The organism is Nostoc sp., from assembly GCF_036919615.1.
Lineage (GTDB): Bacteria > Cyanobacteriota > Cyanobacteriia > Cyanobacteriales > Nostocaceae > Nostoc.
On the sequence record NZ_JBALCN010000098.1, the window covers coordinates 1 to 57,671 of the forward strand.

At 41.6% G+C, this 57,671-nt stretch carries 49 protein-coding genes and 3 pseudogenes (1 of these 52 running past the window's edge); 19 read left to right on the forward strand and 33 right to left on the reverse strand.

The features are described 5' to 3' along the window. Nucleotides 1-214: 214 nt before the first annotated feature. Nucleotides 215-862, reverse strand: a complete 648-nt coding sequence (locus tag V7K48_RS29740; RefSeq protein ID WP_335078090.1) for a DUF938 domain-containing protein — start codon at nucleotides 860-862, stop codon at nucleotides 215-217. 154 nt (nucleotides 863-1,016) lie between these two features. Next, complete coding sequence (locus tag V7K48_RS29745; protein ID WP_335078092.1) at nucleotides 1,017-2,549, reverse strand: trehalase family glycosidase; 1,533 nt, start codon at nucleotides 2,547-2,549, stop codon at nucleotides 1,017-1,019. Between the two features lie 277 nt (nucleotides 2,550-2,826). Between V7K48_RS29745 and V7K48_RS29750 the strand changes: the two genes are divergently transcribed. Continuing rightward, nucleotides 2,827-3,105 carry a hypothetical protein gene (locus V7K48_RS29750; RefSeq protein WP_335078094.1) on the forward strand — a complete coding sequence of 93 codons (279 nt, stop codon included), beginning with the start codon at nucleotides 2,827-2,829 and terminating at the stop codon, nucleotides 3,103-3,105. Between the two features lie 244 nt (nucleotides 3,106-3,349). On the opposite strand, the gene treY is transcribed toward V7K48_RS29750, so the two are convergent. The 4 genes from treY to V7K48_RS29770 all read right to left on the reverse strand — a co-directional run bounded on the left by treY (nucleotide 3,350) and on the right by V7K48_RS29770 (nucleotide 8,705). After that, entirely contained in the window at nucleotides 3,350-6,172 is a 2,823-nt protein-coding gene (treY, locus tag V7K48_RS29755) for a malto-oligosyltrehalose synthase (protein WP_335078096.1), read from the reverse strand. A 201-nt stretch (nucleotides 6,173-6,373) separates the two neighbouring features. Next, nucleotides 6,374-6,577 (reverse strand): hypothetical protein, encoded by a 204-nt coding sequence (locus V7K48_RS29760; RefSeq protein ID WP_335078098.1) that lies wholly within the window; start codon nucleotides 6,575-6,577, stop codon nucleotides 6,374-6,376. 104 nt (nucleotides 6,578-6,681) lie between these two features. Further along, nucleotides 6,682-8,529, reverse strand: coding sequence for a malto-oligosyltrehalose trehalohydrolase (treZ, locus tag V7K48_RS29765; RefSeq protein ID WP_335078099.1), 1,848 nt, complete (start codon nucleotides 8,527-8,529; stop codon nucleotides 6,682-6,684). A gap of 14 nt (nucleotides 8,530-8,543) precedes the next feature. Continuing rightward, nucleotides 8,544-8,705, reverse strand: a complete 162-nt coding sequence (locus tag V7K48_RS29770) for a hypothetical protein (protein WP_335078101.1) — start codon at nucleotides 8,703-8,705, stop codon at nucleotides 8,544-8,546. A 126-nt stretch (nucleotides 8,706-8,831) separates the two neighbouring features. On the opposite strand from V7K48_RS29770, the gene V7K48_RS29775 reads away from it, so the two are divergent. Further along, on the forward strand, nucleotides 8,832-8,999 hold the full coding sequence (locus V7K48_RS29775; protein WP_335078103.1) for a hypothetical protein: 168 nt from the start codon (nucleotides 8,832-8,834) through the stop codon (nucleotides 8,997-8,999). Here V7K48_RS29775 and V7K48_RS29780 read toward each other — a convergent pair. The 4 genes from V7K48_RS29780 to V7K48_RS29795 form a co-directional block, all read right to left on the reverse strand. Then, the gene (locus tag V7K48_RS29780; RefSeq protein ID WP_335078105.1) at nucleotides 8,991-9,344 is read right to left on the reverse strand and encodes a DUF5615 family PIN-like protein; all 354 of its coding nucleotides are present in this window, start codon (nucleotides 9,342-9,344) and stop codon (nucleotides 8,991-8,993) included. The genes V7K48_RS29775 and V7K48_RS29780 overlap by 9 nt on opposite strands. A 6-nt stretch (nucleotides 9,345-9,350) precedes the next feature. Next, nucleotides 9,351-9,683: a DUF433 domain-containing protein gene (locus V7K48_RS29785; protein ID WP_335078107.1), complete on the reverse strand. Its 333-nt coding sequence runs from the start codon at nucleotides 9,681-9,683 to the stop codon at nucleotides 9,351-9,353. Between the two features lie 439 nt (nucleotides 9,684-10,122). After that, nucleotides 10,123-10,530: a thiol-disulfide oxidoreductase DCC family protein gene (locus V7K48_RS29790; protein WP_335078109.1), complete on the reverse strand. Its 408-nt coding sequence runs from the start codon at nucleotides 10,528-10,530 to the stop codon at nucleotides 10,123-10,125. A 148-nt stretch (nucleotides 10,531-10,678) separates the two neighbouring features. Continuing rightward, nucleotides 10,679-11,287 (reverse strand): Uma2 family endonuclease, encoded by a 609-nt coding sequence (locus V7K48_RS29795; RefSeq protein ID WP_335078111.1) that lies wholly within the window; start codon nucleotides 11,285-11,287, stop codon nucleotides 10,679-10,681. Nucleotides 11,288-11,629: 342 nt separating this feature from the next. Between V7K48_RS29795 and V7K48_RS29800 the strand changes: the two genes are divergently transcribed. The 8 genes and pseudogenes from V7K48_RS29800 (at nucleotide 11,630) to V7K48_RS29830 (ending at nucleotide 19,809) form a co-directional block, all read left to right on the forward strand. Beyond that, complete coding sequence (locus V7K48_RS29800; protein ID WP_335078113.1) at nucleotides 11,630-12,679, forward strand: aldo/keto reductase; 1,050 nt, start codon at nucleotides 11,630-11,632, stop codon at nucleotides 12,677-12,679. 114 nt (nucleotides 12,680-12,793) lie between these two features. Beyond that, nucleotides 12,794-13,366: a DNA starvation/stationary phase protection protein Dps gene (dps, locus tag V7K48_RS29805; protein ID WP_335078115.1), complete on the forward strand. Its 573-nt coding sequence runs from the start codon at nucleotides 12,794-12,796 to the stop codon at nucleotides 13,364-13,366. A gap of 587 nt (nucleotides 13,367-13,953) precedes the next feature. Beyond that, on the forward strand, nucleotides 13,954-14,670 hold the full coding sequence (locus V7K48_RS29810) for a pirin family protein (RefSeq protein WP_335078117.1): 717 nt from the start codon (nucleotides 13,954-13,956) through the stop codon (nucleotides 14,668-14,670). A 450-nt stretch (nucleotides 14,671-15,120) separates the two neighbouring features. Next, nucleotides 15,121-16,944, forward strand: a complete 1,824-nt coding sequence (locus V7K48_RS29815; protein WP_335078119.1) for an ATP-binding protein — start codon at nucleotides 15,121-15,123, stop codon at nucleotides 16,942-16,944. Nucleotides 16,945-17,485: 541 nt separating this feature from the next. Further along, nucleotides 17,486-17,653, forward strand: a pseudogene (locus tag V7K48_RS35240) (nuclease A inhibitor family protein); the annotation flags it as partial. Between the two features lie 297 nt (nucleotides 17,654-17,950). Then, entirely contained in the window at nucleotides 17,951-18,115 is a 165-nt protein-coding gene (locus V7K48_RS29820) for a hypothetical protein (RefSeq protein WP_335078121.1), read from the forward strand. A gap of 96 nt (nucleotides 18,116-18,211) precedes the next feature. Next, nucleotides 18,212-18,916: a mobilization protein gene (locus tag V7K48_RS29825; protein WP_335078387.1), complete on the forward strand. Its 705-nt coding sequence runs from the start codon at nucleotides 18,212-18,214 to the stop codon at nucleotides 18,914-18,916. Between the two features lie 170 nt (nucleotides 18,917-19,086). Beyond that, a complete protein-coding gene (locus tag V7K48_RS29830) occupies nucleotides 19,087-19,809 on the forward strand; it encodes a class I SAM-dependent methyltransferase (protein WP_335078123.1) in 723 nt (240 codons plus the stop codon). A gap of 8 nt (nucleotides 19,810-19,817) precedes the next feature. On the opposite strand, the gene V7K48_RS29835 is transcribed toward V7K48_RS29830, so the two are convergent. Together V7K48_RS29835 and V7K48_RS29840 are read right to left on the reverse strand one after the other, a co-directional pair. Further along, entirely contained in the window at nucleotides 19,818-20,243 is a 426-nt protein-coding gene (locus V7K48_RS29835) for a YidH family protein (protein WP_335078125.1), read from the reverse strand. A gap of 498 nt (nucleotides 20,244-20,741) precedes the next feature. Continuing rightward, a complete protein-coding gene (locus tag V7K48_RS29840) occupies nucleotides 20,742-21,110 on the reverse strand; it encodes a winged helix-turn-helix transcriptional regulator (RefSeq protein ID WP_335078127.1) in 369 nt (122 codons plus the stop codon). A 184-nt stretch (nucleotides 21,111-21,294) separates the two neighbouring features. Between V7K48_RS29840 and V7K48_RS29845 the strand changes: the two genes are divergently transcribed. Further along, on the forward strand, nucleotides 21,295-21,912 hold the full coding sequence (locus tag V7K48_RS29845) for an isochorismatase family protein (protein WP_335078129.1): 618 nt from the start codon (nucleotides 21,295-21,297) through the stop codon (nucleotides 21,910-21,912). Between the two features lie 351 nt (nucleotides 21,913-22,263). Here the strand turns inward: V7K48_RS29845 and V7K48_RS29850 are convergent, their stop codons facing one another. Both V7K48_RS29850 and V7K48_RS29855 read right to left on the reverse strand, forming a co-directional pair. Then, nucleotides 22,264-22,941, reverse strand: coding sequence for a hypothetical protein (locus V7K48_RS29850; protein WP_335078131.1), 678 nt, complete (start codon nucleotides 22,939-22,941; stop codon nucleotides 22,264-22,266). Nucleotides 22,942-23,035: 94 nt separating this feature from the next. After that, the gene (locus V7K48_RS29855; RefSeq protein WP_335078133.1) at nucleotides 23,036-23,731 is read right to left on the reverse strand and encodes a cadmium resistance transporter; all 696 of its coding nucleotides are present in this window, start codon (nucleotides 23,729-23,731) and stop codon (nucleotides 23,036-23,038) included. A 327-nt stretch (nucleotides 23,732-24,058) separates the two neighbouring features. Between V7K48_RS29855 and V7K48_RS29860 the strand changes: the two genes are divergently transcribed. Continuing rightward, nucleotides 24,059-25,012, forward strand: coding sequence for a LysR substrate-binding domain-containing protein (locus V7K48_RS29860; protein WP_335078135.1), 954 nt, complete (start codon nucleotides 24,059-24,061; stop codon nucleotides 25,010-25,012). Nucleotides 25,013-25,439: 427 nt separating this feature from the next. Here the strand turns inward: V7K48_RS29860 and V7K48_RS29865 are convergent, their stop codons facing one another. Both V7K48_RS29865 and V7K48_RS29870 read right to left on the reverse strand, forming a co-directional pair. Beyond that, a complete protein-coding gene (locus V7K48_RS29865; protein ID WP_334870676.1) occupies nucleotides 25,440-25,808 on the reverse strand; it encodes a pentapeptide repeat-containing protein in 369 nt (122 codons plus the stop codon). After that, on the reverse strand, nucleotides 25,798-26,112 hold the full coding sequence (locus V7K48_RS29870; RefSeq protein WP_335078137.1) for a hypothetical protein: 315 nt from the start codon (nucleotides 26,110-26,112) through the stop codon (nucleotides 25,798-25,800). Before V7K48_RS29870 ends, V7K48_RS29865 begins: the two co-directional genes overlap by 11 nt. A 914-nt stretch (nucleotides 26,113-27,026) precedes the next feature. Here V7K48_RS29870 and V7K48_RS29875 point away from each other — a divergent pair. Together V7K48_RS29875 and V7K48_RS29880 are read left to right on the forward strand one after the other, a co-directional pair. Further along, nucleotides 27,027-28,352: an ABC transporter ATP-binding protein gene (locus V7K48_RS29875; protein WP_335078140.1), complete on the forward strand. Its 1,326-nt coding sequence runs from the start codon at nucleotides 27,027-27,029 to the stop codon at nucleotides 28,350-28,352. 47 nt (nucleotides 28,353-28,399) lie between these two features. Continuing rightward, the gene (locus V7K48_RS29880; RefSeq protein ID WP_335078142.1) at nucleotides 28,400-30,139 is read left to right on the forward strand and encodes an ABC transporter permease; all 1,740 of its coding nucleotides are present in this window, start codon (nucleotides 28,400-28,402) and stop codon (nucleotides 30,137-30,139) included. Nucleotides 30,140-30,248: 109 nt separating this feature from the next. Here V7K48_RS29880 and V7K48_RS29885 read toward each other — a convergent pair whose 3' ends face one another. From V7K48_RS29885 to V7K48_RS29895, 3 genes are all read right to left on the reverse strand, one after another. Beyond that, nucleotides 30,249-30,779, reverse strand: coding sequence for a hypothetical protein (locus tag V7K48_RS29885; RefSeq protein WP_335078144.1), 531 nt, complete (start codon nucleotides 30,777-30,779; stop codon nucleotides 30,249-30,251). Nucleotides 30,780-31,431: 652 nt separating this feature from the next. Then, complete coding sequence (locus V7K48_RS29890; protein WP_334979817.1) at nucleotides 31,432-32,028, reverse strand: hypothetical protein; 597 nt, start codon at nucleotides 32,026-32,028, stop codon at nucleotides 31,432-31,434. Nucleotides 32,029-32,231: 203 nt separating this feature from the next. Continuing rightward, nucleotides 32,232-33,584, reverse strand: coding sequence for a helix-hairpin-helix domain-containing protein (locus tag V7K48_RS29895; protein ID WP_335078146.1), 1,353 nt, complete (start codon nucleotides 33,582-33,584; stop codon nucleotides 32,232-32,234). 386 nt (nucleotides 33,585-33,970) lie between these two features. Here V7K48_RS29895 and V7K48_RS29900 point away from each other — a divergent pair, with 386 nt between their 5' ends. Both V7K48_RS29900 and V7K48_RS29905 read left to right on the forward strand, forming a co-directional pair. Beyond that, a complete protein-coding gene (locus V7K48_RS29900) occupies nucleotides 33,971-34,936 on the forward strand; it encodes an SGNH/GDSL hydrolase family protein (protein ID WP_335078390.1) in 966 nt (321 codons plus the stop codon). A 22-nt stretch (nucleotides 34,937-34,958) separates the two neighbouring features. After that, a complete protein-coding gene (locus V7K48_RS29905; protein WP_335078392.1) occupies nucleotides 34,959-35,102 on the forward strand; it encodes a hypothetical protein in 144 nt (47 codons plus the stop codon). 253 nt (nucleotides 35,103-35,355) lie between these two features. On the opposite strand, the pseudogene V7K48_RS29910 reads toward V7K48_RS29905, so the two are convergent. The 11 genes and pseudogenes from V7K48_RS29910 to V7K48_RS29955 all read right to left on the reverse strand — a co-directional run. Next, nucleotides 35,356-35,579, reverse strand: a pseudogene (locus V7K48_RS29910) (response regulator); the annotation flags it as partial. Between the two features lie 57 nt (nucleotides 35,580-35,636). Then, nucleotides 35,637-36,752, reverse strand: coding sequence for a response regulator (locus V7K48_RS29915; RefSeq protein WP_335078148.1), 1,116 nt, complete (start codon nucleotides 36,750-36,752; stop codon nucleotides 35,637-35,639). A 1,358-nt stretch (nucleotides 36,753-38,110) separates the two neighbouring features. Beyond that, the gene (locus V7K48_RS29920) at nucleotides 38,111-38,602 is read right to left on the reverse strand and encodes a hypothetical protein (protein WP_334979825.1); all 492 of its coding nucleotides are present in this window, start codon (nucleotides 38,600-38,602) and stop codon (nucleotides 38,111-38,113) included. A gap of 732 nt (nucleotides 38,603-39,334) precedes the next feature. Beyond that, a complete protein-coding gene (locus V7K48_RS29925) occupies nucleotides 39,335-40,459 on the reverse strand; it encodes an ABC transporter permease (protein WP_335078150.1) in 1,125 nt (374 codons plus the stop codon). A 298-nt stretch (nucleotides 40,460-40,757) separates the two neighbouring features. Beyond that, nucleotides 40,758-41,897, reverse strand: a complete 1,140-nt coding sequence (locus tag V7K48_RS29930; RefSeq protein WP_335078152.1) for an ABC transporter permease — start codon at nucleotides 41,895-41,897, stop codon at nucleotides 40,758-40,760. 26 nt (nucleotides 41,898-41,923) lie between these two features. After that, on the reverse strand, nucleotides 41,924-43,924 hold the full coding sequence (locus tag V7K48_RS29935) for an ATP-binding cassette domain-containing protein (protein WP_335078154.1): 2,001 nt from the start codon (nucleotides 43,922-43,924) through the stop codon (nucleotides 41,924-41,926). Nucleotides 43,925-43,960: 36 nt separating this feature from the next. Next, nucleotides 43,961-45,229, reverse strand: coding sequence for an HlyD family secretion protein (locus tag V7K48_RS29940; RefSeq protein ID WP_335078156.1), 1,269 nt, complete (start codon nucleotides 45,227-45,229; stop codon nucleotides 43,961-43,963). 75 nt (nucleotides 45,230-45,304) lie between these two features. Further along, nucleotides 45,305-45,397: pseudogene (locus V7K48_RS29945) on the reverse strand (ABC transporter ATP-binding protein); the annotation flags it as partial. A gap of 166 nt (nucleotides 45,398-45,563) precedes the next feature. Next, nucleotides 45,564-45,758 carry an NB-ARC domain-containing protein gene (locus tag V7K48_RS35245; RefSeq protein ID WP_442949493.1) on the reverse strand — a complete coding sequence of 65 codons (195 nt, stop codon included), beginning with the start codon at nucleotides 45,756-45,758 and terminating at the stop codon, nucleotides 45,564-45,566. Nucleotides 45,759-46,271: 513 nt separating this feature from the next. Beyond that, nucleotides 46,272-48,857, reverse strand: a complete 2,586-nt coding sequence (locus tag V7K48_RS29950) for a GAF domain-containing protein (RefSeq protein ID WP_335078158.1) — start codon at nucleotides 48,855-48,857, stop codon at nucleotides 46,272-46,274. Nucleotides 48,858-49,378: 521 nt separating this feature from the next. Next, complete coding sequence (locus tag V7K48_RS29955; RefSeq protein WP_335078160.1) at nucleotides 49,379-51,499, reverse strand: amylo-alpha-1,6-glucosidase; 2,121 nt, start codon at nucleotides 51,497-51,499, stop codon at nucleotides 49,379-49,381. Nucleotides 51,500-52,029: 530 nt separating this feature from the next. Between V7K48_RS29955 and V7K48_RS29960 the strand changes: the two genes are divergently transcribed. Both V7K48_RS29960 and V7K48_RS29965 read left to right on the forward strand, forming a co-directional pair. Continuing rightward, entirely contained in the window at nucleotides 52,030-52,452 is a 423-nt protein-coding gene (locus tag V7K48_RS29960; protein ID WP_335078162.1) for a peptidoglycan-binding domain-containing protein, read from the forward strand. A 78-nt stretch (nucleotides 52,453-52,530) separates the two neighbouring features. Continuing rightward, entirely contained in the window at nucleotides 52,531-52,686 is a 156-nt protein-coding gene (locus tag V7K48_RS29965; protein WP_335078164.1) for a hypothetical protein, read from the forward strand. Between the two features lie 137 nt (nucleotides 52,687-52,823). Here the strand turns inward: V7K48_RS29965 and V7K48_RS29970 are convergent, their stop codons facing one another. The 3 genes from V7K48_RS29970 to V7K48_RS29980 form a co-directional block, all read right to left on the reverse strand. Next, nucleotides 52,824-55,112: an FUSC family protein gene (locus V7K48_RS29970; protein WP_335078166.1), complete on the reverse strand. Its 2,289-nt coding sequence runs from the start codon at nucleotides 55,110-55,112 to the stop codon at nucleotides 52,824-52,826. A gap of 123 nt (nucleotides 55,113-55,235) precedes the next feature. Then, the gene (locus V7K48_RS29975; RefSeq protein WP_335078168.1) at nucleotides 55,236-55,778 is read right to left on the reverse strand and encodes a DoxX family protein; all 543 of its coding nucleotides are present in this window, start codon (nucleotides 55,776-55,778) and stop codon (nucleotides 55,236-55,238) included. Then, the gene (locus V7K48_RS29980) at nucleotides 55,775-56,704 is read right to left on the reverse strand and encodes an SMP-30/gluconolactonase/LRE family protein (protein WP_335078170.1); all 930 of its coding nucleotides are present in this window, start codon (nucleotides 56,702-56,704) and stop codon (nucleotides 55,775-55,777) included. The genes V7K48_RS29975 and V7K48_RS29980 overlap by 4 nt, the downstream gene beginning before the upstream one ends. A 965-nt stretch (nucleotides 56,705-57,669) precedes the next feature. Here V7K48_RS29980 and V7K48_RS29985 point away from each other — a divergent pair. Further along, on the forward strand, nucleotides 57,670-57,671 hold a 2-nt sliver of the coding sequence (locus V7K48_RS29985) for an L-dopachrome tautomerase-related protein (protein ID WP_335078172.1). 1,150 nt of this gene lie beyond the right edge of the window; just 2 of its 1,152 coding nucleotides fall inside the window; the start codon is cut by the window's right edge — 2 of its three bases fall inside, at nucleotides 57,670-57,671; its stop codon lies beyond the right edge, outside the window.

Sequence of the window (57,671 nt, forward strand, 5' to 3'; positions counted from 1 at the left end):
ATTAGTTAGTTAAATATAATTAAAATTTTAACAGCTACAAACGAATAATTTGAGTTAGAAAATATCAGATTTCACTACATATTTACCACTACCAATTTATTTATGAGGTTCTTAATTTTGACTTTTGACTTTTGACTTTTGACTTCCTTGAAGGGGCTGACGCTACTTGCTTCATTTTTGTCAACATATACTTAGTGGACTGGCTCTCTAGGAATTATTCATTAGCAGAACGTTCAAACACTACTGAAAGATTATTTGCTGGCATTTGGTAAGTCTGTTTCAAGGTAAGATTTTGGGCGCTAGCTACTGCGACAACATCATCCAAGTTACGTACACCCCACTCTGGGTTTTGGGCGCGTAAAGATTTGTCAAAAGCTGCATTACTTGCTGCTGTGTGTTCTCCACCTTGTTTAAAAGGCCCATATAAATAGAGGATACCTCCTGCTGGTAAGATCCGACCTGCCCCTGCCATAAGTCCTAGACAGGCTGACCACGGTGAAATGTGAATCATATTGATGTTGACAATAGCGACAATTGGCTCTCTATTAAGCCAATCAAATGCACGATTCTCGACTGGCCAAACTGGTTCTCTGACATCAAGCTCAAGCGGTGGATAAAGATTATAACAGCTAAAGTGTTCAGCCCATGCAGTAATGCTGGCTCGTAATTGTGGATTTGGATCTGTTGGCAACCACAGACGAGGACTGAGCTTAGGGGCAAAAAATACTGCATGTTCGCCAGTACCACTTGCTATTTCCAATATCGTGCCACTCTCCGGCAACACTTGCAAAAGTATTTCTAGAATTGGTTGGCTATTGTGCTGGGTTGCTGGTGCGTATTGTCGTGCGTCTTGTGGTGTCATCCGTATCGTTACATTTTAAAATTGATCTGAATATGAAACAATGGTATCCCCTCACTAATACCGGGTAGCAGAGAAAAATAAAAAGGTGAGCAAGGTACACAAAACGTCATAAAATATGAGCGCATTTTATACCATTTCACTCACGCTTTTTTATTTAAACTTTTTTCCCACAGGCTGCTAAAAGTTCTAGAATGACTCCATTTGTCCAGCCGAAGCCAACTTCATTAGAACTATATCCAAAGCAGATTTCGTCGGAAACGTTAGCAGAACAGCGTTCAACATCATATTTCTCGACTAGGGTGTTGTGACGCTCGAATTCTTTTATTACCATAGCCAGGAATTTATTGGCAATGCGATCGCCTTCTGTATGATACCCATAGCGGTGAAGTCCCTGGACGGCAATTAACGTCAATGGTGCCCAGCCAAAGGGGGCATCCCACTGGTTTCCGGTAACACGAGTACTGGTAAAAATTCCGCCTGGGGCTTCAAACAAAGAGAGATTTTCCACAACACGTTTAGCTTGGGTTGGCGAAGCAATTCCCAGCCACAAGGGATAAAAGGTGGTAGCAAATTCGTAACGGCGGCGTTTTCCACTCTGGAAGTGATAGTCCAGATAAAGTCCCTGTTCTTCATCCCAGAGAAACTGATCGATGCGATCGCGGCGGATATCTGCGCGATTGCTCCATTTTTGTTCCAATTGTTCATTCCCCAGAATATGCTTAATTTGCGCCATATCTTGTTCAACCTGATACAGCAAACTGTTGAGGCACACAGGAGCATAGTGGAGGATATCAGCACTGAAAGGGCCAAATCGGTTGGTGATATCAAAACCAGACTCGCGCATGGTGCGATCGCTTTTGTAAAATAGGTTGGTCAGTTGGTCAGTTTCCTGGTTGTAATAAAGACTAACGTCATAATCCTCAACTTCAAAAGTTTTATAGTACTCCTTGACGCGATCGTAGTGGCTTTTCCCCTGCTCATCCCGCTCGGAGAACACAACTTCTGGCGCGGGGCCTTCTCCAAAGGCATAAAATCTAGATAAGCCGGTTGCAGCATTCAAATGGGGCGGAACTACCCAGTAATAGTAAAATTGCTCTAGCAGCGGTACAATTGACCTTAACCACTCTTCATCCTGGGTGTGCTGGAATAATGCCAAAACCATCATGCTGAGAACAGGAGGCTGCGATCGCGACAGCATGTAAGTCCGGTTAGAATTGAGGATGATCCCGTAATTCTGCACCTGGTACAGCAGTTGGTCAACTTGGCTTTGCGCTAACTCTAATTCTCCATCGTGCAAAAGTCCCAGTAATATAAAGTAGCTGTCCCAGCCATACATTTCATTAAAGCGACCACCTGGTACGACATAAGGCCCTGGTAGGTATAGTAACCCATGCTCTTTAATCGCCTCGACTTCAGGTGGCAAAGTGCGAATTTCCAGGCATTCCATATCCTTGGGAGATAGCGATCGCTCCAACACACTTCGAACCTTGGGAGAATCTTCTAAGGGGGAAATGTAGACAATCCAACAAGTATCTTTTTTGTGCTCTAGTTTAGTATCCCTTGCAGATTGTAATAAGTGTTCGTGCGATCGCGTTAAGGTTTTCCATGTCTTTTTGATATGGGCCCGCACGGCATCAATCTGCGTGGTGGTAAACGCTGAAGTTTGGATAGAAGATGAAGTGGTCATGATATTTCAATTTGACAGGGTGTTGAAGAGTCCGGATTTTTTTAACGCAGAGAGAAGTATGAGCGGCGGCTTTTGCCGTTGGTGCGAAGCGGTTTCTCGTCAGACATCTGAACTTATCCTAAGCGACACGCTGCACGAATGGTTGTAACGCAGAGATTTTACGGTATTTTCTCTGGGCCAGACAGATTCATTTTTTTATCGAACTTAGGCAGAATAGATCCCCGCTTTTAAGGGGAGCAGGCGCGATCTTCTCCCTACAGCCCTTCTCCTTTAGGAGATGCTCTTGCATTCGGGCATCCTACGGCAGGTGTTAGGCTGTGGCAATGTGAGAAGGGGAGCCACTGCCTTAACTATGCCCCGTCCAAGCGTGGGCGGAACAATTCCATTATCGTCAATTCCATTATCCTCAAGCCCCATACCCGTACTTCGTCCCGCTGTTCGCTTTCGTAGTCGGGGGTCAGCACTGAGCGACTTGTACCGAGCTTGTCCTGAGCGTCTTGCCCTGAACGAACTTGTACTGAGCGGAGTCGAAGTAGCCGTAAAGCCTGCGGCATAGCTACACTTAGGGTGCAGCCTCTGGTAGAGTTGGGCGGCGTCGAAGTAGCAAAGTCGAGGTAAGCCGAAGTGTTAATCCAATCATACGCTCTCTACAAGACGCGCAAGGGACGCAGACTCTCCAAGAGTTGGCTTTACGCTACGCTATCGTCAATCCAAAATCTAAAACTGATTGACTCCCCATGAGCGACTGGCATGGGGAGTGGGGGATCGAGGCTTCAGATTTTCAGTACGTAAGTCCTGTTTTACTCGGCACTACTAACTAACAGAGCAACTGGAAAATGGCTGAGGGCTGCTGCGATAGATAATGTTTCTGTAACCTCCAAAGGTTGCTGAGTCAGGACGTTTTTCCAGGTGAGGGGAGTTCCAGGGGGTAATTGTAGGTGCGTATCTTGCCAAACGAACTCGCCCAAGGGGTTGTTTCCAGGCTGGATGAGGCTAGTTAAAAAGCGAGGCGCGATCACGATCGCTGTTTGATTCCCTTCCCGCCGCGCAAAGGCGATAATGTGATTGGCGTAGGTTCCCTGAACTTCTAATGGCTGATAATCACCGTCCTGGAATAATGAGACATAGTTTGTTCTAGCTTGGAGTAATTGAGCTGTTAAAAATAGTTTGATTCTGCCGTCTGTTTTGTCGTTCAGTAACTCCTGAATTAGTCCGAGAATATCTGTTTTTACCTGTTCGCGGATGGCGCTTAAATAAGTACGTCGCTGTTCAAAATCCACGGGACGGCGATTGTCTGGATCGACTAGGCTTAGTTCCCAAAGTTCTGTTCCCTGGTAAAAGTCGGGTACACCTGGCACAGTAATCTTCAGTAGAGTTTGGGAAAGGGAATTGAATATACCATAGTCTGCAATTCGCTGTTGAAAGGGACGAAAGGCTTCTAGAAATTCCCCAGAGATCGAAGGGTCGAGTACCTTGTCAATAAAGGAGGTACAAGCTTCTTCATACCTGCTATCAGGTCGTAACCATGCTGTATGGACTTTCGCTTCTCTAATTGCTTTAATTATATAGTCTTTCACCCGTTCCATGAAGGATGCATATTCCTGTTCTGCAAAGGGGAACGCCCCTACTAGAGTTTGATAGATAAAATACTCATCGTTGCGATCGGGCATAGCAAACCCGTGGCGTACACCGTAGGGGTTGGTGAAGCCATCGCTACGATGTCCTTGATTCATGGCGCTCCAAGTATTTACCTGCTGCTCCCACTCATCGGGGATTTCTGACAGGACATTCAACCTGGCGCGCACATCTTCGCCGCGTTTGGTGTCGTGGGTGGCTGTGGTGTTCATTGTGTGAGGCCAGGTTGCTTGGTGCTGTTGGTTAAAGGCATGAAATTTGGCTACTGGAATCCCAAAATGACCAGGATTACCTCCAACTTCATTCAGCGAAAGCAAGCGATTGTAAACATATAATGTGGTGTCTTCTACGCCTTTTGCCATCAAAGGCCCGCTGTATTGCTGCATCCGCAAGACAAAATATACCCACTGTTCGCGTTCTGTTTGAGTCAGAGAATTATCAAACTCTAGCAGCATTAACTTTTCAATAAAGTTCAATTCATGATATAACAGGGGCGTTTGTTCTTTGGCTTGGTCAATTACTTCTTGAATGGTAGCGCGATCGCTATCCCCAATTCCATCGGGCGTAATGTATGTTCGGTAAATCGGGAACAGTGTTAAAACTTCGGCGATCGCTCTTTTTAGTCCATTCAGTGTAAAATCATTGCCATAGCGATATTTGCTAGAAACATTCTTTAACAAAAGAGCCAGATTGTCAATATCACCTGCTAAATTCTTTTCCAGTATTAGATGCTTTTTATCCTTCACCACCGATGCATAATCTACTCTGGAGCCGATAAAGTTCTGGTATATTTTATCGAACTGTGATTTATTTTCTGTTTGACAAAATACACCATTTACATAGTTCAAAAAGTCATATCCAGATGTCCCTTCAATTTCCCAATTTTCCGGCAAATCTTCGGTGAGTTCTAAAATCTTCTCCACCGTGATGTAAACATCACCCGTCTTTTCACGCAGCCTTTCGAGATACTGGATTGGGTTATAAAGTCCATCAATATGATCAACGCGTAAACCTGTAAATATCCCTTCTTCAACCAGCTTTTGAATTAGGCTGTGGGTATTATTAAAAACTCGCAGTTCTTCAACTTTAACTGAAATTAGTTCATTGACAGTAAAGAAACGACGGTAGTTCATTTCTTCCGCCCCAACTTTCCAATAGGCGAGACGGAAAAATTGGTCATTCAGTAAATCATCTAGGAAGTTAAAGCTTTCTGAATTGCCTGGTTCTCCATTGAAAGTTTGGATATTTTCGTCAATGAACTCGCGGATAGCATCGTTTGTGGTGTAGAGTTCCCAAACCAATCCTTTAATAAATGCAATTTGGTCTTGTCGCTGTTTTCCCGCAACCTCTGAGGGCACACTTTTGAGAATGTAGAGAATCCCCAATAGCTTAATAAAATCGGGGTGATTGCGTCCTAGTGTGCGCGTGAGTTTACCCAGATTCTGAGTGATAAATTTTGTGTAAGACTCTAACCGCAACGGCAGTTTTAAGCTGTAATAGTTTACAGTTAAACCGTTTTGATCATATTCTAGTTTAATGTCTCCATTTTCCAAGGATACACCGTAGAAATCTCCAAGTAGCGGTGCTAGGATTCGCTCTTGGCGATCGCCAAAGGGAGCATTCCAAGAAAGGTCGAAGTAGTCGGTATAGCTGGAATCTGGTCCGTATTCTAACACATCCATCAAGTAAGGGTTTTCGCTGGTATAGGCCATGTGGTTTGGCACAATATCTTGTAACCAGCCCATACCAAGAGATTGGACTTCGCCAACTAATGCATCAAAGGATTCATTAGTTCCCAGTTCTGGGTTAAGTTGATTGGCATCTACTATATCGTAGCCATGCGTACTCCCAGTTCGTGCCTTGAAAATGGGGGAGGCATATAAATCGGAAATGCCTAAATCTGCCAAATAAGCTGCGATCGCTTTAGCGTTGTCAAAGCCAAACTCAGGTGTAAACTGAATTCGATAAGTTGCGGTAGGAATTCGCATAAGTTTGTTGTTTCTAGTGGGAGGTAGGGAGTGGGGAGTGGGGAGTGAGGGGGATGAGGAGCCTATATCATGTTCGCTTGATTGCTTATTAAACCCGAAGAACCCCACCCCGCCAAAGCTGTGCTTTGTCTCCCCTCCCCGCTTGCGGGGAGGGGTTGGGGGTGGGGTTCTTTTTTTATGGGTAATTTAGCGGACATGATATTACTTGCAGGAATTTGAACCTTTTAGCTCGAACGTTGAACCTTTTTGCTCAAACATTGAGCCTTTTAGCTTGAACGTTGAGCCTTTTTGCTCAAACGTTGAACCTTTTTGCTCGAACGTTGAACCTTTTTGCTCGAACGTTGAACCTTTTTGCTCGAAACTTGAGCCTTTTTGCTCGAACGTTGAACCTTTTTGCTCAAACATTGAGCCTTTTTGCTCGAACGTTGAACCTTTTTGCTCAAACGTTGAGCCTTTTTGCTCGAAACTTGAGGTTATGAGGCTGAAAGTTCAAGTTCTAACTCTCCCCTTCATTCCCTTTCATACAGGACTATACTAGTAGCTTTTATTTTCACTTCTTGGCCCACAGACAGATGTTCAGCGGCTTCAGAACCAGGCCCAGACCATGAGGTATCTGCTGAGTCTAATAACTTATGAGCATTATGCCCAATTGGCAAAGTCACTGTCATTGGAGATGAATTGAAATTCATCACAAATATTAGTTCAGTTGATTCGCACCAACGACGCACAATGACCAACTCCTTCTCTTTATCGCTAGTCGCTTGGATGAAATTGCGGTCTTGATTCAAAAGGGCTGGATGTGTCTTGCGGAAATTAATTAACTGGCGATACCAATCCCACAGAACTTTGTGCTTACCTTCGTTGCGTAATTGCCAATTGAGTTTAGACTTTAGGAAAGTTTCTGCCGATTCCGGATCTGGGGGATCATCTGCGTAGTGAAATGCTTCAAATTCTTGTTTGCGTCCGGCTCGAACTAATTGAATTAAATCAGGATCGGAGTGACTGACAAAGTAAATGAAGGGTGCTGTTTCTCCGTATTCCTCTCCCATGAACAACAGGGGTAAGTTGGGCGACAGCAGCACAGCGCCGGCGGCTAACTTTAATCCTTCAAAAGAGATCCGCTGGGTAAGGCGTTCTCCTTTCATTTGATTGCCGATTTGATCGTGATTTTGAATGCAGACTGTAAACTGTGATAAAGGGCGATCGCGGCAAGATACGCCATGAAATCGCTTGCGGTGTGGTGCGTACTTCCAATCGTAGACAAAAGTATCTTCATAAGCTTTCGCCAACTGAGCAGTTTGCCCAAAATCTTGATAATACCCTTGGCGATCGCCTGTCAACAGTGTATGCAATGCATGGTGGAAATCATCACTCCACTGGGCATCAATTCCATATCCACCCAATTCTGCCGGACGAATTATTTGCGGATTATTTTCGTCACTTTCAGCAATTAAATGGCGTTTCCATTTTTGCCCTTGTTGTGAGAAATGATGAATTGCTTCTGCCAGTTCCCATAAAAAATGCTTCGCCCCCAAGTCATAAATTGCTTGAACGGCATCTAGCCGCAATGCATCAATGTGAAACTCGCGCAACCAGTACAGCGCATTTTGAATAAAATAGTTTCGCACACCCTGACTATAGGCATCGTCAAAATTCAGCGCATCGCCCCACGGCGTTTTATAGGTTTTAGTAAAGTAGGGCGCGAACTGCGCCATATAATTACCTTCTGGGCCAAAGTGGTTATACACGACATCCAGCACTACGGCGATATCGTGTTGGTGGCAAGCATTTACCAGTTGCTTCAGGTCAGCTGGGCTACCGTAGGAATTTTGGACAGCATAAGGGTAAACGCCATCATAGCCCCAGTTGCGATATGCAAGAGTTGCTTCAACATGGGTATCTCCCGGAAACTGGGAGATGGGCATGATTTCAATGGCATTAATTCCCAATTCCCTCAGTTCCGGTAAGCGGGAAATGATCGCGGTGAAAGTTCCTTCTGGCGTGAATGTGCCAACGTGGAGTTCATAGAAAATCAGCGATTCCACAGGAATGCCAGTCCACCCTTCATCAGTCCACTCAAACTGTTGATCAATAATTTGAGACGGCCCATGTACCCCTTCAGGTTGATACTGCGACGCCGGATCAGCAAAGGTATCTTGGCCATTCAAGACATATCGATAAAGCGTGCCTGGATACACATCGTTCACTTTAATCTGCCAGTATCCCTCAGACTGAGGCTTGAGGGGAATTAACTGCGGTTCTGGCGTCAAAATTTGTACAGTGACGCTATCTAATAGTGGAGACCAAACCGTAAATTCACACTCTCCGTTACCCAAGTAGTTAGCACCAATTCTCACGCAGTATCCTCCCATCAGTTCAGTTTGTTGTGCCGAATTGTGGCGCGATGGTGTGCCCACCCGCCGTAGGCGATCGCAAATGTCATTGATTGTACAATGTTTACAAACACGCCAGATAGCATAATGGTTGGTCTTGCAGACTTTTTGCTAGCGCCTGGAGGCGGATTTTTTACCAAAATAAATTCTGTCCAATGACAAATTTAGTTGTGAGTGCTTTAAATTCGTTAGTTGAGTTGCGGGTTTTTGTAGCCCTAGCGAATGGAATTCGCGGCTATACAAACAAAGTCCGCCTCCGCTGACTAATGAAAACAAGGGACTTGAGCAACTGGTTTGACAAGACTGCTGTATGTGATTGCTGGCTAACGGTGAAGTTGTGCGGCGGCAGATATCCTCAAACTCCCACCAGCAACCTCTGTTCCGTCCGCACCAACGCAGTGTTAGGTGGCGACAACTACTCTTGCTTATCGTAGAGGGAGAAATCTTAGTTGACCTTCCCACTCTCTCTCAAAACTGCATTCCGCAATCAAGATAATTTCCTCTATCGCTAACCCTACTGAGACACGACGACTTACCTCGAACAACCCAGGCATTGACAATCCTGCTTGGATGCGTTGATATGCAAAAGTTGTCATGGTAGCAACATCATGAGTTAGGATAATTCGTCCCTCTTGGGCTGCCCATGCTAAAACGGTTGGGTCATCTGCTCCTGACAAATCGACATCTTGAACACGCACAATATCAACATCTGGATTTTGACGAAGAACACCTCGCACAATCTGGTTGTTAAAATTTTCATCAGCCAGGAATCGAGACATTTCAGATCACCTGGATTGATTTTGCCTAGCAAGTAAGCGATCGCGTATTCCAATGGGATTAAACCGCTGTTCAGCCTCCTGCTGAATTATATTTGCCTGATGCTGGCGTTCTGCAAGATAGGTATGAACCTCATCCCTGTGTCTAAGATAGTAACCAATAACCATATATATATCCGGCAATTGAAGCGACGGGTACTGTTCTCCTATTTCCTCAGGTGTGCAACCCTCAAGAAAAGCGGTAACAACAGTGTCTAGGGTGACGCGAGTTTTGCCAACTCGTACAACTCCATGAGGATCAGTCTTTATAGGTGTAGGTTCGAGGGTAATTGCTAGAGCCATAGACTTTATCTATCAGGTTTTTAATTCATATGCTAGCAAAGGCCCAAGCAGTCTGGAGCCTTTACAGATTCTAGGGTTGCTCAATTGCCTTCGGTAACAAAGCACAATCCTGGTAGAAATATTGAAAGGTTGATTTGCAGAACCAATGAGTTCTATTGGTGATATTGGCTTAATATGGGCAAGTGTCATGACTGAACCGCCATCAATCGAGCAATACATCTCGTAAGCAGGAAAGCCATTGAATAACTCCTAGCCTCATCTTGGCTGTGCTAAATAATAGTGGTTCAACGAACTTCACTCTTCAACATATGAGATTGAAGAAGAAAGAATTATTTGGTTCATGCCCCGTCCAAGCGTGGGCGGAACAATTCCATTATCCAAAATTCGGCTTGCCCCGCACCCTTGTGGTCGGGGTCAATCCAAAATCCAAAATCCAAAATCAGATTGACTTGCAGCTACCATCAACACAGTATGACGATTCATAGGTATTAGAACGCTTACCAAAGAGTGCATAGCGGTTATCGCGGATTTGTTCGTAAAAGCGATCGCCTACCCACTTCATCCCCGGTAATGCTCGATAAGCGTCTACAAATATACTTCCTGCTGGCAATAACCGCCCAATTTCTTCCGCAGCGTTACTACCTTGCCAACGTCTTTCAGGTTCATTGCCATCAATTAAAATCACCCCCTGTTCACAGTCTTGGGCTGTAATTCCCCATCGTAAAAGTGTCTGCTCATCTTGCATAGGACTGTAGCGAAATAACTTTCCCTTGTCTAAGGATTCTAGCGATCGCACTAGGGTAACGCAGAGATTACAATTTCCGTCGTAGATTACGTAGTAATTCATAAAAATAACGGCCCTTTGGCAATTGACTTTTCAAGTGTGTGTTAAATACAACTTTAGTATTCTAGCTTAGAAAACCATAGCGATCGCTCTGGCCTCACCGAAGCAGTGCTAAATAATCCAATTCACCTCAGGCAAAACAAAATTTTATTTATTCAATATGCATAATATCGTCGAGTTTAAGCTGCAAATTTGGCAAAAGTTCAGAATAAATAGTATCTCCTAAGCGATATTGTTCCTGCTGGTATACACCGTTAACTAACTGACAAACGGTGAATGTGGGTTGTTTGGGATTACCGATAAATTGCAAACCACCTAAGCTACGAAAGTCCACAATCCAATATTCTGGAATATTAAGAAAAGCGTATTCTTCCACTTTCCTTGCATAATCATCTTGCCAATTTGTACTTACAACTTCAGCAACAAGTTTGATTGTACTACCATTACAAATAATAGGTTCTTTTTGCCAGAGCGGTTCTTTACTAAGTTCGGCTTTATCTAAAACAATTACATCAGGACGCAGCGCTGTGGCTTCAGCAGCAGGTGGTTTTATCAGACAAGTTTTTGGTATTAGCCAGTTGAAATTAGAACTAAAAATTTCCACATAGATTCTACCAGCAATACTACCAGCAACAGCTTCGTGTGGCCCTGTAGGTTCCATGTCTCTTAGTTGTCCATCGATTAGTTCGTAGCGTGTATTATCACCATATTGGGCTATAAATTCCTCAAAGGTAAGTAGTTTGGGTGAGGTGTACGTCATAGGTCTTGTTTTGACTTGGACTTTGGCTTATTCTAGCGACTGCCGTTGCAAAGTACAGCAAGGAATAAGAGTTTCAGAGAATTAGTGCGTCAGTCCCATACACCAGTACAGCACGGCGGAAGTTTGCCTACTTTTAACAATGCAATCGTCGCATTCACAATGCAAGCCCTCGCATTCACAATGTAAGTCGTTGCATTCACAATGCAAGCCCTCGCATTCACAATGCAAAAGGTTACATTTAGATAGACTAAAGGGCTTGTCCTCAAACATCACCCCCGGTTTGCAGTTATCATGCTTTTGGGATGGTATTCGATAGTTTTTTTCATTAATCAGAAAATATTCATGAGATACAAACTGTTGGGCAAAAGCGGGTTAAGAGTCTCTGAACTCTCCTTGGGAACCATGACCTTTGGTGAAGATTGGGGTTGGGGTGCATCTGCTGACGAAAGTCGTAAAATCTTTGATACTTTTGTAGAAGCAGGAGGTAATTTCATTGACACCGCCAATGGTTATACCGATGGTAGCAGTGAAAAAATTGTCGGTGAGTTAATCGCTAAAGAACGGGAACGCTTTGTAGTTGCTACAAAATATTCCTTTCCTTTGCAGATGAATGATAAAACGGCCAACCCTAACGCCAGTGGAAATCATCGCAAGAACTTAATTCAGTCTTTAGAAGGTAGTCTGAAACGGCTGAATACCGATTACATTGATTTATTCTGGTTGCACGCTTGGGATTTCACAACACCTATTGAAGAAGTATTGCGATCGCTTGATGATGTAGTGCGTCAAGGTAAGGTACTTTACATCGGCATTTCTGACACACCCGCTTGGATTGTTTCCCAAGCAAATACCATCGCCCAATACCAAGGATGGACGCAGTTTGTCGCCCTGCAAATTGAGTATAGTTTAATTCAGCGGGCACCAGAACGAGACTTGATCCCGATGGCTAAAGCCTTTGATTTAGCAGTAACACCGTGGTCGCCCTTGGGTGGTGGTATGCTAACAGGGAAGTACAATAAACCTCCTCAAGAAGGGGGTGAACAAGGGCGATTCAAAACTACGGGGGGAGAGGTTTCCGAAAAGAATTTAGCGATCGCTGAAGTTGTTAGTGAAGTTGCAGCAGAAATTGGACACACACCCTCACAGGTAGCATTAGCTTGGTTACGCGCTCAAAGTGGTGTGATTATTCCAATCATTGGGGCACGTAAATTAACTCAGTTTCAAGATAACTTAGCTTCTTTAGATGTCAGCCTCTCACCAGAACATCTGCAACGGTTAGATGAAGTGAGTCAAATTGAATTGGGTTTCCCTCATGACTTTTTGCAAAACGATGTAATTCGCGATCGCCTTTTCGGTGGTACATTCGATACCATAGAAAACCATCGCAGTTAATGCAATAGTCATAAATATTGACAGATTCAGGCATTAATTCAATCTATCGTCAGAGAGTTTTGCACAGCCAACCACTATCTGTAAAGTTAGATAAAAAAGGCATTAACTAGAATCATGAGCGACAACACCATTTCATCACGTTTGTACCCCACCCGGATTGACATTCCCACCGAAGCGCGACTGCAAATCGTAGTAATTCTCAACCAAACTTTGGCAGCTACTTTGGATCTGAAAACCCAGACAAAGCAAGCGCATTGGAATGTTAAAGGCACTGACTTCTACCAGCTACACCAATTGTTTGATGAACTTGCTGGTGAATTAGAAGAGTACGTCGATCTAGTTGCTGAACGCGTCACTGCTTTAGGCGGATATGCCTTAGGAACAGTCCGTTCTGCTGCTAGTGATTCAATTTTGCCAGAATATCCCTTTGATATTTTGGATGGTAAAGACCATGTGACAGCCTTAGCAGATCGCTTTGCACCCTATGCTAAACATATCCGGGAAGCGATCGCTAAAACTAATGATTTAGGTGATGCTGATACTGCCGACCTTTACACTGAAATTTCCCGCACCATTGACAAACGACTCTGGTTCTTAGAAGCTCATCTGCAAGTAGCAGAAATTAAGGCAGAGAATGGCAAAACGGATATTACTAAAACTCAAAAGACACCTGCTGGTGTAATATAAGCACTTCTGAGAGATACGCTTTCTAACTCATGAGTAGTAGGGTGCGTTACGGCTTTAGCCTAACGCACCATTTCATAGGACATCTTGATCCAGAATTGATATAGCAGTCCTAAATCATTTGTAAAAATTTCTCTTTCTACACTTTGCGTCCTACCTTACGGGAAGCCACTTCTCTTCTCTACGAGAGGCTGCACCTTAAGCGTAGCTATACCGCAGGCTTTACGAGAGGCTCCGCGAACGTAGTCTATGCGTCCTGGTTCATTAAACAAAATAATTTTCCACAGCTCAGATAGGATTACTATATATAACTAAAAGTACAGAACGAGCGACCATTAAATGTGCGTTAGCCTACGGCAGAACACACCCTACTAGCACGACTGATTTAAATTAAAATTTCACAGTATCTTTTTGGTAAGTACGCCACTTTTTAGTGCGTACTTTTCATTTTATATGTACATGCTTTACTATTGAAATAGTTCAAAACAAGGTTGAAGAATTAAAAAATCTCTTCGGCAATTGAAGGAAAAATCTAAAATCAAAAATTGAGTGACTCCTAACTAAATATTCATTAACAAAGAGGAAAACTTATGTCTCAAAATACAATTACCCACTTAATTCATGATCGTAATTCCCGTGGTCACGTTCAAACAGGCTGGCTCGATAGTTATCACACATTTTCCTTCGGTAGTTTTTACGATCCTAACCGGATGGGATTTCGCTCTCTGCGGGTGATTAACGACGATCGCGGGGCCCCTGGTGCTGGATTCCCTACCCACGGTCATCGCGACATGGAAATCCTCACATACGTCTTAGAAGGCGCAGTAGAGCATAAAGACAGCTTGGGTACTGGCTCGATAATTCATCCCGGTGATGTACAGATTATGAGTGCTGGTACTGGAATCAGCCACAGCGAATTTAATCCTTCGCCAACTGAACCACTACACTTGCTGCAAATCTGGATTCTTCCTGAGCAACAAGGATTGACACCAAGATATGAACAAAAAACTTTTCCTCTAGAAGAAAAGCGCGGCAAACTCCGCTTAATTGCTGCTAGGGATGGGCGCGATGGTGCTGTGACAATTTACCAAGATGTTGATTTATATACATCTGTTTTAGAGGATGGTGATGTTGTTAATTATCAAGTCAAACCTGGTCGTTATGCCTGGTTACAAGTAGCACGAGGCATAGTTGACTTGAATGGCGAGGAACTCAGAGCAGGCGATGGAGTGCAAATCAACGGCGAAGAACAGTTAGAAATTAGTACCAATATCGGTGCAGAAATCTTGCTTTTCGATTTGGGTTAATATCCCATTTATCTGCTAAAAGGCTCATCTAAATGAGCCTTTTACTCAGAATATTGCATTTAATTATTTTTCAGCCAGAGATTTAAATCTCTGGCTGATAGCCGAAATTCACTTAATACCAATTACCTGTGAGGTTGCATAGAAAAAGCTGCTTAGAGCGACTTGTCTCACTAAGCCTGATTTTGTGCAGTTTCACAAATAATTTTATAAGTCGATTGAAAAGTTTTTTAATTAAGAGTTTCCATAACAAAATTTTTCGCTTGTAGTTTGGATAAGATGCCAAAATAAGATAATTTGCTTGTAGTATCACCACTACAACACTCCGGTAGTTAGAGACGAATGCTTTTTGGGAATTCTAAGAAAAAGAAAAAGTGAAGTTTGTGTTCACAATAGAGTCCAACGCACTTTGTTCTATTTTTCTACCCATTACTTTCTACGCCAGAGGTGGTTGTGGTAACGACATCAACAGAGCAAACACTAAAACTTCCTGTTCAGTTAATTTGGACAATAGGGCTAATTTGCTTATTGCCATCAGCGTTAAATTTGTTGGGAGTCAGCTTTGCTTCCAGTCAGATATCCCGGAATTTAAAGGTTATTTGTAATCCTGCTAGTTTAGGATTTTTGGAAGAAGCTATTTACCAAAGCTTAGAAGGAAGCTTCGTTCATACAATTTTAGAATGGAGTGCTGTCTGTACTGCCATCTTCACTATTATTCTAGCTTTTGCTCACTTTTATATAAAAAGCGATATTATTACACCAATTATTGGGGTGACTTTGTTGTGCGCCGGACTAATAGATGCATTTCACACCCTAGCTGCTGATAGGTTAATTGAAGCCGTTGCTGATAACAGTAAGCTTATCCCTTTTACTTGGGCACTTTGCCGACTTTGCAATGCGTTAGTGACGATAATTGGCGTCAGTATTTTTCTGATCAGCAAACCCAAAAAGTGGCAAGGTAGTTTCAATTTTATAGTTGTAGTGACTTTAGGCTTTGGGTTATTTTGTTACAGCATAATTGCTATTTGCGCCACCAGTCACACCTTGCCACAAACTATCTTTCCCAAATCAATTATTACTCGACCTTGGGATATCATACCCTTGATTCTTTTTTTGGTAGCTGGCATTCTGATTTATCCACGCTTTTGGCACAAGTATCCTAGTTTATTCTCTCATGCTCTAATTGTTAGTACTATTCCCAATGTTGCTACCCAATTGCACATGGTTTTTGGCTCAACGGCTCTGTTTGATAATCATTTTAATATTGCTCACTTTTTGAAAATTATTGCCTACTTAGTGCCCTTGGCTGGACTGATTCTCGATTACATCTACGCTCATCGTCAACTGCTAATAGCTCTCAAACAGGCACAACTTTATACCGAAGCTCGTGATCAGGCTCAACTTGCTCAACATACACTCTCACAATTGCAACAAACCCAAGCACAAATCATTCAAACAGCAAGAATGTCTAGCTTGGGGCAACTGGTAGCAGGAGTAGCACACGAAATTAACAATCCTGTCAACTTCATCTATGGCAACCTTAACCATATAAATGAATATAGTCAAAACTTACTACAATTAGTGATGGCTTATCAGCAGCATTATCCCAACCCACCCCCATCACTTCAACAACTACTTAATTCTATAGAACTCAACTTTCTTGTAGAAGACCTCAGCAACATTCTTCAATCGATGCAAGTCGGTACAGAACGCATCCGGGATATTATTGTATCACTACGAAATTTTTCCCGCTTGGATGAAGCTTCTTTTAAAGAAGCGGATATTCATTCTGGTATCGATAATACCTTGATAATTTTGGATCACCGCCTTCAGACAAAAGCAGATGCTACTGGAATTAAAATTATCAAAGAATATGGTCAATTGCCTTTGGTGCAGTGTTATGCTCGGGAACTGAATCAGGTATTTTTGAATATCATAACAAATGCTATAGATGTTTTAGAAGAGTCAGTCAAAACAATTAATGAACAACACAAAACACCCAGCATCTGGATTCAAACTCAGCTAACCTCAGACAATCTAGTGTCTATCTCAATTGCTGATAATGGCAGGGGTATTCCCGAAGAAATTGGCTTGAAGTTGTTTGACCCCTTTTTTACCACCAAACCTATAGGCAAAGGGACGGGACTAGGATTATTTGTTAGTTATCAAATTATTGTAGAAAAACACGGTGGTAATATTTGGTATAATTCGACATCAGATGATGGAACAAAGTTTGTGGTTGAGATTCCAATACACCCTGGAAAAAATGTAGTTTAAAGTGGTGGTTCCTTTTAAACACTCTGTTGATTCTGGAGAATTTGCGATCGCAGCCTTACCGAGTCTTACCGAAAATAGCAAGCCAACCCGAAAGCATCGATTACAGTAATCAAAAACCTAACCCCCCAGCCCCTTCCCTGATCTGATGGCTGTTAGAGCAAAATTTCTCGATTGGGGTGCGGATTGGCGATCGCATTGGGAATTCTAAAGGTAGGGATACAAAATCACAATAGTTTTGACGTATTCCTGATGTCGCCTATTCAACCTTCCGCCACCTTAACAACGGTTTTAGAAGAATATACTCAACTATAGGATTCATCCTTGAATATTAAAATAAAGAACAATTCATTTAGAAGGAGATTTTGGTGATGGTTATTACTATAGTTACGCCCATCAAATTGTCTATGGTGTAGCTGAAACTAAAGAACGAGTGATTGCCAAGGCTCTACAAGCTTCGGTGATACTAGAAATAAGTCGATTTCATAATTTTTATCTTGACAAGGAATATTTATAATATTGGGTTAGTGCTTCAGCAGCAAAATATGGAAAATACGAAAAGTTAAACCAATTTTTACATAATACTTTTCCAGAGGTAATGATGTACAGATTTAGCTTTTTAACTCAGGAAAATATATACATAATTGGCGAAACTCCGTGTGGAGATTGGGCTGGTTTATATATAAAGTGCGAATTTGTGTATAATCCATAATTTAAATCCTACACTTCAGCAAAATAACTTATACACCCCAAAACACAAAAATTACTGGGTATATTAGAAAGTTATAGGTTGAATTGAACATTCGTGTTACCCAACAAACCACGAAAAATGTTGGTTTACCCTTCGGAATCTTGCTACGTTCCTCAACCCAATCTACACAGGTTAAGGTTTTTGGCTTTAACTGAACTGCCTTTTTGCGTAAATCCTATAATATATATGATGTGATCAATCAAACAAGAGGGTGTGGTGATAGGATTAATTAAATTTTGAGCCAATTCAACAGAACAAATGGTACGCACAACCCCAGCACAAAAGATTCCTATTGATAAACTCCAAGCGACTCTAGCTTCTCTAGAAAAGCTACAAGAGAAGGACAAAGAAGAACTATTACCGCCAGAGAAGGTTTATTTTCTGCAAAATTCAGCTTCAATCGGCTTAGAAGAAAGGTTATAGTTTCTTATAAAACTACCAAAACAACTAGGCGGAAACCGCCAAAAAGTTCTTAGCCTGGCAAAGATATATCAGACTTTAATATTAGAGGTGGCTGTAATGCCGACGATTCATTTTGTGGATGGTGAAAAAGGCGGGGTAGGAAAGTCTCTCTTTACTAGGACAATGATTCAGTATTGTCTGGATAAGAAAATCCCGTTTGTACCAGTGGAGACAGATAGATCGAATCCAGATGTCGCAGGGGTATATAAGGAGATATGTAAGTATGCTGTGTTTAGTGAGAATGAACGACAGGCAAATAAGGCAGATAGAATATTTGAGTGGGCGATAGAGAAGCCAGTAATTGTGAATTTAGCCGCACAATCGCATAGAGCAGTACAAGGGTGGATTGACTCTAATCAACTAATTGAACTAGGAAGTTGGCAGGGAGTGATGTTTTGCAAATGGTTTGTATCAACAGGAGGATACGACAGCATCAACCTGTTTACTCAGTCAGTGAATACCTACGGTGAGAAAATCCCTCATATTCTGGTGAGGAATTTAGGGCTATGTGATGATTGGGAGCATATAGAGTCAGATTCCAACTTTCAGAACATAGTAAATAAATATCACATAAAAGTTCTAGATTTTCCAAAGTTAGCATTTAGAGAAAGAAACATAATTGACCAAAATCACCTGACGTTTGCAGAGGCTAGAGAGTATAAAGAATTTGGGATAATTGGGAGACAGAGAGTAATGAATTTTCTGAAGCTTGCTTATGGTGCTTTTGAGAAAGTAGGTATCTGGGATGAAAAAGTTGAATAGCAGTCATTAGTCATTGGTCATTGGTATCAATGACTTCAGACAAACCTCAGCAGGAAATTGGATGGGGGTGCGTAGACACGTTGGCGTAGCCTCTTGTAGATAAGTGGCTTGTCAACAGACATCGCAAAGCGAATTTGACTACAATCCTTAGAAAGAGCAGCAAAAACCTAATGTCTAAAAAGTCCGATTCGCAGTTCCAAAATCTTTTTGCTTCACCCAAATCAACAAACTGGGACGAAAGATTAGCCCAAGTAGCCTATCGCTTTAACCGAGAGTATCAACGTGAAACCTTTGAACTCCCAACCGAAGTCCAGGCGATGCCGATATTCTGTGAGTGGATTGCAGGGAGTTTCTCAGGGAGAATTGCTTCCCCTTTCTGGGAAATTGCTAAACCTCAAAAGAACCAGCACTGTATAGATATTGGCTGTGGTATCAGCTTTTTAATCTATCCTTGGCGGGATTGGCAAGCATTTTTTTATGGGCAAGAAATCAGTAATGTGGCCCGTGATACCCTTAATTCCCGTGGGCCGCAGTTGAATTCTAAGCTGTTCAAAGGTGTTGAGTTGGGAGCAGCCCATCAGTTAAACTACTCATCAGAACAGTTTGACTTAGCGATCGCAACAGGATTCAGCTGCTATTTTCCACTCGAATATTGGGATGCTGTACTGGCAGAGGTCAAGCGGGTGTTAAAACCAGGTGGACATTTTGTGTTTGACGTTCTCAATCCAGAACAGCCTTTAGCAGAAGATTGGGCAGTTCTGGAAACCTATTTAGGGGCTGAGGTGTTTTTAGAGCCTTTGGCTAAGTGGGAAAAAACGATTAAAGCGGCTGGTGGTAAAGTAGTAACGCAGAAATCAGGGGAATTATTCGAGTTGTATAAGGTGCGGTTTTAAAAATACTGTTACTCAGGGATAAGTAGACTTGATGGATCTAAAGAAGTTGTAAAAACAAAATAGATGACCCCAGCTCCAAGAATCATCACGGCGAGACTGAACAGCAGCACCCAACGATCTGTCGGTTCATAAGTATCTTCTTCGATATCACGACGGACTGCGAAATAGTGTCCTGTTGAGAGCCATACCGTGATTAAACCCACCAGCGAGAAGACTAAACCTAATTTCCAGCCGTTGCCGGGACGGGGTATCAAAGGTACTTGGAAAGCACGCAAACGCACGATGACGACACCAAAACCTAAAAGAGCGATCCCTGTCCGCATCCAAGCGAGGTAGGTACGCTCATTTGCCAAGTGATCTCGGATTCGGGACGGATTCAGTCGTCCTGGCTTTTTTTTCTCTTTATCTTCTTCTGTAGGTTTCAATAACTGCATCAATAATACCCTTATACCCAAAGAGGCTCCTCTCAAAAAAATGCGGAGGTAATAGCAAGTCTCCTTGCAGATGACTTGCACCCAGCGCAATAGTTGCACTAATGAAATATACCTCTTGTGATTGTACATTTTTTCCAAATTTATTTTAATGCAGATATCTAATAATTTTAGGACTTACGCAATAACTCTCTAAAACTCCTATTCCTTCGTGTACTTTGCGTCCTTTTCTAAGAGGATGTTTGAAAAGTATTTAGCTGTGATTTTAGGCACTTATTGATCCCCCCTAAGCCACGCCAGTCGAGGAAAGGGGGAAACCCCCTGTTCCCGCGCTAGCTCCCCTTAAAAAGGGGAGAGCCAGAATCAAAGTCCCCCAATTTAACGGGGATTTAAGAGGAATATAGAACGTTTTGATACCTAAAATAGGACTTTTAAAACATCCTCTAACGAGACACGCAAAGAACGTGGTTCGCTTTTCATAATTTTGCGTAAGTCCTGAATTTATCTGTCTAGATGATTGTCTTTACTTTCTCTAGCAGTTTCTACTTCATGAAAATGATCTATTGACCACTGACACAGTAGACGAAGTGGCTTAACTAAAGTTTCTCCCAGTGATGTCAATGAATACTCTACAGTAGGAGGATTAGTAAAATAGACTTTGCGCTTCACAAGACCATCTCTCTCTAAATCATGCAAAGTACGAGTTAGCATTCGTTGTGAAACGTCTCCAATTTCTCTATGCAACTCACCATAGCGTTTCGTACCTTGGGATAGGACGTAGATGATTGCTGTAACCCATTTGTCAGAGACCAGTTCTAGTGTCTGCCGTAAATAAGGATGATCGTTGAGGATTTTAGGTGATTGAGCCATGTTTAGGATAGATGCTACGTACACTTGTGTTCCTACTTGTGTAATGCAAGATGTTCGTTTGAGAATGAAGTCTAGAAATCTCTAAGATAATCTCAATGTTCAACGTCGCGCTTTATTTGATACACCGTGACACTCACAAGATTAACTGTTTGTATTAATGACAACAATAGAGGAAAACAGCACAATGAAATTTTCTGACTTCACTCAAGAAAACTCGGCTATACTTCTAATTGATCATCAAGTTGGCACTATGAAGCTGATCAAAAACTTGCCTCTAAGGGAGGTGGAGAAGAATACTCTTGCTCTTGCAAAAGTGGCAAAGGTGCTTAAGATCCCTGTGGTTTTGACAAGTAGCCAAGAGGAGCGGTTTCAAGGAAAGCTAATGACTACTCTAGCAGAAAGCCTACCTGAAGCTTACGAGGTAAGAGTCAAACGTGCAGGCATTGTAAATGCTTGGGATGATGAGAACTTTGTTCAAGCAGTCAAAAATACAAATCGTACTAATTTAATTATGGCTGGCATAACTACCGACGTTTGCTTAGTTTATCCGGCTATCAGCGCAGTGCGCGAGGGCTACAGTGTTCAAGCTGTTATGGATGCTTCTGGTTCACCATTCCATCTCTCAGAAGATTTAGCACGGCAGCGAATGCGTGATGCTGGGGTTGTGCTAACTGCTACGATCACTTTGATTGCTGAGTTGGTTAAAGATTGGAGCCGTCCTGAAGGCGTCGAGTTACAGCAATTATTGTTTAGTGATGTGTTACCCCCTGAGTTCATCGAAGGTACTAGCACTCCATATTAATCTTTAGATGCTCCCTAGTAATTCGTAATTCATAATGACGCTCCTACGTCACTAACGCTGTGCTAACATAATTCGTAATTGATGGTACAGAGCAAGTGTAAGTAATCAGGTATCATTAAGAAAATAGCCAAGATCAGAGAGATTTTTCACCAGTGCAAGTCAGGTTTCTTCTCTGATTTTGGCTGTTACTCTATTTAAATTTAGAACAATTATTCAAAAATAGACTATAGACCTCTTGCAAAAGTCCCAAAATCAGGAATGTCATTCTGAGCAGAACGCAGTGGAGAGAAGAATCTCATCAGATGTTTCGCTCCGCTCAATATGACAATTTAAGCATTTATGCAAGAGGTCTTATGCAGTTCTATTTAAAGACTGATTACTAGGCGCATTAGGAACTCGTGTATCTATGAGAGCCTGTGATATATCTGGGATAAACCAGTTAGCCTCTTTGCCTGTAATCACTTTCACAGTAGGAACATTTAATTCAATCGCAGCAGTATCTGGATTCGTCTTAATCACTAAGTGAGTTCCATCAAGTATCTTGAGAGCAGCTGGTCCTGTCAATTTTTGACCTTGCCCATTCGGATTAGAAGTGAAATTTGCTACCTTGACATCATTCGCTAGATAGATGCCATCACAATCCCAGTTATTTTTAGTGGACTGGCCATTAGCTAGAAAATACAGACCATTGGCGTATACGGAATCTTCATTGTCTTCATCATTTAGTCTTTTGCCGTATACTGCTATGGTATTACCTGTTTGGTTGTCGCATTGACCCCAATTGATTCCTGTCTCTAAAGCATATTTTTGCAGTGTTAATTCCTCGGTTCTCTTTTGAATTTCTTCTGGTGTCAGACTTTCAACTTGAGTTTGGGTATCTTTTGTCTGAGAGAGTTGCTTAAGAGCTTTAGTGACTTCGATATAATCAGGGTTTTTGCTAAATTTTGGTTTATCAGCAAAAGAAGGTTGAGCAAAGGCGAGATTAGCAAAAATCATCAAGACGATTAGCAGAGATTTCCAGATTTTCATGTTTTGGCTCCTGTTGATGGGTAAGATATTTTGCAGTATAGAATTCATTTTGTTCAGAAAATTCATGATCCACCTGTTTTTAGATAATTAATTTTTATTGTTCTTCACCCGAAGGCTGAGAATTGAAACCTAAAATCAATGAAAATATATAACTAGAAACTACAGATAAAAGAGTCCAAGTAACATTTTCTGTAACAATAAATATACCCAGTCCAATCAAGATACAAGGCACAAAAGTGTTGCCATTCTCAGTTAAAAACTGGGCGATCGCAGGCAAATAGGTTAATTTATAAGCGGTATAACACCACACACCCACTAGCGAAAAGAATACACTTAGTATTATCAGCAGACTATCTAATTCCAAATTGGCAAACAGGGGCACGTAGACGCTGATATTATCACTACCATTCGCAAAGGCGATCGCAGCTACATTGCATGTTTGCGGAGACAGAAAACTGGCAATTATAGAAGGACAAGACGGCTCGGTTTCTTCTTCGGCTTCCTCTGCTGAATCCTCTTCGCGTTTTAGTAAACTACTTACACCAATGATTATTGGCATTAAACCAAGTAGTCTGATCCAGTCCTGCGGTATGATTAGTCCACCGAAGAAACCGGGAAGGCTAGCAATGATCAATGCAGCAAAACCAAGATACTGACCAGCAAGGATATGACGACTGCGGAACGTTTTATTTATTTGTGAATAAAGCAACGTCAGAATGACAATATCATCGATGTTTGTGGCACTGAATGCCATGATCCCTGTGGTAATTGCAGTTACTAAACCGCTCATTTGTGGAAGTCCTTATTTTCATGCTTGGTCATTCAATTTTGGATTTTGGATTTTATATTTTGGATTGGATTGACAATATCCAAAATACTGGGATCAAAAATCCTATCTTGAGTAGGAATGCTAAATTATGATCTGTGTCGTTGTCACTGATGCGTCATATGCTTTGTTCTGCTGGAATTTTAAACCTTACTTTGGCCATTTGAGTTCGTGCCAAAGCCTTGATTTATACTCTAGTCAAACTAACCGATAGAATCAAATGCTTTTATTTGTCAAAATGATAAATGGAAGTGATTAAAATTTTGACACCAAGTTATAGGGATATCATAAATGGCAGGAATGACGCTTGAGCAGCTAAAAATCTTTCTGGCTGTGGCGCAGCAGTTACACTTTACTCGCGCAGCAGAGGAGCTTTATATTACACAACCTGCCGTCAGTGCAGCGATCCACAACTTAGAGCAAGAATACGGAGTGAAACTGTTCCATCGGATTGGTCGCCATATCGAGATTGCTGAGGCTGGTAAATTATTGCAAGTGGAAGCCCAGAAAATTCTTGATCAAGTCTCCTTGACTGAAAGGGGATTGCGAGAATTGAATAATCTGCAACGGGGTGAATTGAAATTAGGGTCGAGTCTGACAATTGGTAACTACTGGCTACCTAGCAAGATTAGTGAGTTTAAGAGCCGATATCCCGGTATCCAGATTAACTGTAGCCTTGCCAATACAGAAGAAATTTGTGTAGGAACGGCGACAGGACACTTTGATTTGGGTTTGGTGGAAGGAGATGTGAAGCCAGCGCTCCAGAGTACTCTGGAGCACGAAATTGTGGGAAGCGATCGCTTGCAAATTGTGGTAGGTCAAAAACACCCTTGGTTTGAGTGGGGAGAAATTGATTTAAGCCAATTGACTAAAACTCTTTGGGTGATGCGAGAACCAGGTTCTGGAACCCAGCAAAGGTTTGAGGAAGCCCTGCAAAATTGGGGAATCAATCTCAATGAACTGGATGTAATTTTAGTATTCAACAGTGGAGAGATGACAAAAGCAGCGATCGAAGATGGTGTCGCTGCAATTGGAATTTCTGAGTTGATGGTAAAAAAAGAAATACAGTTGGGAACTCTGCGGGCAATTCGAGTTATTGATAATAGAGAGGGCAACGGTGCGATGCCTACGGTGGGCTACGCCTACGCAGAAATAGTTCGACCTTTTTTCAAACTTAAGCATCGTCAGCGTTTTCAAACTGCTCTTTCTAAAGTCTTTGAACAAATGTTGATATCGTCTATGTAATATCATGTCCGGTTGAACAATTGTCATTGCGTTCGCCCTTGGCGTTCCCGTAGGGTACGAAGTGTTCGCGGTAGCGTCTCGTAGAGAAGCAATCTCCAAACCCTTGCGATTGCTTTGTTGCACTTCGTTGCACTTCGTTGCACTCGCAATCACATATCACAAGTAATTTGCCAGACATGATATAATATGGCTCAGATTAACATGTATCAAAATCAGTTATTTAAAGCAATATTTTGTCCTAAAGGACACGCTGTTCGCGTTCGCCAATTTAATCATAAAGAACCAAGGCGTTAGTCGTACAGAATAAAGCTATGAATTCTTTACGACTAGCGGATGAATTGAAAAATGCTGTAATCTCAAATCCGCTTGCAGGGAAGTCCCCATTGCCCCTTATCCCCTCCAGGGGCAGCGAGTTCCCCAATCCCCTTCACACCTTCTGCATATTTCTACTGATGGGGTCAAAACCTCTAGAAAATCGGGTGCTTTCATCGTAGTAAGCGCCAGTCAGATTTGCTCCATACAACTTGGCATAGTTGAGTTTGGCTCCCCGAAGATTTGCTTCATTCAGTTTGACACCACTTAAATTAGCTCTAGTCAAGTTTGCTTTGGCTAAGTTAGCTCTACTCAAATCTGCTCCCCAGAGTTTAGCTTTAGCTAGGTTAGCTTCACTCAAGTCAGATCCCCATAAATTGATTCCAGGCAAATAGGCTCCAATCAGCTTGTCTCTACTCAAGTTGACGGCTGGAAAATATCTTTCTCCTGCGGCAAAACGCCGTTTTAATTCTTCAACATTCATGCGTCGCGTTGACCTTCCTTAACAATACAGAAGTTATTTGTTCCCATTCCTGGTTTAGTTCTCCTGGAAACTCTGGCTGACCACTACGTCGATACCAAAAATGAGCATTGTTTAAATCGCCTTCTTTGCGGTGCAGGTAAGCATGAACCCAGGCACTATCGGCATCGTTGGCATTTTGAACTATTTCATGAGCTTTGCTCCAATCACCTTTCTTGTCATACCACATTGCTTGCAGCCCTTTTGGTAGTGTCTGAGCACATTGACGCTGTTTTTCAATTAATTGCAAGAATTCTTCTGTATTCATGATCGCCACTCAACAAGAATCAACTTCTATTTCTAAGATACTCCTCAGCTTTAGGTTAAGGCGAGTAGGGGGAGCATACTTCGACTACACCCAATTCTTGGAGAGGCTGCGCCTTAAGCGAAGCTATGCCGCAGGCTTTACGGCTACACTCAGGACAAGCTTGGTAACCAGGGGAGCAGGGAGACAGAGACTATGAGCTTAGAGCTTTTTTTGACTTTTCAAACATCCTCTGAGAGGATGTTTGAAAAGTCAAAAATATCATGCTGAATGAAGCGATAGCCAAGTATTGCATCTCGTTAACCCAGGAGAAATTGCGATTCTTCGCTCCACTTCGTTAGGCTCAGAATGACAAATTATACCTTTAGTACACTTTTCAAACATCCTCTAAGCTTTGTGAGCTTTCTTACAATACTCCCCCACTTTTAAAACATCCTCTAAACAAACACCAACGAATTTGACTGTGGACAGCTTTTATTTTTACCGCCATAGTGGACGGTTGTTTATTTTATATCTGCAATCACTCCAAATTTACTCAGACGTACAGAAGATATCTGGTGAAATTAAATATGCGTTATCCAGAACCTTTATAGAGACACAAGCGGAATTGGACTCGGCTTCTCTACGAGACGCTAACGCAAACGCCCCGCTGCACTAACGCCTCTCTACATTCTTTTCTAGAGATGTCTAGAGTTAATATAGCAATTTATTCCTTTTAATATTCGGACAATAGTCATTTTTTGGCAGCAATAAGTGGATCTATTTTATTAACTATTGCAGCTAATTTATAACTATACAAGGGAGTAGCTAGGCTCCCATACTGTTCAAATTGCTGAAGGAGGCATTTTTAGTCAGCTTTAATTGTAAGATAACCTCAACATGAGATTCTATTTAATTATTTCCTTACAGAAAGAGTCATGGTCTTTAAAACAGCAACTGAACACCTGATCGCCCTAAAAAGTGTCAGCAAATCTTATCAGCAGCCCAACGGTCAGCAGATTGTCATCCTGGAAAATATCAATCTAGAGTTGCATCCAGGGGAGATAGTCGCGTTGCTAGGGCCTTCGGGTTCAGGGAAATCTACTTTAATGCGGATAATTGCTGGGTTAATCCCTCCCAGTCAAGGTGAAATTCTATACCAGAATCGTCCTCTAGTTGGTTTGAATCCTGGAGTAGCAATTGTTTTTCAAAGTTTTGCCCTTTATCCTTGGTTAACTGTACTAGAGAATGTGGAACTGGGTTTAAAGGCCAAAGGAGATCCCCCCGACTCTCGACGGCAAAAAGCGCTAGGGATGATTGATATTATTGGTTTGGATGGGTTTGAAAATGCCTATCCCAAAGAGCTTTCTGGGGGAATGCGTCAACGAGTTGGATTTGCTAGGGCTTTGGCCGTAGAACCAGAACTGTTATGTATGGATGAGCCGTTTTCGGCATTGGATGTGCTGACAGCAGAAAACTTGCGGTTTGAGTTATTAGATTTGTGGTTGGAACGTCGGATACCTACCCAAGCCATTCTCATTGTTACCCACGGGATTGAGGAAGCGGTAATTATGGCGGATCGGATTATTGTACTAGGACGCAATCCGGGGAGAATTCGGGCTGACTTACCTGTGACTTTACCCCATTACCGCGATCGCAAACACCCAAGTTTTCAAGACCTGGTAGATAAAGTTTATACAATCATCACGAACCCAGAACTAGAAACAATTCAGCCCCCAGCGACTACCTCTGTACAACCTGCAACACTACCAGCAAAATATCAGTCTTTGCCAGCAGTGCGAATTGGTTCTATTGCAGGTCTTTTGGAACTTTTAGAAGATCGTCAGGAAAAAGACCTATATCGGCTTGCCCAAGAATTGCAACTAGAAGTAGATGATATTTTACCAATTGTGGAAGCTGCAAAATTAATGTATTTTGTAGAGCTTGCAGAAGGCGATATTAGCTTAAATCCAGTCGGGCAAAAGTTTGTCAATGGTGGTATTGATGATCGCAAACAAATCATGCGATCGCAACTTCTAACCCATATTCGCTTAGTACAGCAAATTTACCGTCTTCTGGAAGCGAAAAATAATCAACGCATTCCCGAAGAACTGGTTTTAGATATCCTGGAAAATCACTTTAGCCCACAAGAAGCCGAGCGACAATTAAAAACCGTCGTTGATTGGGGTCGTTACGCCGAGATATATGGCTACGATGAGCCATCGGGACAAATCTTTTTAGAGCAAGTTGTCAATGCTGATTAGTCAGTTGTCATTAGTAACTCTTCCCGTTCTCTTATTTACCCACTATTATGACCCGACCGCTGACTCCTGCTAATAAAACTCTGGGACGTAGCAATTGGACTTGGCAAGATGGATTACTGATTCTGGTGATTTTATCTTTTATTGTGGCAATTATTAGAACTGCTTCCCAATTTAGCGGTACTTTTGAACCTGAACTCATAATTTCTACAAACATCAATGCTTTGCCAGGATATACAGCCCAAACCCTGATCCGCATGGGGCTGGCTTACTTTTTCTCCCTAATTTTCACCCTATTGTATGCTTATACTGCTTATCGCTCCCGAATTGCAGAGCGAATTTTAATTCCGATGTTGGATGTTCTGCAATCGATTCCAGTATTGTCTTTTTTACCAGGTGTGGTACTAGCTTTGATTGCCCTGTTTCCGGGTCAGAGAATTGGTGTAGAACTAGCAGCTATTTTGCTGATTTTTACTGGTATGACCTGGAATATGACTTTTAGTTTTTACCAATCTCTCCAAAGTATTCCGCGAGAATTACTAGAAGCATCGCGGGTTTATCGGCTTAATCCCTGGCAACGCTTTTGGACATTAGAGTTACCATCTGGTGTGATTGGTTTGGTGTGGAACAGTGTAATGTCGGTGGCTGGAGGTTGGTTTTTTTTAATTGCTATTGAGTCATTTACCTTGGGGAATAAAGATTTTCGCTTGCCTGGATTAGGCTCTTTTTTGGGCACAGCAGCCAATAATAGAGACTTTAAAGCTATATTCTGGGGCTTAGTGCTGCTGATTGGGATCATTGTGACAACTGATTTTTTTGTGTGGCGACCCCTGATTGCTTGGGCAGAAAAATTTAAGTTGGAGATGGTTGAAACTGAAAATGCACCTCAATCATGGGTGTTGGATACTATCAGGCGATCGCCTACTTTACGTGCAATTAGTGATCGCGTTTTTCAACCATTACAAACAGTCTTAGACGACAGTTTAATTCGGTCGTTCCCGGTGCGTTCTGTACCTGTAAATTCTAAAGGCAACCTAAACTTGCCAAGTTTTTTTAATTGGGTATTTGTTAGTGGCTTCACCTTAATTGTCCTATGGGGTACTTGGGAAGCCGTGCTACTATTACGGACTTTAGGCTGGGCTGATTGGCAACAGGTAATGAAAGGTGCTGCCTTAACAGCGTTGCGGGTAATCATTGCTTTGATATTATCACTGTTGTGGACTGTACCCGTGGGAGTAGCAATCGGTCGCAATCGACGGCTGGCTCAAGTGTTGCAACCATTAGTACAAATCGCCGCTTCTGTGCCTGCAACAGCTTTATTTCCAGTGCTGCTTTTGGGTTTAACCCGCGTCGCTGGCGGTTTGCAGATTGGTGCGATCGCTTTGATGATGTTAGGAACAATGTGGTATATCCTGTTTAATGTCATTGCTGGGGCACAGTCGATTCCCTCAGACCTGATCGAAGCAGCTTGGGTGTATAAATTGTCACCTTTGCAACGCTGGCGAACCTTAATTTTACCTGCTATCTTCCCTTACCTTATTACAGGAATTATTACCGCTGTTGGCGGCGCTTGGAATGCCAGTATCGTCAGTGAGTACGTCACATTTCAAGGACGAGTAATTAGTACCCCGGGATTAGGGGCAACTATTTCTCACGCCACAGCTACAGGTAATTTCTCTCTACTGTTAGCTTCGACAGTGGTCATGTCTTTATTGGTTGTGTTGACCAATCGTTTGATTTGGCGACCTCTTTACAATCTGGCTCAAGAGAAATATCAATTATTGATTTAAGAATAAGTGTACTGCTCAACAATAATACTAATTCCAAAAATATTGGCGACACATCAATTTTTCTTAGGGCACAAAGCTTTGTGCCCCTACCCAATAATCCCTTTCACATCTACTTGACTGGAATAAGTTCAAACTCGAAAGTACTGATCAAACGGTCATCAATATAGACCTCTATTTTATGCTTACCAACCGGATCGCCAGGAGCGATCGTCCAAAAATTCTCAATTACACCCTCTGGAGCCGACTGTGTGCGCCGTGTCACAGATGTAGTGCCGTCTGCTGATATTGAGAAGTCTTCACCGTTATCTGTACCCCAAGTTTCTGGAGGTTTTGGTAAATGCAAGACTTCGCGCCATTTTACTTCACCTTGGTAGTCTTTGAATTTAATCCGCCATCCATAGACGTTTCCTTCCTGAAGTGGCACTCTTGTTGTCTGAAAAATTGTAACGTTACCTTTGGAGTCAACTCTCTTGAGTCCGAACTCGGTGTTACTAACAGTAATCTGTTTTGTATTAGTTGGTGCAGGAGATGATATAGGATTTTCTACCAAAACAGAAGTAGCGTTGATTGGCGCAGAACCGATGACCCCACATATTAGCCAAGAAGAAGCTAGCACAGCAGTAGTAGCCCAAATTCTCATTAGTATGGTTTTCCTGTCAGACTTTTGGTACTTATTCAAGTAATCTGACATGTTTTCCGGGTCAAGGTTACCTATGGTTGGACAAAGACGAAGTTGCTTTTAGGAATTTGACGGATTTAACCGATAGGCCATCGGATGTAAAACAAACCACTGCGCCGTTTCTGCATCGGCGATGGGCGGTAATTTAGGTAGGGCTTACGCACACTCTAGGATTCTTGCCGTTCTTCTCTACGAGACGCTACGCGTTGGCAGAGCCTCTCCAAGAGTTGGTGTCTTCTCTTCTCTTCGAGAGGCTCCGCCAACGAGACGCTGCGCGTTCACGTAGTGTCTCGCAGAGAAGGCGGTAGCCTGCGGCAAGCCACTACGTGTCTACGATAAATTAAGCTTTTTGGCGATTTTTGCATAAGTCCTGATGTAGATACTGTTCAATCTCGCCAAATAGACGGCTTTGGACTCGGACTTGCGACGCCGATAGCCTCCCTTGTGCGTCTGGTAGAGTTGCGTAAAGCCTTCGGCATGGCTTCGCTGAGAGCGAGTATTCGTCCCTTGCGCGTCTGGTAAGAGAGCATCATAGCCTGCCGCAGGCATCACAGCGCAAATTGTACAAGGTTATGGGGGGCAAATCACCGTAAAAAGTATACTTGGTCAAAGCTCAAGTTTTCAAATTAACCTTCCCCTCAAACTTTGACCCATCTTGATAAGATGAAACTTTTTCACTGCTGTGATAACTTCTTCGCCATTTTTCGAGATGATCTATAGATATTGATTTAGATATGACGTTCACACCATTTCCTCGCCAAGCAACTTCTGAATCAGTTGTGAAAACCCCACATTCTAATTGATCTAGCCTCATATTCCAATATTCACTAAATCGCCCTTTTAAAGTTATAACTTGCTCAAATACCTTGTTTCTATGTTTATTTCTTCTCTTTCTTTCTGTCGCTCCTGTTGCTTCTGTATCAATAAACTTAGTTTCAATTAAAAACAGACTACCTTTAAAGGTCAGGTAAACAAAATCACACTTTCCTAAATCTGTATAATCTGAAATTGGAGATTTTTCAAATAACAGCAATTCAGCGCACGAGGGAAACAAGTCTTTAATATTCAGAAATAAATAAGCTTGCAATAGAAGTTCCTTATCATAAGGAAACAAGATAACTCCTTCAAAAAATTTTTGAATGTCCTCATGAGTTTGGGGTTGAATTTTTTTACAGTATGAAACAAATTTACCTAGCTCGTTTACGATCATCAAGTTCCTAACTCCTTCCCCCAGTCGCAGCCTTAAGGGTATTAGCATAAAAAGATACCACTACCTCAAGGAAATTATCATCCGCATAAGTAACTAAAAAAACGATTTAAATCCTGAATACTTAAGGCAATTTACTGTTGACAGTTCAGTAAAACTAATTTTTAAGCTGCTTTTCAGTATCAGTGGATTTTTTACTCCTGGTGTCAGCTACCAGTCAACGATTTTATATGAGCAAGAAAACTGGCGTTTTGTAAAGCTTGGACAGTTATTCTAGAATCTTGTACGCAAAATTGCCAACCCAAGCGAACAAGTTTACGAGAATTTTCAGTTTGGATAATTCCAATCACTGGCATTTTTGCCTTTTCTTTGTCTCCTGACTGTTCTTGCAAAATTGTTTTCAAACGATGTAGTTCTTCGATATTGCCTGCTTGCTGGGGATTTAACTCCACCATTACCATTTGTACTGTTTCCACTGGTTCTGCATCTTCAAGAATAAATTGAGTTTGCTCATCGCGTCGATCTACTTTTCCCCAAATAATCAATCTAGTGTCAACTACGAGTAGGGAACTAATACGTTCATAGGTTTTAGGAAAAACTACAGCTTCTGATTGGGTAGTCAGGTCTTCTATTTGTAAAATTGCCATCTGATCGCCTTTTTTAGTAACCACTTTTTTAACGTTATTCAACATGACAACTGCACAAAGCCTTATTTCTTCTCTTTGTTCTCCCAGTTGCGAAAGGTTAATTGGAGTTAAAAGTGGTGCTATTTGCCGTAAGGATTTCAGTGGATGATCTGATACATAAAAGCCTAATAATTCTTTCTCCTTCTGCAACTTTTCCTGTGGGGTAAAATCCATTACAGGTTTAGATTTGGGAGCAGTTTCAAAGGCATTATTTGCTCTTTTATTCTGAGTCGAAGAAAATCCGCCGCCTAATAAATCAAAGAGATTCCCTTGACCACTGGCTCTGTCTTTAGCGCGAGATTGTGCCCAATCATACACTAATTCTAAGTCGTTAATTAACTGTTGGCGGTTAGGTTCAATTTTGTCAAAAGCTCCACAATAAATCAGCGATTCTAGAGTCCGGCGGTTAACAGCACGTAAATCCACGCGATCGCAAAAATCAGCGAGTGATTTAAACTCTCCTGTCTCATTTCTCGCCGACAAAATACAGGCGATCGCATTCTGTCCCACGTTACGCACCGCTGAAAACCCAAACAGAATCTTTCCCGCTGCCGGTGTAAAATCAACGCCAGAACGATTAATATCTGGTGGATCTATGGAAATACCCATATTTGTACAGTTAGTAATATATCTCTGCACCTTATCGGTATCGCCACTGTTAGCTGTTAACAGTGCCGCCATATATTCCAATGGGTAATTAGCTTTTAAATATGCTGTTTGATAAGTTACATAACCATAGGCAGTCGAATGGGATTTATTGAAGCAATTGGAAGCTATTAAGCCATTTTTGAGCGCAAAATTATGGTCACGCTCAACCCCAATATCATAGACATTTTGTTGGCCTAAATATTTACGTGTGGCTATTTTGATCATCCTACCCTACCCGAAAAAAATTGTGCAAAATTAATTAAAAAAATGATGACAATTGTAGCTATGGTAATACCTATAATACAAAATTATCTCACTAGAAAACACTGATATACTCTTACACAAAACTAGCCAAAATATATCAAAACTTTGGTAAACTATTAGATAGGCAGTTAATAGCCGTATAATTGCTGTTTTTAAAGTTTATTAAACACATTTCAATACATAGTTATCCGCTTAGTCAGATGTCTGGGGAGTGGGAAGAAGCTCTTGATCTTTTAGCTGGGGAGAAAAGTTTTCCCTTCTGCACCCCGCCCCTCTGTTTCTTTCCAATGCCCAATGCATCAGTTACTATCGTTGAAAAGCAACTCAGTATAAAAGGGTGTGGGTTGGTGAAAGTGGCGCTGATCGTAATTTTGGCGGTGGTTGTGGGATTGTTTGTGGTAATCGAGATCGGATTGCGATCGCTCTTTGGTTTTGGTAATCCCTTGATTTACATTGGCGATGAGCAGATTGGTTATTTATTGGCTCCTAACCAGCGTACCCGTCGTTTTGGTAATCGCATTGAAATTAATGAGTATTCTATGCGAGGTAGTCCGATTAAAAAGATGCCTGCACCTTCTGGGCTGCGAGTCCTAATGTTAGGGGATTCTATTGCTAATGGTGGCTGGTGGACAGATCAGACTAATACAATATCCAACCTAATGATGCGTTCTCTGGCATCATCTAATAATAGTAATTATCAAGAAGCAGAAGTGTTGAATGCTTCAGCTAACTCTTGGGGACCAAGGAACGAGTTAGCTTATTTACAGAAGTTTAGCAATTTCAACGCTCAAGCGGTAGTGTTATTAATTAATACCGATGATTTGTTTGCTACTCCTCCCACTTCTTTACCAGTAGGACGCGATCGCAACTATCCTGATAGTAAACCTCCTTTAGCATTAATGGAAGTGTGGCAACGTTATATCGTCAAGCAAAAGCCAATTCCTGAAATGAAAGCAGTGCAAAATGAAGCAGGCGATCGCGTTGGGATTAATTTGGAGGCGATCAGCAAAATTCAAGCCCTAACTCGCCAAACAAACAGCCAATTTCTGCTATTCATGACTCCCTTATTGCGAGAAATTGCTGAACCAGGCCCCCGCGATTACGAAATTAAAGCCCGCCAGCGCTTGAACGATTTTACCAAAGCACAGCAAATTAACTATATAGACTTTTTACCGATATTCAATTCAACTACCAACCCGCAAGCTTTGTATCATGATCATATTCACCTCAACTTGCAAGGTAATAAATTTGTCAGTGAAGTTATAGAGCGATCGCTTTTGGAAATACTGGGGGAGGCACCACTTCCTCACTAAGGGTACTCACAGCACGGACACGATTAACGGTAAAGCAGGCAACGATGCGCTATATGGGGAAGGTGGCAATGATACGATTATTGGCGGTACAGGTAACGATTACTTGGATGCTTACAATTCAGAAGGCGATAATCTGCTCTCTGGTGGCGATGGCAAGGTTATTTAATCTTTATTAGCGCTCTGCCATCACCATACAGTACGGTTTGCAAAGTGCTATTTTTAGCATCTTGTATTCGATTGCTCACTCAATGCAAGTCATTTTGGTAACCCACATTCCACACTTCAAAATGGAATACATTGATGTTTCAAAGAATATTACTAGTACCAACCGTTTTAAGTCGGTAGGACTTACGCATTCATGAATTGCCCCTACCTAAAAATCTTTCTTTTCGGCTATTGTTTGCGTAAGTCTTGGTCAGATTTGTTTTGATGAAGCGACACAATTCAAATCCACTCATTCCCGGCATTACTACATCAGTAACAATCGCATCTGGCTTTGATTCTAAGATTATTTATAGAGCTTCTTTGGCACTAGTCGCCTTAATGACATTGTAACCCCTATCGTTGAGATAATGACTAATAATTTCAATTCACTCAGGCAATCTTCTATAACCAGAATGGTAGCGATCCAGGTAATACTCAACCTTAAATCTCCAAAAAAATATGTTGATTAAGTGGAGTTATTTTTTAGATGAGGAAATTAAACAATATGTTGAAAGATTACTTTTAATAGATCTCCTTGTGTAAAAGGCTTGGCTAAATAGCCTGATGCTCCGACCATCTTAGCTTTAGCTCTATCTATAAATCCTGATTTGGCTGACACCATAATCACAGGTGTATTTTTAAAATGTGAGTGTTTACGCAGTAAAGTGCAGAGTTCATATCCGTCTAAATTCGGCATCGAAATATCCAACAAAATTATGTCCGGTTTTGTGCGGACAATCTGCATTAAAGCTTTCAAAGAATCGGTAACTCCCACAACAGAGAATGTTTGCTCATCTAAATAACTTTTAATAGCACTCAATACCGTAGGACTGTCATCAATACAGAAGATTGTGTAGATTTTTTTTTCAGCAGGCGGTTGGATGATTCGCTGACCCCTATGATCATTAGTATTAATAGAGTAGGCTGCTGGTTTATAACCGTTTGTTCTAGGTAACTTTGGTGTTGTTTTGGCTTGAGGTTGTAGCTGATTTATTTGGAACAATTGTGGGGGATGCGATTGAGAAGTTGGTGATGTCTCATGATAAGCTACTTCTCTACAAGAGGCTTCTATTTCAGAGACACCAACGCTTTGGGGCGTTTGACATCGTTCAACTAATAAACGGAGATTTAGATAACAAAACTTTGGCATGTCATCTAGAAAGCTCTCAGGAATAAATTCATAACTCCCCTCTTCTAAGTTCAGAAATGACTCCAGAACTTCTAGCGCCAATTGCTCTATCAGTATCGCCGCTTGAGAGGGACTGATATATTTCTGATTGACTAACCAGCAAATAGCCAGATAATCTGGGTTCGGTATTGCCTGATTTTCAATACCAGTTTCAAATATTGCCCGCAACTGTTCTTTGATTCCGCCAGGGAGAGTAGAAATTTGCTGACTCAAGCGTTGCAAATTCCTGTAAAGCGGCTCAAACATTTTCTCTGAGTAGCAGGCATAAATTAGTTTACCCTCGTCCATATATATTGACCAAGAGCCTGACGTGCTAAACACCTGCAAACAACCAGTAACCGACTTACCAGTGATTTTTTTCAACAGAGATAGGGGCTGGAGCTTTTGGAAAAATCTGTATCTACTAATTGGAAGTGTCTTCATTGGGATGGCTTTGGAATAAAATTAACATTTGCAGGCAAAATTAGTGAATTACCTTTTCGGAATTCACCGCGACTTTGTTGGGAGTACTGTCAGATAAATATAGCGGTCACATTTGAATTAGTACAGAGATTCCACACCCCCCAACTCCTAATTCACCAATCTCTGTTAAGCTATAATGCACGAAATACAACTAAATCAATTCATGCTATTGCCCAATAGCAAAATTGCCCGACTGGTTGCCAGGATATAGTATTTCAAAAATTAGATTGGTTTTCTGTATCTTTTGCTAATCTAGCCAATCTAACATTAACTCAAGTGTCACACACAGACCATTGGCTCTCGCCCATCAGTCACAAAAGCATCATTGTTATCCGTATTTTGCAGCTTAAAATTGCAGATACTTTAGTTCTCTTGCAAAAGTTTTTTTGCCCCTAATGCTAAAGTCGGAGCGACCAAAATCTACTATAACGTAGAGGTAAATGCCTCTCCCTCAAGGCTTTTAGTCAGTGCTGGCGAACTATGTTTTTGTCGCCGTGACAAAAGTCGTCGGGTACTTTTGTTAGAAGTTTATTCTTGAGGGGAACTTCATCAAGAGAAAAAGTATTATTGAAAACTAAGCGTTCAAAAAGTTCAATGTCTTACTTAGGTTTGTGATTGTAGAGCAAGTCTTAGTGTTGGGATTGGGCAAAATTATCACTTGCACAAAAAGAATAGTTACCTCCGACCAAGTATGAGTTAGCTGATAATTGCCGCCATGATGGTGTGTGGTGAGATGCACAGGCGACTATATCAGCAGAAGGGAATCTCTTTATAAGTACTGGAAACAGGTTCTGATATTGTGTGGGGCTAAATAGTCACCTTGCAGAATTTGGAGTCACAAATTCAAGAATTTACAGTGAAATTCTTGATTAGTAGTACATACCTGCAAAATAGCTATTTCCAACTCGATGGTAGATAACAAGTAACGTACTCACTAAAATTCAGGTTACTATAATTTTCAAAAAAAGTTAGCAGAAATATATAAACTTTATGATAAATCTGTGAAGGAAACATGAAAACTAATTAATATAATCTTCCAGTATTTATTTGTTCAGATGTCCTGAAAGGCTGAAAATGTACAGTAAAAGATAATTTTGTATACTTATTAAATTACACTTATAAACGAGTGAATCATTTCATTGTAGCAATTTGCCCGAAAATCTCAAGTTTTAAAAGTCACAAATATAAATACAAGATTGTCCGCGTTCGCATTCATTAACCTATAAGGTATATGTAGCAAAAAGACGCAAAGAATTTCTTTGCGTCTTCGACGTGAGATTTAGAAATGGACATTCTCTGCGTTAGACTTCTCCATCTACTTAAAATTGCTCCCGCCAGCACCAGCCTAAAAGTGTACCACCTACTACCAGCTTAAGTACTTCCAGTACCCAATAACTGCCGTGTAATAAATTCATTGTTGATGGAATAGCAGCAGCAGCTTCAAATAGGTTGAGTTGAACTCCTATAGCGCACATTTGCGGAGTTAAGAAATAGGTGTCAAGCATAGCTATAGTTAGTAGCAGCCCAGATAAAACAATAGTGCCAATCCGCCAGTGATATCGGGTTTTGCCCAAAGCTAGTGCCCCAGTCAATACTACAGCAGCAGATAATAATTCCATCCGATTGAAGTTCCAAAAAATCGTATAGCCTGCTGTCGTAAAACCAGCTTGACTCATCATCCCAGAAAGATAAAGACTAGGCATAATTACCCAGTCTAAAACTAAACTAGCACTGAGCCAAAAGCCCAAAGTCAATATGATCGCGGTTTGCCAAATTGGTCGTTTGAATTCAAGGCTAGAAATAGCAGTCATAAAATAATTGCGTGTGTTGTATTCTTAGTTTCTAACTTCATTGGCAGTTTGACAAGTAATATCAACTAACCTTTACAAAGCGATCATTCTTAATTCATTCTTAATCCAATCCCAAGATTTTTTAAACTTAGTTGAGAAATATTAAGATATTTGAAAAATTAATTTGAATATATTTTGTCTGTTAGAAATACTCAATTTTTTTAGATCGCAAGTAACTAGTACCGCAAGGCGGAAGTCAAAAGTCAAAAGTCAAAAGTCAAAAGTATTATGGAATGGTCTTTTTATGGATTTTAAATGGTTGCTCTATTTACACCGTGGTGTACTAGTCAAGCAATAGCAAGGGAGATGCGTTAGTTTCTTCTCTGTTAGCAAGCACAGAAACCCACCATCATTCTGGCTTCCCAATAAGTCTCTTCAGTAATAACATTGCCATCCGACATCGTGGTGTTACAAAGCAAAACGTTCTCCAGCAATCCAGAGTAGAAATTAATGGCTCCGGACAATTTGACATTCGTAAAATCGGTGGTTCGAGACTGTGAATGGCTAATGTACGGGCTGCCACCTCCTGAATTTGCAGCAGAGCCGCAATGAGGTGCATTTCTAGCCAGAGGCTGGAAACGACAAAAATGATCGGTAGTGGTTTATATGCAGTCTGGTTGGACTCAGATATTTTGGCAGTGCTAAAAGTTGATGAAAAGTGTTGCTAGTACTGAATTTAGTTACTTATGAAGGTTAGCTTAGTTGACGACGAAATTGGTTAATACTGATAGATAAAAGCACTATGGCAAAAACCAAAAGTGCGATCGCATTCAACCAAAGTACGTCCAAACCTGAGCCTTTAAGCAGTATCCCCCGGACAATCGCTACATAATGGCGTAGGGGATTTAGTAGCGATATATACTTAAATATTACAGGCATGTTCTCGACGGGAGAGAGTGCACCCGAAAGTTGAATCAATGGTAAATTAATAAAAAATGATGTTAGTACAACTTGTTGCTGAGTACGACATATTGTTGCCAGCATAATCCCAATGCCAATTCCCACAAATAAATAAAGTCCTGATAGTCCTAAAAATAGAAAAGCATTGCCTCGAAAAGGCACTCCAAAAACTAATCTTCCCAAATTCAAAGCTAAGATGACATCGCCCATCAACAGAATAAACAGCGGCACAATTTTAGCTAACAAAATTTCCCAAGCTTCAGCTGGAGTCATTAACAGTTGTTCCAGAGTTCCTGTATCCTTTTCTCGGACAACTGTGACTGAAGAAACCAAAGAACTAATTAGTGTCAAAACTACTCCCAAAACTCCTGGAATGAAAAACCAACTACTCACTAGTCCAGGATTATAAAGAAAAGTTGTTTCCGGGTTAATTAATGCTGGTGCTTGATTAGATGTAAATCGCTGATTAAATTGAGAAATAATCTGATTTAAATAACCTTGAGCAATGCCAGCAGTATTAGCATCTACTGCATCAATTAAAATCTGGATATCGGCTGGTTGATCTTCGGATAAATGGTGGTTAAAATCGTAGGGAATTACCAACCCTGCTGTGATTTTTCCCTGCCGGACTTGCTCACCCAAATCCTGATCATTGAACATATATTTTTCAACGACAAAGACTTTATTTTCAGTTAATTCAGCAACTAGCTCTCGGCTTTCATAAGTATTGGCATAATCAACAATTCCTAATTTAAGGTAATGCACATCTGGATTCAGACAAAATCCATAAATTAACATTTGAATTGTGGGAGGAATTATTAATAATACTAGTGTTTCTTTACTCCTCAATATTTGGTGAAATTCTTTAATTGCTAAACTCCAGAATCGGCTATTAAACAATCTTTGGATTAATTTCATAGTTAATTTATTTCTAAATTATAAAAAGGGTATATACAGTAGGAGTTATATCATGTCCTTTTGATTACTTATTAAACCCGAAGAACCCCACCCCCGCCAAAGCTACACTTTGTCTCCCCTCCCCACTTGCGGGGAGGGGTTGGAGGTGGGGTGTAATGACTGTGGTTAGCATAACTAATTATGCGGACATGATATTAGGAGTTAAGAAAGCTTTATATCTAGATTTCAGGCTGAGTACTATACTTCATTTAATTGCAAACTGCTGTATAAAAGAATAAATATAATATTCAGGTAATAATTAATCTGATAATTGCATTCGTTTTAATATCCCACGGGCTACATTAAATAGCAATAACCCTAAGATAACTAGCATTAAAAATGATAACCAGACCCCTGCCCACCCAGTGCCGCGTACATAGGCATCACGAGTAATTTCAATATAATAACGTGCTGGAACAAGATAAGTAATTAGTGAGAGTGGAAAAGGTATATTACTAAGCGGATAAATGAATCCACTTAGTAATAATGATGTTAAAAAACCTAGTAGTGCAATAGCCTGGACGGCAGCATTTTGAGTGGGAGAGCGAATCCCAATTAATAAACCAAACATAGTACTATCTATCAAAAACATTAGTGTACCCATTAATAATGGTGTTGGATCTCCAGCTAGTGTCAATTGCCAAATTATTACACTCATAATTATAATAAGTGAAGCTTCACTAATTCCAATGAGTAGGTAAGCTAAAGCTTTCCCTAAGAGGAATTCTTCAGCGCTGAGGCTAGAAGTGTAAACTTGTAATATTGTCCCTTTTTCTTTCTCCCGCACCATAGTAATTGCTGTTAATAACGAGGGAAAAATCCATAAAATCACTGCGAAAACACCTGGCACTATAGAAAGAGATTCTTTTCTTCCCGGATTAAACCAGAGGCGGATATGAGCAATAATTTTATCAGATGATGGTTGTAAGCCAGAATCTCTGAGAAAGAATCTGGTTGTTGCTTGAATACTGTTTTTGATAACTCGTGCGTTGTTAACATCAGTTCCATCAACTAAAATTTGTACTGTGCTAGTTAAACCTGATTTAATGCGACGACTGAAATCTGGCGGAATCACCACAGCAGCTTTTGCAAGTCCCTGATCAATTGCCAATTGAGGATTTTGAATTTTAGGTTTTGCATTTGAATTGAGAAGCGGAAAGCTATGATTATTAACTGGTTCAAATTGATTTGTTGCAAATAACCGCTCAGTATAAGCACGACTGAGGGGACTGATGTCAAAATCTTGGACAAATAAGGGAATATTTTTAGATTCTAATCGAATCGCAAAACCGAAGATAATTAAGCTGATAAATGGTAGGAGGAATGCTAGTGCTAATGTAAAGCGATCGCGCTGAAATTGGGCTAATTCTTTGCGACATTGAGAAAAAATTCGTTTCATTTTTATTGGTCATTTTTCCTTAATTATTAATTCTCCCCCTGCCCCTTCTCCTCTTCTTGAGTCCTTTGCACAATACCAATAAACGCATCCTCAAGAGAAAAGGGAATAGGTCGCAGAGAGCGAATATTGATCTGCTGTGTTTGTAAAATTGAGCGGATATGGGGAATATCTGAGTCTGGATGATCGAGAACAAGGTGTAAGCGATCGCCAAAAATCGACACCCGCCACGGTGCCAACTGAGTTTTGAGTAAATTAGAGGCATTTTGGATTTTATCGGTGACTACCTCCACCAGTTGACCGGGTTGAGCAGCTTTTATCTGACTCGGCGAACCCTGTGTTACCACTTCACCCGCCACCATAAACCCCATCCTGTTACATTGTTCTGCTTCTTCTAAATAATGGGTAGTCACCAGTACTGCTGTACCTGCTCTGGCAAACTCATTAATTAACCGCCAGAACTGACGACGTGCTAAGGGGTCTACTCCTGATGTCGGTTCATCTAAAAACAAAATTTCTGGCTCATGCATCACCGAAGCGCCAAAAGCTACCCGTTGCTTCCATCCTCCTGGTAGTTGTCCCGTGAGCATATTTTCTCTGCCAACTAAACCACAGGTGGCAAGTACCCAATCAATTTTGGTGCGGCGTAACCGACTTGGTACACCATAAACTCCACAGTAAAATTCTAGATTTTGGATAATAGTCAAATCATCGTAGAGGGTGAATTTTTGGCTCATATAACCGATGCGTTGGCGCACATCACTACTACGCAGATTTTGAGTTTGTCCAGCTAAAGAAATTTTCCCAGATGTTGGTTCTAAAAGACCGCAGAGAATTTTAATGGTAGTTGTCTTTCCTGCACCATTTGCTCCTAGCAACCCGTAAATTTCACCATAGCGAACTTCCAAATCTACACTCTTAACCGCCTGGAAGTCGCCAAATACCTTTCTTATTTTATTTGCATCAATAGCAATCGATGAGAAATTGGAAATTCTTCTGTCCCCAGTCCCTTTTTTTGTACTAGGAAAAGCTATAAATTCTGGGTCATTGCCAGCTGTACGCAGACGAGAAACAAAAACGTTTTCTAAGGTAGGGTCAGCAGTTTGAATGCTGTCAAGTTGTAGTCGCTGCTGAGTGAAAATTGTCTGAACTGCTGCTGTACCGACTGCGATATCTTTAACTAGCACATCCAGGCGATCGCCAAAGGTTTGCACATCGACAATTGATGTCTGTTTGCTATTTGTCGCCTCATGTAATACTCGTTCAGCTGCTTCCAGGTGCTGAGTCCGAACTTCTAAACGCTGCAAACCTAGACTCTCTCGTAACTGAGAAAGAGTGCCAATTTGTTGAATTTCTCCTTCATACATTAAAGCAATGCGATCGCACCTTTCGGCTTCATCTAAATAAGGTGTCGCTACAACTACTGTCACTCCCTCTGCGGCAATGGCGGCGAGAACATCCCAAAATTCTCGCCGAGATACCGGGTCAACTCCTGTAGTTGGCTCATCCAATAAGAGAATTTCAGGTTGAGAAATCAACGCACAGCACAAAGCTAATTTCTGCTTCATCCCACCAGAGAGGCGACCAGCCAAGCGATCGCCAAATTTATCCAAACTCATTAATCGCAGATATTTCTGACGACGCCCAAAGAATTGCTGTTCGGGAACTTCCCGCAATCCCGCAGTGTAACGCAGATTTTCATCAATACTCAAGTCGAGATACAGTGAGAATTGCTGTGTCAAATAACCAATAGATAAACGAGCATCGCGGGGTGGTTTGCCTAAAATCTGGATATTGCCAGCAGATGTTTCCATGACCCCGCCCAAAATATGGAAGGTGGTTGTTTTTCCTGCACCATCAGGGCCAATTAAGCCAAAGATTTCTCCCCGCCGGACGGCAAAATCTATTCCCTTAACCGCGACTAATTTTCCATAACGTTTGGATAAACCTTCTACCTGAATTACTTCTGCACCAATTTTGGGATGACTTAGTGAATCGCCCAGATCAGCAAATGGCGTGATGGTAGTCATAGAATTTTGGATTGGGGAATTGGAGTATAGCGGAGGTCATTTTTTTGCCTCTGGTGCGATGCTAATCTCAGCATCAGCTGGCATTCCTGGCTTGGCAAATCCATTGGGATTGTCGATGGTGATTTTGACACCAAAAACTTGTTTAACCCGGTCTTGCTGGAAATAAATATTTTCAGGGGTAAAAGATGCTTCGGTGTCAACGGCAGCAATTTTAGCACTTAAGGGTTCTTTGGGTGCTGAATCTAGAAATACCTTCGCTAACTGACCAACTCGCAGTTTTCCAATTTCGCCTTGGGGGATAAAACCACGTAAATAAACTGTTTTGGGATCAATCACTGTGAGCAGAGTTTTACCAGTGGTAACAACTGCTCCTGGTTCTACACTCCGGCTGACGACTACGCCTTCAATTGGGCTTTTCACATTCAGGTAAGCAATCTGGGCTTTAGTTTCTTGCTGAGAAGCTTTGGCATTGGCGACATCAGCTTGAGATGCGGCTAGTTTTAAGCGGGTCTGTGCCAATTGGGCGCGTAATCCACCTAGTTGGGCGTTACGAATAGAAGGATTTAACGCTGTGCTTTGGGCTTGGGTCAATTGTCCTTGGGCAGAATTGACTAATTTTCGATAAGAATCTACCGCTGCTTGACGTGATTTCAGGGTAGCAAGGGCAGTTTCAAGGCTTGTTTGGGCTTGGTCAAATTGCTGCTGGGTAACAGCTCCTTCACCAACCAATTTAGTGTAGCGATCGCGATTTATTTGCGTGAGTTTCAATTCCGATTTGGCTTGTCCTACTTGAGCGATCGCTTGATTTAGTTGCGCCTGACTGGAAGCAACCGACGACTCAGCTTGAAAAATCTGACCTTTGGCATCTCCCCGCGCCTGTTGTAAAGAAAGCTGATTTTCCATAATCTGACTTTCTAGGATATTGATTTGCAATCGCGCCTGTTCTTCTTGTTTGCGGATGGAATCTAAACGGGCATCTGCGCCCTGAAGTTGTGCTTGAATCTCTGCATCATCCAACTTCACAATCACTTGATCTTTATGGACTGCATCCCCTTCTCGCACCGCTACTGACTCGATTCGACCCGCTACTTTTGCACCAATATCAGTTTCATAGCCTTCAATGCGACCGCTCAACCGCAGCGCGTTAGTTTCCGAGTGTGGTAAGAGAAAAAACCAGGTTATGACACCTGCACCTATGAGTAACAGGGCTACGGGGATAAGCACGCGAGGAGACGCTTTACCCTTTTTTTTCTCTGGTACAGCACCATCAATGGGTTCTTGGGGTGGTGAGATTGACTGACTCATATTGGAGTGGGGAAGAATATCAGAATGACGGTTATAAATTGGTTAGATTAAGCGGCGTTCACTTTTGCCCTGACATCATATACCATCTTTCATATAGACGATGCGATCGGCAATATCAAGAATCCGGTTATTATGTGTCACTAGAAGAATTGTACAACCTTGTTGTTTTAGTGAGTTAATATTTGTTTTAACTTCTGGCAGTTGAAAATTTAAACCTTCTGGCTCCATTTTGCAAAACAGATTCAAGATTGTCTAAAATCAATAAACAGTGATATTTACTCAAATATATAATTAGTTGTGATATTAGAGCATCCACTGAACTAGGTAAAGTATTTTATTGTTGATTATTGGAGAAGATTTTAATCATATTTTGAAGCAAGTCTTCAAGGAGAGGAGTATTATCTAGAGAACACCAAATCAAGTAGTCAAATTCAGTTTTAACTTGTTGTGCTAGTTTTATAGACAAAGTTGTTTTGCCAACAACACCCATCCTTAACAATACCACTAGGGGACAGTGAGCTTCAATAATCCATTCTTCTAGTAAGTTTAGTTATTGTTGACAACCATAAAATCTAGATACATCTTTAACTACATTTCCCCAATCTTGTTGGTGATGGGTAAATGGTCTTTTAGAATATACAAATTTTGGTGAGTTTTTCAACTTAAAAGGTTTAAAATTCAGGTTAATAATTTCTATATTTAAGTTATTATTGGTAATAATATTCACTGTTGCTGAGTGTAATTATTCCCCAGACATTGAGTGTGATAAACGTCTAATAACGGTATGGTAGTTACTTTTAGTAACTTTCGTGTTTAAAGCCTGAGAAAGGGAGAGTAAATGCAATACGCTTGGGTTAAGGTTAAAACTTTTTGTCAAAGTCAGTTTTTTTTACGTAGACACAAAGTGGCTTGCCGCAGGCTACCGCAGAGGCGCAGAGGACACAGAGAGAAGAAAAAAATGCTTAACCCAAGCGTATTGAAAGGAAATGCTGATTCCTCTTCTCTACCTCCTTGTGCTTCCTGCCTTATTCACGAACATCATTTATTTTTCCTGAAATGTCCAGACTCCTTTATCCCAATCTCCATCTGTTGGAGGTGATTGTAACCAATGCTGACAACGCAACAGATGCAACATAGCAGCTTTATCATGCTTGTCTGCTGCCAAAACTTTGGCAAACTCAGCTCTTGCAAAGGTAAACTGGCGCTTGAGGTAATACTCGCGTCCTTTATGATAGTGCTCAATCACTTGCAGTTTTTCGCTTTCAATGGAATCAGAACGCAAACCCAGTAATTCATATATGGCTACTGGCTCATTTCTGCCTTTAACACGAATGTAATCTAGTTCCCTAGCCCAAATATAATCTTGGCAAGGTTTAAAAGTGTTATGGCTAATAATAATGTCGCAACCATACTGTTTACTAACACTTTCTAATCGTGAACCAAGATTAACACCATCACCAATGGCGGTAAATTCCATCCGCTTACTAGAGCCAATATTGCCACTAATCACGGTATCAGAATTGATGCCAATGCCGATCTTGATTCCGGGCTTACTAACTGCGTAGCGGCGTTGATTAAATTCGTGCAGGCGATGGCGCATTTCTAAGGATGTTTGCACTGCCATCCAAGCATGTTCTTCTAATGGTAGGGGAGAACCAAACACAGCCATGATGGCGTCGCCGATGTATTTGTCAAGAGTGCCTTTATGTTTAAAGACTGCCTCCACCATTGATTCAAAATATTCGTTGAGCATACTCACCACTTCTTCTGCTTCCAAGTTTTCCGTTAAAGTGGTGTAGCCGCGAATATCGGAAAATAAAATCGAAACTTCTTTGCGATCGCCTCCTAGTTTTGCATCATCCAATTTTAGCAATTCTTCGGCTAATTCCTGGGTCATGTAGCGGTACATCGTACTCTTGAGCCGCTTTTCATCACTGATATCTTCCATGACTACCAGCGCCCCACGGACTTGCTCTTGGTCGCTAGCATCAGCAATTGTGTTAATCGATAAATTAATACTATGCTGTTTGATACTAGTACTTAGGAGCGTGCGATCGGGGTAATATTGCTGGCGGCCTTTTAAGTCAACTGCGTGTAAAGCATCCTGATACCACTTACTAAAGTCACCTTCTTTGATAGCGATGACATCATTAACTAATTTACCTTCTAACCGATCTTCTGGTTCCAGTCCTAGCAAACGCTTGGCACTTTCATTGGCGGCGATAATTAATCCAGTTTTATCAGTCGAAACCACTCCATTGGAAAGACTACGCAGAATATCCCGTTGCATCTGTTCTTGTTGCTTGACTGTGGCAAACAACTGGGCATTTTGCAGCGCTACTCCGGCTTGAATATTAAAAGCTTCCATGAACTCTTCATCGTTGCGGTCAAAGCTAGCTTGGAAGCAGTCGGGAGCTTTCGGCCAATCAGCTGGATTATAAGGTGGAAAATCCCCGGATTTCTTTTTATTTACGAGTTGGGTAACGCCAATTAGTTGTAGATCGGCATTAAACACTGGCATACAAAGCAAGCTACAGGTGCGATAGCCATTTTGCTGGTCGAGTTCTTTGGCTGTCTCCGAGTCAGAGTGGTCGTACAAGTCAAAGGCAATATTCAGTTTTTTGCCAGAAACCGCCACTAGACCAGCAAAGCCTTTACCTATGTGTACTCGCAACTCCTTAGTTGAACCATCGTCCTGGGTGATTTTCGTCCACAATTCATCGCGATCGCGGTCTATTAACCATAGGGTACTGCGATCAGCATTCATCAGTTCCTTGGCTTCATCCATCACCCGCTTCAGGGTGTCTTCTAAGTCGAGACTGCTTTGAGAGAGGGACTTGATCGCCTTCATCAGCGCCGCCACTGCTCTTTGTTTTTGGGTGGCTACATAAAAAGAGCGCGAGGATTCTAAAATCAGGCGAATTGAAGGGGCAAATTCTTGAAATAATTGTTTGTCAGCACAGATAAAACCTTTGGTATCAATGCGCTGTCCAAGTGGAGCATCGGGATTATTCTCAGATTTTAATTTATTTAGTAATTGTACTACTGCAACTAACTGTCCATGTTCATTCAACAATGGTAAAGCCAGCATAGTGTAGGTGCGATAGCCAGTTCTTTTTTCTTGTTCTTGGGCAAAATGCGATCGCGGATCGTTATAAAAATCAAAGGGAATATTGATAACTTGCTTGGAGGTGGCGACTTCCCCAGCAATGCCTTTATCAGCGGGGATGCGAATTTCTAAAGAGCGATCGCCCTCCCCCTCAGCCAGAATTGACCAGAGTTCTTGTTTTTCTTCATCCAATAAAAATATCGTCGTCCGATCTGCCCCCAGTAATTCCCCGGTTTTCAAGGTAATTGAATGCAACATTTCTTGCAGAAGAGTTTCAAACCCCTGAGAATCCAGCATTGACAGGGTTTGATGAACAATCTGTAATTTTTGCTCTACATCCTGAACGACCTGTTTAAAAGTATCCTGAGTCAGGGGAGCAAGAAACGTAGAAAAGGTTCCTTGTCTTGTGGCAAGAGCACCCACAGGAGCAGCATTTGCTTGTAATTCGCGGTTTTCTTGGTTGTGAACACCAATAATCAAATCGGTGGTCTCCCCACAACTTCCTTGATACACTGACATAACCAGTATTTTATATAGCAGGATGAGATTTTAGATGTAACAATGAAATTTAATTTATGTAAGTGGTGCTAAAAGCAACAACTGCTTGATATTATCCATAGTTTAATCGCTTGTTTAGCTAGCGTCATCCTGTGGAGTCAGGTGGAAGTCGATTATTAACAAGTGTGGTATGACCAGAGTGCAGATGCAGTAATACTCTGAATGGCTGTTACTGTTTACACACAAGTGTTCGAGAGTTGCCACACAGGCTTTTGATCCCCGTCCTCTATGGTTCGATTTTCCGTTACCTGTGCGTAAGTCGTGTAATATAAAATTTCTATCTGATTTCTGAACAAGATTTCAAATAAAACCCTGGTTGCTATTCAATACGGTTCAGATAAGACTCGATCCCCCCAACCCCCCTTAAAAAAGGGGGCTAAAAATGGCTCTATTTCCCACTTTTTAAGGGGGAGTAAGGGGGATCTTTAAGGACTGTGCAGCTTAACCGAACCGTATTGGGTTGCCATTAGGGTAAATAGTAACTATCCAGAAACTTGTAATTCGCCTGTTTTATCGGTAACTTCCCATTGAGTTTGTTTCCCTTCCCGCCAAAAGCGTAATCCAACTGTAGCGTCTCCTACACTTAGATTTGTAAGTTCCAAATCTGACAACCACTCTGGTAGTGAAGGCTGTACCTTTAACTTTCGCTGTGATGCATCGGCTTCGAGTCCCAAAATGGTGCGAATGAGTAAAAGAATCGAGCCAGCAGCCCAAGCTTGGGGAATATTCGCATCTGGATAAGGTACAGGAAAGTTATTATCCTGGCGTTCAATTCCGGCAAACAATTCTGGCATCCGCCCAGATTGAAAATAATTAGCAGCAGCAAAAATCCCCTCGGCGATGCGGTTTGCTTCTGTGTGGTAGCCGTAACGCTTTAAGCCAGCGGCAATTATGGAGTTGTCGTGCGGCCAAACACTTCCCCGTTGATAACTAATTGGGTTATAAGCTGCATTTTGAGATGAAAGAGTCCGCACACCCCAACCACACCACATATCTGGTTGAAAAAGTCGCTCAACCAGCTTTTTTGCCCGTTCTTGGGGTACGATACCAGACCATAGTAGATGCCCAGGATTTGAGGCAATCGACTGGATTTGCTGCTTGTTGTTATCTAAGCCAAGACAGTAAAAGCCAAGTGAATCCATCCAGAAGCGTTCATTGAATCGTTGATAAAGTGACTCTGCTTTTTGGCGTAGCTTTTGCGCTTGCTCTTTTTCTCCCCATACCTCATAAATTAAAGCTGCTTTTAGCCAAGCATCGTAAACGTATCCTTGCACCTCAGACAAAGCTATTGGCGGCTCAACTAACTGGCCATTCGGATAAACCATTGAATCACCCGAATCTTTCCAGCCTTGATTGCGTAAACCTTTTGACGAATGAGTTAAATACTCAACAAACCCATCGCCATCAAAATCGCCGTATTTATCAATCCATCTTAGTGCTTTCTCTAGTGGCGATCGACACTCATCCAACATCGTCAGGTCAGCGTTCCAAGAATAGGTTTCAGCTAAAGTAATAATCCAGAGAATAGTAGTATCTACTGTACCGTAGTAGGGATTGTACGGAAGTTGCTTGATTTTAGTTAACTCGTCATCACGCAATTCATGCAGCATTTTGCCTGGTTGAGCATCATGCCAGTCATCTAACTCAGTTGCTTGTAGTTGAGCCAATCTTACAAGCGTACCACGGGCAAAATCGTGGTAAACCGCCATCGTTTGCAAGCTGGCAATAATTGAGTCCCGTCCAAAGACAGCCATAAACCAGGGAATACCAGCAGCAGGCATCCAAAACTGGTGGCCATTATCATCTACCTCAATCCGCAACGCTCCCATATCAACGATCGCTTGCTGATAGAATCCTTGAATCTCCGCATTAGACGATCGCAACTTTGTCGCATTTGTCAGAAATTCATCACTGATCTCTCCAGCTTTTGTATTATGAGACACAGTACAGGTTTCTTGAGGTTTGAAGACATTTCCATTGGCTAAAGCTGTAAAGTTGATACAGCTATGCCATGTTTCGCCAGGAGCGATCGCGACATTAAACATCAAACGACCGTTGGCATATCTTGCTGTTGAACTTGTACAAACTGGCTCAGTTATAATACCTCGGACAAAAGAACCGTTACAGTACTCGGTAGAGAGTATTCCATCATTCCATGTTGTTGCTGTCTCTCCCCGTGCCAGAATATTCTTTGCTTTTACCTCAAAGATATCTGCAAAATCCGAACGAATCGCTAGCATCAGTTGAAATTCAACTGGTTCTAAATGATGATTCGTGATATCGATATCTTCGTGCATCCCCCCTACAATGTCGCGCCGGATAGTTACAAGCAAACTACCAGAAGGTAAAATGCCCTTGACTGTGGTAAGTTGCGGGTTAGTGAATTGGTAAAGCGCACTATGATGCGTGATGTTACTAGAAGCTAGTAGTAAAAGTTGGTAACGATTAAGAGAAATTTCGTAGTAAGAAATTAACCGCGTATCACGAACAAAAAAACCTTGGGCTTGATTATCGTCAATGGAACCATCGCTAGCTGTAACCAAAAAGGAGGAACCATCGTTAATTGTGATCAGATTAGGATTGACAATAACTTTTGTGGGCATAGGAGTCAGGAGAATTTTAGATTTTAAATTTTAGATTTTGGATTGAACAATCTAAAGTCCTAAAGATGCTCGAGGGCGAACAGCGTGTCGCAGATAAGACTCGGTTTAGTTGCGCGATCGCAAATCCTTGCATTGAAAGGGCAGGAGGCAGAAGGTAAATGTACAGTAAGTAGCTTTACTAGTCCCCAGTCCCCAGTCTATAGTTTCTTTTTTGACTATTCTCGGTAAACACTGAATACAAGGTTATGCCACCATCGACAAATAGTGTTACACCATAAGTAAGGCATTGTGCGACATAATTCTACATAAATTAGTCATGCTTTTGTCACAATTTTGCAATAGCTTTGCAATAACTTTGTCAATATAACGTGTGATGCTAAAGCTCTGGGTTAAAAAATCGGCTGACTCTATATTAAACCCATACACTAGAGTCTATTGAAGAGAATCACTATAAGGCATTAACCCTTATCAGTAGGATGACTCTTCAAATCAAAATTGTCAGAATTCTCATAGTTAGAAGGAACAAAAAGATGAATTGGAAAGTACTTGCTTTGCTCCCTGCCTTGACTTTAGCTACTGCTGTGCCTGCTTACTCTTTAACCAATAATAAAAGCCATAATACGACTACTACCCACATTGCCCAAAATATGCAGCAAGGCGATAGCATGAAAAAGCCTAATGCTATGCAAAAGCCTAATGCTATGCACAAGTCTAATAGTATGAGAAACCATAGTAGTGGTATGGCAAACCATAGTAATGTACTGACGGTAGGTAGCAGAGGAGAGGCAGTTAAAAATGCTCAGAATCTTTTAAAGCAGCAAGGATTCTATACCGCAAGTGTAAGTGGTGTTTTTGATAACAAGACACGTTCAGCGGTGATCAAATTTCAGAAGTCTAAAGGATTAAGAGCAGACGGAATAATTGGACACCGGACTATGGCATCTCTCAAATAATACCAATTTGAAAAAAGAATGCGACAGATAGGTAGGGGCACAACAATATTGAATGTTGTGCCCTTATGAATAATTGATGTGTCGCAAACATTTATAGTGTGCGACTTATTAGTTAGGCGACAAGGAAATGAGCAGCGATGTCTACAACGGGCTATTCAGCGTCGCATTCTGTTTGCTGGCGAGCCTAGTAAAACAGATATTGTAAACAGGACGGAAATGCGATCGCTTTTTTGATCGCTGTGATTCATCGCGTCTTGTACTTATCCGTTTTGTGTGTTTTGTGGGTTTTGTGCGTTTTGTAAATTTATCTAAATCCAGTTAGGAATATTCGGAGGTTGAGTTGAGCCTTTGCGAAACCCTTGTCAAGAAAATTATTCTTGCAGACGGGCAATTACACAGTGCATAACTTTAATTTCATTAACAATTCGATCCAGTTCTGTGGATAGGGGAGTTTGTTCTCGAACGGCTTGTAATGTGGGAGTTAAAGTGTAGGAATTTATGGCAATCTCTGATAATCGAGCAGTATGTAGATGCTCAATTTGGTTGTGAATTACTTCAAGATAGCTATCCAGGGCTGGTAACGGTTGGGGTGGCTGTCCCTGCCGAAGGGCATCTGCTAAGTTTTCCAAAACTTGGACAATGGTATCGGTAAGTCGCTTGAGTTCAGTAAATTGGTACTCGCCGCTAAATTCCCGCAGATGTTCTGCCAGAGTTGTAACCGAACTGAAAAAGCCACGAATATATACCATCAGCGTCATTACAGGTTCGATTTCTCCCTGAATGTGACGCGGTTCGCTGAACAATCGTTGAGCGGCAGCGGTAGCGTTGGCGTTCTCTAATGCTGCTTGATGACGTGGCATGTTGATAGAATCAGCAAACAGATTATGTTGTGGATGGAGATAGTTAGCTATTACTTGCTGAAAGTAGGCAAGATTGGCTCGAATTGTTTTTTCCAGTTGCGTAGGAAGTTGCTGTCGTTCCCAACGAGGGAAAAGCAAATAGCTGCCAAGCAGTGCTAAGGCACCCCCAGCCAAACTATCGAAGATCCGCAATACTCCAACCCTCCAGCCACCTGCACTAATAATGTTGAGTAGCAAGATGATGGCGGGAGTCAGTAGTATGGTGAATATGCTGTAGCTTAACGATCGCACCGACATTGCAACAAACACCAGCAATAGGAAACAGACTGCGATTGCCAATTGATTCTTAACTAGTAAAACCAGAGTAATGCCAATAATTCCACCCAAAATAGTGCCGATGACTCTTTGGACTGTTGTCTGGGAGGTTCCACCAAAGTTGGGTTTAAGTGCAACTAGAGCTGTGAGCGTTATCCAATAGCCTCTAGGTAGTTGCAATACTGAGGCAACTAATTCAGCAAAAGTTGTGATCAGTGCTAGGCGCAAGGCGTGACGAAATAGGACTGAATCAAAAGTGAAGTTATTTCGCAGGGTATCAATAATTGTAGAACGCTCTGCTTGGGCTGGAGGGGAAATATCTCGCTGGGCAATGCTGCTGCGCTGTTTTCCCTGGATTAAATCTTTAATAATCTCCGCATCAGTATGAATTTGCTCTGCCAGCTTTGTCAGACTGGCTGTAATCTTCCCAAGGTTGACTAGATCGGAATAGTTATCTGTCTGAGGATTTATTTTTTGATTGAGGACTTGCGAGCGCAGAACTTGCCCCTGGTGTTCCAGTGCTTCAACACTCCGATCCAGATCCCCCAGGTGAGGTGGGTTTTTTCCTTTGGCGATCGCTTCTGATAATATTTGCAAAGCAATTGCCAACTGTTCTATTACTTGCTGAATTTCTTTCTGTAACCGAGAAAATAGTTGATGTTCGGATGCGATCGCTAATAGTTCGCTTAGTGCTACAACAGAATTGACAATTTGATTTACATCTTCGATTAACACCACTAAATAATTTCCCCGCAGGTTAGCTCCTTTTTGCCTAGTCCAGATAGTTGTCCAGACGCTACGGGCAGATGTCAAGTTCTGAATCACCATATCCTGAGCTTGCGAAAATTGCTGTGCCCACTCCTGACGATCCTTTGGATTTAATCCTCTCTCGCTTGCCAAGTCCAGAAATTTGCTCAATGACAGATAACAGTTAGCGACTATCTGCATTGCAGGTACGTAAGGACGCACCACCCATACTCCTAATGACAACACAGTTGTCCATGTTCCACCAGCTAGACATAGTGCACATTGCTCGATAAGAGTAGGCAAATTGGAAAATGAAGCGAATCTAGCCAGCGAAATCACAAACATAATCGAAGTAACTAAGCTGACAGATGCAGCTGCGTTGCCATAGAGACTTGCTAAACCTGTTATAAATATCACCAAAAAAGTCGTTGGGACAGCTAACCAGAGATGACTGCTTACTAAACTAGCGATCATGAACATCATAGTCACGCCAATCGTAGCTGCGATCATCGCAGTCGCTCTCTGACGGTAAGCTCCGTCAACATTTACCATCCCAACAAACCAAGCTGCCATAGTGGCGATCGCACTTGCAGCAACATGACCTGTAATCATTCCCACTCCAATCGGGACACCCAGTATAAAAAGGCTACGCAATCCGGAGAAAATAGCGGGCTTACCTGGCTGGAGTTGAAACTGTTGTAACAACCAACTCAAAGGACGTTTATCTGTAAATGGCATTATTTAGACTGGCGACTATAACAAAGCAGATCACTTCTTACAGCATTTTAGCCAGATATACCAGATATAACTGGGTGTAGGATGGCTGTAATATGCCTTTTGAGTGATTCAGTTGGATAGTTTTCACCGTCCAAAAATCAGAGCATCCAGCGAATACGCACCGGGGCCTAAAACTGCGATCGCAATCAGCATAACGCAGTACATAAACGCTTTTTCCCAACTTGGCGGTTCACCTTTTCCTAAAGGGCCCATATACTGTCCTTCCGGAATTAAGTATGGATCTTGGGCAACAAAGGGCTTACTTCCAGAGAGGTCTAAATATATTGCAAAAATCATTGAGCCGAGAATGGGCAAGGTTCCTAAGAGTGTAAGGAATCCCATAATCAGAAAAATTCCGCCACCTAACATAGACGCAGCTGATAAAAAGCAAAGAAAGACAGGCATTTTCATAGACTCAGCCCACTGTCGAAGATGCGTTATCTTTGGATAGCCGTGTAGTAGAAACAACCCGCCAACGCTAACTCTTAGTAATAAAAGTGCCAATCCTGGGAATCCGTCCGGATACAGATGATAGAGTGAACTCAACAGGTATGGGCCTAACTGGGGGTAATTAAATGAAGCTAGAAAAAAAGCGATCCCCATACCCAACGCAAATTTATAAATCATTGCTGTACACCACGAGTATTAAGGTCAATAGCATATAAAGAATGACCCGCTGTGATAAAAAGGCGTTCACAAAGTGTCCCTGAAAGGGAATCGCCTTCCTTCCCACCGAAAGTTAGGTTAGTGGATGTCTCCGGTACAAGAATTTTTCCTAACTGAGTCCCGTTGGGAGCGTATATCTGCACGCTGTCTTGAGAAGTAGTAAAAATATTGCCATGTTTGTCAACCCGGAGTCCATCAGGTTGTCCTGGATCGATGACACAGAACACGCGACCATTAGTCACATGGCGATCGTCTACGATCTCGTATACACGGATATGATGAGGCCCCCCAGGTATATTAAACGCAGCTGTATCTGAGACATACAGGAAACTTTCGTCTGGACTGAAAGCCAGCCCGTTAGGACGCACCATATCTGTTACTACTGGATAAATCTCCCCAGTTGCTGGGTCAAAGCGATACACATAACTTCCGGGTTGTTCTTGTTCGCCGCCGTAACCTTGGTTTGGCTCAGTAATGCCATAAGGCGGATCGGTAAACCAAATCGTGCCGTCAGTTTTCACTACCAAATCATTTGGACTGTTAAGGCGTTTGCCCTGGTAGCGATCAACTAAAACCTTCCACTCACCATCGTCTTCATGTCGAATAATAGCACGCAGACCGGATGAACACGCAACCAGACGACCTTCTAAGTCACGGTAATTACCGCTTTGGTAATCAGATGGGTCTCGCAGGACGCTGACACCATCGGTAGGACTCCAACGCAACAGGCGGTTGCCATGAGCATCACTCCAGACAATACTGTCATCTTCGTGGAAGTAAACAGGGCCCTCGCTATGGACTGCACTGTTGGCTAGCTGTTGGAGCGAGGCATCTAAGCGTACAATTGCACGCAGGCGATCGTCATAAATTTCAATGGCTTCAGGCATCGGAAACTCCTGTTATTTAACTTGGTTGCTAACGACAAATAGCAAGTTCAAGCTAATACTGAATTACTATTAAGCTGCACTTAATTTTTTGTAAAAACCCAAGTGTATAACTTCTGGCTATATAGTAATCCGATTTGATTGCATGAAAAAATCTAAGTATATGTAGGGTGTGTTAGTCCGAAGCCCATAACCCACCAAAGTCTTTGGATGGTGCCGTACTTTCGTCTAACACAACGCCAGTTACTATGACGGAGAGAACCTCCGCAACGCACTGGCTCCCCTACGTATATTTCAAAGCTCAAATATGACTCCTATATATTTATCAACTATTTATTCAGTACTAACTTCTAGATAACTGGTATCAGCATAATTATTATTCTATTGACTTCATTTTACGTCAAACTTGGGATATATATTATGCAACTAATTGGCTAAATTTAATCAGACTCAAATTAATAAATAATTTGAGAGCTTGTTTATATAACTTATTTTCGTTCAAGGCTAAAAGTTTATTATATTGAATCCAGCTAAGTTGAATTTTAAAAAACAAAAACATATTAATAAAATCAATATTTTATTTTTTATAATAGATTTTTACTCTATATAATCATATACGTAAAAGTAAAATTAGAATGAAATTATAACCTATCTTTAGACATAAATAAATACTAAGCCATTAGATAGAAGCAACATTTAAATTAAGGTTTTAACCTAACAACAGGAGTCTATATTTTCTAGATTTAGAGATATTTAACTTTTTAAACAACTTATAAAATAAATCAAATTATTGCTAATTGACTTTTGATAAAATATTAAAATATTAATTTTGCCGCGATAAAAGTTTATTCCATTCTCAATAAATATATATGATGAATCGTTTGGTCTAATTTGCCAATGAACGGTAACGTGGCTGCTGACTGACTACACATCCAATAAAAATAATCCCAACCAACGGAGATATTGCAAT

Excerpts from the sequence above, each read along its gene's own strand:
- V7K48_RS29975 (WP_335078168.1), bottom strand. The coding sequence starts at position 55,778 with ATGATTTATAAATTTGCGTTGGGTATGGGGATCGCTTTTTTTCTAGCT.
- V7K48_RS29835 (WP_335078125.1), bottom strand. The coding sequence starts at position 20,243 with ATGCAGTTATTGAAACCTACAGAAGAAGATAAAGAGAAAAAAAAGCCA.
- V7K48_RS29915 (WP_335078148.1), bottom strand. The coding sequence starts at position 36,752 with ATGAAGACACTTCCAATTAGTAGATACAGATTTTTCCAAAAGCTCCAG.
- V7K48_RS29785 (WP_335078107.1), bottom strand. The coding sequence starts at position 9,683 with ATGGCTCTAGCAATTACCCTCGAACCTACACCTATAAAGACTGATCCT.
- V7K48_RS29840 (WP_335078127.1), bottom strand. The coding sequence starts at position 21,110 with ATGGCTCAATCACCTAAAATCCTCAACGATCATCCTTATTTACGGCAG.
- V7K48_RS29960 (WP_335078162.1), top strand. The coding sequence starts at position 52,030 with ATGAATTGGAAAGTACTTGCTTTGCTCCCTGCCTTGACTTTAGCTACT.
- V7K48_RS29860 (WP_335078135.1), top strand. The coding sequence starts at position 24,059 with ATGGCAGGAATGACGCTTGAGCAGCTAAAAATCTTTCTGGCTGTGGCG.
- V7K48_RS29935 (WP_335078154.1), bottom strand. The coding sequence starts at position 43,924 with ATGACTACCATCACGCCATTTGCTGATCTGGGCGATTCACTAAGTCAT.
- dps (WP_335078115.1), top strand. The coding sequence starts at position 12,794 with ATGAGCGACAACACCATTTCATCACGTTTGTACCCCACCCGGATTGAC.
- V7K48_RS29890 (WP_334979817.1), bottom strand. The coding sequence starts at position 32,028 with ATGATCGTAAACGAGCTAGGTAAATTTGTTTCATACTGTAAAAAAATT.
- V7K48_RS29845 (WP_335078129.1), top strand. The coding sequence starts at position 21,295 with ATGAAATTTTCTGACTTCACTCAAGAAAACTCGGCTATACTTCTAATT.
- V7K48_RS29875 (WP_335078140.1), top strand. The coding sequence starts at position 27,027 with ATGGTCTTTAAAACAGCAACTGAACACCTGATCGCCCTAAAAAGTGTC.
- V7K48_RS29885 (WP_335078144.1), bottom strand. The coding sequence starts at position 30,779 with ATGAGAATTTGGGCTACTACTGCTGTGCTAGCTTCTTCTTGGCTAATA.
- V7K48_RS29925 (WP_335078150.1), bottom strand. The coding sequence starts at position 40,459 with ATGAAATTAATCCAAAGATTGTTTAATAGCCGATTCTGGAGTTTAGCA.
- V7K48_RS29760 (WP_335078098.1), bottom strand. The coding sequence starts at position 6,577 with ATGTTTGAGCAAAAAGGTTCAACGTTCGAGCAAAAAGGCTCAAGTTTC.
- V7K48_RS29855 (WP_335078133.1), bottom strand. The coding sequence starts at position 23,731 with ATGAGCGGTTTAGTAACTGCAATTACCACAGGGATCATGGCATTCAGT.
- V7K48_RS29795 (WP_335078111.1), bottom strand. The coding sequence starts at position 11,287 with ATGACGTACACCTCACCCAAACTACTTACCTTTGAGGAATTTATAGCC.
- V7K48_RS29775 (WP_335078103.1), top strand. The coding sequence starts at position 8,832 with ATGAAAACAAGGGACTTGAGCAACTGGTTTGACAAGACTGCTGTATGT.
- V7K48_RS29850 (WP_335078131.1), bottom strand. The coding sequence starts at position 22,941 with ATGAAAATCTGGAAATCTCTGCTAATCGTCTTGATGATTTTTGCTAAT.
- V7K48_RS29930 (WP_335078152.1), bottom strand. The coding sequence starts at position 41,897 with ATGAAACGAATTTTTTCTCAATGTCGCAAAGAATTAGCCCAATTTCAG.
- V7K48_RS29780 (WP_335078105.1), bottom strand. The coding sequence starts at position 9,344 with ATGTCTCGATTCCTGGCTGATGAAAATTTTAACAACCAGATTGTGCGA.
- V7K48_RS29790 (WP_335078109.1), bottom strand. The coding sequence starts at position 10,530 with ATGAATTACTACGTAATCTACGACGGAAATTGTAATCTCTGCGTTACC.
- V7K48_RS29825 (WP_335078387.1), top strand. The coding sequence starts at position 18,212 with ATGCCGACGATTCATTTTGTGGATGGTGAAAAAGGCGGGGTAGGAAAG.
- V7K48_RS29880 (WP_335078142.1), top strand. The coding sequence starts at position 28,400 with ATGACCCGACCGCTGACTCCTGCTAATAAAACTCTGGGACGTAGCAAT.
- V7K48_RS29865 (WP_334870676.1), bottom strand. The coding sequence starts at position 25,808 with ATGAATGTTGAAGAATTAAAACGGCGTTTTGCCGCAGGAGAAAGATAT.
- V7K48_RS29955 (WP_335078160.1), bottom strand. The coding sequence starts at position 51,499 with ATGCCCACAAAAGTTATTGTCAATCCTAATCTGATCACAATTAACGAT.
- V7K48_RS29810 (WP_335078117.1), top strand. The coding sequence starts at position 13,954 with ATGTCTCAAAATACAATTACCCACTTAATTCATGATCGTAATTCCCGT.
- treY (WP_335078096.1), bottom strand. The coding sequence starts at position 6,172 with ATGCGAATTCCTACCGCAACTTATCGAATTCAGTTTACACCTGAGTTT.
- V7K48_RS29870 (WP_335078137.1), bottom strand. The coding sequence starts at position 26,112 with ATGAATACAGAAGAATTCTTGCAATTAATTGAAAAACAGCGTCAATGT.
- V7K48_RS29895 (WP_335078146.1), bottom strand. The coding sequence starts at position 33,584 with ATGATCAAAATAGCCACACGTAAATATTTAGGCCAACAAAATGTCTAT.
- V7K48_RS29820 (WP_335078121.1), top strand. The coding sequence starts at position 17,951 with ATGGTACGCACAACCCCAGCACAAAAGATTCCTATTGATAAACTCCAA.
- V7K48_RS29800 (WP_335078113.1), top strand. The coding sequence starts at position 11,630 with ATGAGATACAAACTGTTGGGCAAAAGCGGGTTAAGAGTCTCTGAACTC.
- V7K48_RS29745 (WP_335078092.1), bottom strand. The coding sequence starts at position 2,549 with ATGACCACTTCATCTTCTATCCAAACTTCAGCGTTTACCACCACGCAG.
- V7K48_RS29940 (WP_335078156.1), bottom strand. The coding sequence starts at position 45,229 with ATGAGTCAGTCAATCTCACCACCCCAAGAACCCATTGATGGTGCTGTA.
- V7K48_RS29980 (WP_335078170.1), bottom strand. The coding sequence starts at position 56,704 with ATGCCTGAAGCCATTGAAATTTATGACGATCGCCTGCGTGCAATTGTA.
- V7K48_RS29970 (WP_335078166.1), bottom strand. The coding sequence starts at position 55,112 with ATGCCATTTACAGATAAACGTCCTTTGAGTTGGTTGTTACAACAGTTT.
- V7K48_RS29920 (WP_334979825.1), bottom strand. The coding sequence starts at position 38,602 with ATGACTGCTATTTCTAGCCTTGAATTCAAACGACCAATTTGGCAAACC.
- V7K48_RS29740 (WP_335078090.1), bottom strand. The coding sequence starts at position 862 with ATGACACCACAAGACGCACGACAATACGCACCAGCAACCCAGCACAAT.
- V7K48_RS29750 (WP_335078094.1), top strand. The coding sequence starts at position 2,827 with ATGCTCTTGCATTCGGGCATCCTACGGCAGGTGTTAGGCTGTGGCAAT.
- V7K48_RS29950 (WP_335078158.1), bottom strand. The coding sequence starts at position 48,857 with ATGTCAGTGTATCAAGGAAGTTGTGGGGAGACCACCGATTTGATTATT.
- V7K48_RS29830 (WP_335078123.1), top strand. The coding sequence starts at position 19,087 with ATGTCTAAAAAGTCCGATTCGCAGTTCCAAAATCTTTTTGCTTCACCC.